The 56201-nt window shown below is 68.0% G+C and carries 56 protein-coding genes (2 of these 56 cut by a window edge); 29 read left to right on the top strand and 27 right to left on the bottom strand.

The features are described 5' to 3' along the window. Nucleotides 1-796, top strand: partial view of a glycosyltransferase family 2 protein gene (locus ACMV5O_RS15070; RefSeq protein WP_416164221.1) — the 3' portion only. The gene continues 1820 nt to the left of window position 1, outside the view; 796 of the gene's 2616 nt are visible here — the last part of the coding sequence; its start codon lies off the left edge, out of view; the stop codon is at nt 794-796. Between the two features lie 7 nt (nt 797-803). On the opposite strand, the gene ACMV5O_RS15065 is transcribed toward ACMV5O_RS15070, so the two are convergent. From ACMV5O_RS15065 to ACMV5O_RS15030, 8 genes are all read right to left on the bottom strand, one after another. After that, a complete protein-coding gene (locus tag ACMV5O_RS15065; protein ID WP_416164220.1) occupies nt 804-2141 on the bottom strand; it encodes an SLC13 family permease in 1338 nt (445 codons plus the stop codon). Nucleotides 2142-2253: 112 nt separating this feature from the next. After that, complete coding sequence (locus ACMV5O_RS15060) at nt 2254-3510, bottom strand: 6-phosphofructokinase (protein WP_416164219.1); 1257 nt, start codon at nt 3508-3510, stop codon at nt 2254-2256. Between the two features lie 140 nt (nt 3511-3650). Further along, nucleotides 3651-4304, bottom strand: coding sequence for an adenylate kinase (adk, locus tag ACMV5O_RS15055; protein ID WP_416164218.1), 654 nt, complete (start codon nt 4302-4304; stop codon nt 3651-3653). Nucleotides 4305-4392: 88 nt separating this feature from the next. Continuing rightward, complete coding sequence (gene kdsB, locus ACMV5O_RS15050; protein ID WP_416164217.1) at nt 4393-5172, bottom strand: 3-deoxy-manno-octulosonate cytidylyltransferase; 780 nt, start codon at nt 5170-5172, stop codon at nt 4393-4395. A gap of 5 nt (nt 5173-5177) precedes the next feature. Further along, on the bottom strand, nt 5178-5369 hold the full coding sequence (locus ACMV5O_RS15045) for a Trm112 family protein (protein ID WP_416164216.1): 192 nt from the start codon (nt 5367-5369) through the stop codon (nt 5178-5180). Further along, complete coding sequence (lpxK, locus tag ACMV5O_RS15040) at nt 5350-6348, bottom strand: tetraacyldisaccharide 4'-kinase (protein ID WP_416164215.1); 999 nt, start codon at nt 6346-6348, stop codon at nt 5350-5352. Before lpxK ends, ACMV5O_RS15045 begins: the two co-directional genes overlap by 20 nt. A gap of 9 nt (nt 6349-6357) precedes the next feature. Further along, nucleotides 6358-6783 carry an ExbD/TolR family protein gene (locus tag ACMV5O_RS15035; RefSeq protein WP_416164214.1) on the bottom strand — a complete coding sequence of 142 codons (426 nt, stop codon included), beginning with the start codon at nt 6781-6783 and terminating at the stop codon, nt 6358-6360. A gap of 12 nt (nt 6784-6795) precedes the next feature. Then, nucleotides 6796-7404 carry a MotA/TolQ/ExbB proton channel family protein gene (locus tag ACMV5O_RS15030; protein WP_324541279.1) on the bottom strand — a complete coding sequence of 203 codons (609 nt, stop codon included), beginning with the start codon at nt 7402-7404 and terminating at the stop codon, nt 6796-6798. A 337-nt stretch (nt 7405-7741) separates the two neighbouring features. Between ACMV5O_RS15030 and xseA the strand changes: the two genes are divergently transcribed. The 4 genes from xseA (at nt 7742) to tal (ending at nt 12114) form a co-directional block, all read left to right on the top strand. After that, nucleotides 7742-9121 carry an exodeoxyribonuclease VII large subunit gene (xseA, locus tag ACMV5O_RS15025; protein ID WP_416164213.1) on the top strand — a complete coding sequence of 460 codons (1380 nt, stop codon included), beginning with the start codon at nt 7742-7744 and terminating at the stop codon, nt 9119-9121. Between the two features lie 238 nt (nt 9122-9359). Beyond that, complete coding sequence (locus ACMV5O_RS15020; RefSeq protein WP_324541275.1) at nt 9360-9944, top strand: superoxide dismutase; 585 nt, start codon at nt 9360-9362, stop codon at nt 9942-9944. A 129-nt stretch (nt 9945-10073) separates the two neighbouring features. Next, on the top strand, nt 10074-10874 hold the full coding sequence (locus ACMV5O_RS15015; RefSeq protein WP_416164212.1) for a pseudouridine synthase: 801 nt from the start codon (nt 10074-10076) through the stop codon (nt 10872-10874). Nucleotides 10875-11037: 163 nt separating this feature from the next. After that, nucleotides 11038-12114: a transaldolase gene (tal, locus tag ACMV5O_RS15010; RefSeq protein WP_416164211.1), complete on the top strand. Its 1077-nt coding sequence runs from the start codon at nt 11038-11040 to the stop codon at nt 12112-12114. Between the two features lie 18 nt (nt 12115-12132). On the opposite strand, the gene ACMV5O_RS15005 is transcribed toward tal, so the two are convergent. The 11 genes from ACMV5O_RS15005 to ACMV5O_RS14955 form a co-directional block, all read right to left on the bottom strand. Then, on the bottom strand, nt 12133-14133 hold the full coding sequence (locus ACMV5O_RS15005; protein ID WP_416164210.1) for a chemotaxis protein CheA: 2001 nt from the start codon (nt 14131-14133) through the stop codon (nt 12133-12135). A gap of 80 nt (nt 14134-14213) precedes the next feature. Then, on the bottom strand, nt 14214-15107 hold the full coding sequence (cheZ, locus tag ACMV5O_RS15000; RefSeq protein WP_416164209.1) for a protein phosphatase CheZ: 894 nt from the start codon (nt 15105-15107) through the stop codon (nt 14214-14216). A gap of 32 nt (nt 15108-15139) precedes the next feature. Then, the gene (gene cheY, locus ACMV5O_RS14995) at nt 15140-15538 is read right to left on the bottom strand and encodes a chemotaxis response regulator CheY (RefSeq protein ID WP_416164208.1); all 399 of its coding nucleotides are present in this window, start codon (nt 15536-15538) and stop codon (nt 15140-15142) included. A 35-nt stretch (nt 15539-15573) separates the two neighbouring features. Beyond that, the gene (locus ACMV5O_RS14990) at nt 15574-16533 is read right to left on the bottom strand and encodes a chemotaxis protein (protein ID WP_416164207.1); all 960 of its coding nucleotides are present in this window, start codon (nt 16531-16533) and stop codon (nt 15574-15576) included. 10 nt (nt 16534-16543) lie between these two features. Further along, nucleotides 16544-17512, bottom strand: coding sequence for a chemotaxis protein (locus ACMV5O_RS14985; protein WP_416164206.1), 969 nt, complete (start codon nt 17510-17512; stop codon nt 16544-16546). A gap of 93 nt (nt 17513-17605) precedes the next feature. Next, entirely contained in the window at nt 17606-18604 is a 999-nt protein-coding gene (motB, locus tag ACMV5O_RS14980) for a flagellar motor protein MotB (protein WP_416164205.1), read from the bottom strand. A 78-nt stretch (nt 18605-18682) separates the two neighbouring features. Next, nucleotides 18683-19537, bottom strand: a complete 855-nt coding sequence (gene motA, locus ACMV5O_RS14975) for a flagellar motor stator protein MotA (protein ID WP_416164204.1) — start codon at nt 19535-19537, stop codon at nt 18683-18685. Between the two features lie 208 nt (nt 19538-19745). Further along, entirely contained in the window at nt 19746-20309 is a 564-nt protein-coding gene (flhC, locus tag ACMV5O_RS14970; RefSeq protein ID WP_416164203.1) for a flagellar transcriptional regulator FlhC, read from the bottom strand. A gap of 11 nt (nt 20310-20320) precedes the next feature. After that, nucleotides 20321-20638 carry a flagellar transcriptional regulator FlhD gene (gene flhD, locus ACMV5O_RS14965; RefSeq protein WP_416164202.1) on the bottom strand — a complete coding sequence of 106 codons (318 nt, stop codon included), beginning with the start codon at nt 20636-20638 and terminating at the stop codon, nt 20321-20323. Nucleotides 20639-20786: 148 nt separating this feature from the next. Next, nucleotides 20787-22538 carry a putative bifunctional diguanylate cyclase/phosphodiesterase gene (locus ACMV5O_RS14960; protein WP_416164201.1) on the bottom strand — a complete coding sequence of 584 codons (1752 nt, stop codon included), beginning with the start codon at nt 22536-22538 and terminating at the stop codon, nt 20787-20789. After that, nucleotides 22538-24481 carry a diguanylate cyclase gene (locus ACMV5O_RS14955; RefSeq protein WP_416164200.1) on the bottom strand — a complete coding sequence of 648 codons (1944 nt, stop codon included), beginning with the start codon at nt 24479-24481 and terminating at the stop codon, nt 22538-22540. Before ACMV5O_RS14955 ends, ACMV5O_RS14960 begins: the two co-directional genes overlap by 1 nt. Before the next feature lie 158 nt (nt 24482-24639). Between ACMV5O_RS14955 and ACMV5O_RS14950 the strand changes: the two genes are divergently transcribed. The 11 genes from ACMV5O_RS14950 to ACMV5O_RS14900 all read left to right on the top strand — a co-directional run bounded on the left by ACMV5O_RS14950 (nt 24640) and on the right by ACMV5O_RS14900 (nt 33273). After that, a complete protein-coding gene (locus ACMV5O_RS14950; RefSeq protein WP_324541254.1) occupies nt 24640-25188 on the top strand; it encodes an NUDIX hydrolase in 549 nt (182 codons plus the stop codon). Nucleotides 25189-25290: 102 nt separating this feature from the next. Beyond that, complete coding sequence (gene rsxA / locus ACMV5O_RS14945; RefSeq protein WP_324541252.1) at nt 25291-25875, top strand: electron transport complex subunit RsxA; 585 nt, start codon at nt 25291-25293, stop codon at nt 25873-25875. A gap of 13 nt (nt 25876-25888) precedes the next feature. Next, the gene (gene rsxB, locus ACMV5O_RS14940) at nt 25889-26440 is read left to right on the top strand and encodes an electron transport complex subunit RsxB (protein WP_416164199.1); all 552 of its coding nucleotides are present in this window, start codon (nt 25889-25891) and stop codon (nt 26438-26440) included. Further along, complete coding sequence (gene rsxC, locus ACMV5O_RS14935) at nt 26437-28149, top strand: electron transport complex subunit RsxC (RefSeq protein ID WP_416164198.1); 1713 nt, start codon at nt 26437-26439, stop codon at nt 28147-28149. The genes rsxB and rsxC overlap by 4 nt, the downstream gene beginning before the upstream one ends. Before the next feature lie 7 nt (nt 28150-28156). Next, the gene (locus ACMV5O_RS14930) at nt 28157-29173 is read left to right on the top strand and encodes an RnfABCDGE type electron transport complex subunit D (protein WP_416164197.1); all 1017 of its coding nucleotides are present in this window, start codon (nt 28157-28159) and stop codon (nt 29171-29173) included. After that, complete coding sequence (gene rsxG / locus ACMV5O_RS14925; RefSeq protein ID WP_416164196.1) at nt 29170-29844, top strand: electron transport complex subunit RsxG; 675 nt, start codon at nt 29170-29172, stop codon at nt 29842-29844. Before ACMV5O_RS14930 ends, rsxG begins: the two co-directional genes overlap by 4 nt. Continuing rightward, entirely contained in the window at nt 29841-30554 is a 714-nt protein-coding gene (locus ACMV5O_RS14920) for an electron transport complex subunit E (RefSeq protein WP_416164195.1), read from the top strand. Before rsxG ends, ACMV5O_RS14920 begins: the two co-directional genes overlap by 4 nt. A 13-nt stretch (nt 30555-30567) precedes the next feature. Then, a complete protein-coding gene (gene nth, locus ACMV5O_RS14915; protein ID WP_416164228.1) occupies nt 30568-31200 on the top strand; it encodes an endonuclease III in 633 nt (210 codons plus the stop codon). 34 nt (nt 31201-31234) lie between these two features. Beyond that, nucleotides 31235-31666, top strand: a complete 432-nt coding sequence (locus ACMV5O_RS14910) for a DUF1841 family protein (protein WP_416164194.1) — start codon at nt 31235-31237, stop codon at nt 31664-31666. A gap of 64 nt (nt 31667-31730) precedes the next feature. Next, the gene (locus tag ACMV5O_RS14905; protein ID WP_324541239.1) at nt 31731-31970 is read left to right on the top strand and encodes a hypothetical protein; all 240 of its coding nucleotides are present in this window, start codon (nt 31731-31733) and stop codon (nt 31968-31970) included. A 175-nt stretch (nt 31971-32145) separates the two neighbouring features. Further along, the gene (locus ACMV5O_RS14900; protein WP_416164193.1) at nt 32146-33273 is read left to right on the top strand and encodes an aminotransferase class V-fold PLP-dependent enzyme; all 1128 of its coding nucleotides are present in this window, start codon (nt 32146-32148) and stop codon (nt 33271-33273) included. Nucleotides 33274-33406: 133 nt separating this feature from the next. Here the strand turns inward: ACMV5O_RS14900 and ACMV5O_RS14895 are convergent, their stop codons facing one another. After that, nucleotides 33407-34936, bottom strand: coding sequence for a sigma-54-dependent transcriptional regulator (locus tag ACMV5O_RS14895; protein WP_416164192.1), 1530 nt, complete (start codon nt 34934-34936; stop codon nt 33407-33409). Nucleotides 34937-35194: 258 nt separating this feature from the next. On the opposite strand from ACMV5O_RS14895, the gene ACMV5O_RS14890 reads away from it, so the two are divergent. From ACMV5O_RS14890 to ACMV5O_RS14880, 3 genes are read left to right on the top strand one after another with little or no spacing between them, the layout of a single operon-like run. Further along, nucleotides 35195-36448: a D-amino acid dehydrogenase gene (locus ACMV5O_RS14890; RefSeq protein ID WP_416164191.1), complete on the top strand. Its 1254-nt coding sequence runs from the start codon at nt 35195-35197 to the stop codon at nt 36446-36448. A gap of 44 nt (nt 36449-36492) precedes the next feature. Beyond that, the gene (locus ACMV5O_RS14885) at nt 36493-36870 is read left to right on the top strand and encodes a RidA family protein (protein WP_416164190.1); all 378 of its coding nucleotides are present in this window, start codon (nt 36493-36495) and stop codon (nt 36868-36870) included. 30 nt (nt 36871-36900) lie between these two features. After that, nucleotides 36901-38286 carry a sodium:alanine symporter family protein gene (locus tag ACMV5O_RS14880; RefSeq protein WP_324541229.1) on the top strand — a complete coding sequence of 462 codons (1386 nt, stop codon included), beginning with the start codon at nt 36901-36903 and terminating at the stop codon, nt 38284-38286. A 77-nt stretch (nt 38287-38363) separates the two neighbouring features. On the opposite strand, the gene cueR is transcribed toward ACMV5O_RS14880, so the two are convergent. Continuing rightward, nucleotides 38364-38762: a Cu(I)-responsive transcriptional regulator gene (gene cueR, locus ACMV5O_RS14875; protein ID WP_324541306.1), complete on the bottom strand. Its 399-nt coding sequence runs from the start codon at nt 38760-38762 to the stop codon at nt 38364-38366. 14 nt (nt 38763-38776) lie between these two features. Then, nucleotides 38777-41311 (bottom strand): heavy metal translocating P-type ATPase, encoded by a 2535-nt coding sequence (locus ACMV5O_RS14870; protein WP_416164189.1) that lies wholly within the window; start codon nt 41309-41311, stop codon nt 38777-38779. A 152-nt stretch (nt 41312-41463) separates the two neighbouring features. Here ACMV5O_RS14870 and ACMV5O_RS14865 point away from each other — a divergent pair, with 152 nt between their 5' ends. The 5 genes from ACMV5O_RS14865 to ACMV5O_RS14845 all read left to right on the top strand — a co-directional run bounded on the left by ACMV5O_RS14865 (nt 41464) and on the right by ACMV5O_RS14845 (nt 45886). Next, nucleotides 41464-41976: a hypothetical protein gene (locus ACMV5O_RS14865; RefSeq protein WP_416164188.1), complete on the top strand. Its 513-nt coding sequence runs from the start codon at nt 41464-41466 to the stop codon at nt 41974-41976. Nucleotides 41977-42021: 45 nt separating this feature from the next. Continuing rightward, nucleotides 42022-42444 (top strand): c-type cytochrome, encoded by a 423-nt coding sequence (locus tag ACMV5O_RS14860; protein ID WP_416164187.1) that lies wholly within the window; start codon nt 42022-42024, stop codon nt 42442-42444. A 195-nt stretch (nt 42445-42639) separates the two neighbouring features. Beyond that, nucleotides 42640-44913, top strand: coding sequence for a heavy metal translocating P-type ATPase (locus ACMV5O_RS14855; RefSeq protein WP_416164186.1), 2274 nt, complete (start codon nt 42640-42642; stop codon nt 44911-44913). A gap of 35 nt (nt 44914-44948) precedes the next feature. After that, on the top strand, nt 44949-45239 hold the full coding sequence (locus tag ACMV5O_RS14850) for a DUF2933 domain-containing protein (protein WP_416164185.1): 291 nt from the start codon (nt 44949-44951) through the stop codon (nt 45237-45239). Next, nucleotides 45236-45886: a methyltransferase family protein gene (locus tag ACMV5O_RS14845; RefSeq protein WP_416164184.1), complete on the top strand. Its 651-nt coding sequence runs from the start codon at nt 45236-45238 to the stop codon at nt 45884-45886. The genes ACMV5O_RS14850 and ACMV5O_RS14845 overlap by 4 nt, the downstream gene beginning before the upstream one ends. A gap of 66 nt (nt 45887-45952) precedes the next feature. On the opposite strand, the gene ACMV5O_RS14840 is transcribed toward ACMV5O_RS14845, so the two are convergent. Continuing rightward, complete coding sequence (locus tag ACMV5O_RS14840; RefSeq protein WP_416164183.1) at nt 45953-46138, bottom strand: hypothetical protein; 186 nt, start codon at nt 46136-46138, stop codon at nt 45953-45955. An 86-nt stretch (nt 46139-46224) separates the two neighbouring features. Between ACMV5O_RS14840 and ACMV5O_RS14835 the strand changes: the two genes are divergently transcribed. The 5 genes from ACMV5O_RS14835 (at nt 46225) to ACMV5O_RS14815 (ending at nt 50457) form a co-directional block, all read left to right on the top strand. Beyond that, nucleotides 46225-46557 (top strand): hypothetical protein, encoded by a 333-nt coding sequence (locus tag ACMV5O_RS14835; RefSeq protein WP_416164182.1) that lies wholly within the window; start codon nt 46225-46227, stop codon nt 46555-46557. A gap of 183 nt (nt 46558-46740) precedes the next feature. Next, nucleotides 46741-48051, top strand: a complete 1311-nt coding sequence (locus ACMV5O_RS14830; RefSeq protein ID WP_416164181.1) for a TolC family protein — start codon at nt 46741-46743, stop codon at nt 48049-48051. Nucleotides 48052-48053: 2 nt separating this feature from the next. Beyond that, on the top strand, nt 48054-49460 hold the full coding sequence (locus ACMV5O_RS14825; protein WP_416164180.1) for a multicopper oxidase family protein: 1407 nt from the start codon (nt 48054-48056) through the stop codon (nt 49458-49460). 98 nt (nt 49461-49558) lie between these two features. Further along, nucleotides 49559-50101, top strand: coding sequence for a cupredoxin domain-containing protein (locus ACMV5O_RS14820; RefSeq protein WP_416164179.1), 543 nt, complete (start codon nt 49559-49561; stop codon nt 50099-50101). 62 nt (nt 50102-50163) lie between these two features. Then, a complete protein-coding gene (locus ACMV5O_RS14815; protein WP_416164178.1) occupies nt 50164-50457 on the top strand; it encodes a copper-binding protein in 294 nt (97 codons plus the stop codon). 142 nt (nt 50458-50599) lie between these two features. Here ACMV5O_RS14815 and ACMV5O_RS14810 read toward each other — a convergent pair whose 3' ends face one another. The 4 genes from ACMV5O_RS14810 to ACMV5O_RS14795 form a co-directional block, all read right to left on the bottom strand. Then, nucleotides 50600-50926: a type II toxin-antitoxin system prevent-host-death family antitoxin gene (locus ACMV5O_RS14810; RefSeq protein ID WP_416164177.1), complete on the bottom strand. Its 327-nt coding sequence runs from the start codon at nt 50924-50926 to the stop codon at nt 50600-50602. Nucleotides 50927-51111: 185 nt separating this feature from the next. Then, nucleotides 51112-54324 carry an efflux RND transporter permease subunit gene (locus tag ACMV5O_RS14805; protein WP_416164176.1) on the bottom strand — a complete coding sequence of 1071 codons (3213 nt, stop codon included), beginning with the start codon at nt 54322-54324 and terminating at the stop codon, nt 51112-51114. A 1-nt stretch (nt 54325) separates the two neighbouring features. Then, a complete protein-coding gene (locus ACMV5O_RS14800; RefSeq protein ID WP_416164227.1) occupies nt 54326-55645 on the bottom strand; it encodes an efflux RND transporter periplasmic adaptor subunit in 1320 nt (439 codons plus the stop codon). 269 nt (nt 55646-55914) lie between these two features. Next, a protein-coding gene (locus ACMV5O_RS14795; protein WP_416164175.1) for a TolC family protein crosses the window boundary here: on the bottom strand, nt 55915-56201 show its 3' end. 976 nt of this gene lie beyond the right edge of the window; 287 of the gene's 1263 nt are visible here — the last part of the coding sequence; its start codon lies beyond the right edge, outside the window; its stop codon occupies nt 55915-55917.

The raw sequence follows: 56201 nt of genomic DNA, 5'->3' as shown, positions 1-56201 counted from the left end.
GTGCATCTGCGAAGACACCGAGCTCGGCCTGCGCCTGATCGAGAAGGGCTACGACACGCGCTATGTCGACCACATCCTCGGTCGCGGCCTGACGCCCTCGGGCTTCGCCGCGATCAAGAGCCAGCGCTTCCGCTGGGCCTTCGGCGCGATGCAGATCCTCAAGGCGCACCTGCCGCAGATGGTGGGGCGCAGCAGCCTGAACCTCGCGCAGCGTTACCACTTCCTGACCGGCTGGTTCGCCTGGCTGGGCGACGCGCTGCAGCTCGTGTTCGCCTTCGGCAGCCTGTTGTGGACCCTGGGCATCCTGCTGTTCCCGAAGGCCTTCGGCCTGCCGGTAATCGCGCTCGCGCTGCCGATCCTCGGCTTCATGGCCTTCAAGGCCGCGCTCGGCCCCATTCTCTACCGCCGCACGATGGACTGCCCATGGAAGGACATCCTCGGCGCCTCGATCCTGTCGGTGGGCCTGGCGCACGCGATCGCACGCGGCGTGTTCGCCGGTCTGGTGAAGAAGAAGGGCGTCTTCGTGGTCACGCCCAAGGGCTGGCGCGGCGGCGGGGCGCTTGCCTTCTTCAACCCGATCCGGGAAGAAATCGGCATGCTCGTGGCCCTGCTGATGGGGGCTGCCACCCTGGTTGCCCAGCGTGGCGCCGACAACCTCGAGACGCAGCTCTGGGTCGGCATCCTGTTACTGCAGTGCATCCCCTACTTCGCCGCCATCCTGTGCCAGATTGCCGCCTACATGCCGGAGCGCAAGGTCGCGCCCGGCACGGTGGTGGCGCTGCAGCCCCAGTCCTGAACGCGCCTCAATACAGCGCCAGCGCGATCGCCGCGGCCAGCACCAGCACCGGATAGACGAGCAGGGTCACGCGCAGGCCGCCGGCGATCATCACCCTTTGCGGCACGTGGCCGCTGCCGAACACGATCGCGTTGGGCGGCGTCGCGACCGGCAGCAGGAAGGCGCAGGACGTGCCCACCGCCACCAGCACGGCCAGCGGTACGCTGTCGACATGCGGCGCGAGGCCGAGGAACAGCGGAATCAGCAGCGCGGCACTGGCGGTATTGCTGGTGACTTCGGTCAGAATCAGCGCGAACAGCACCATCAACGCCACGCACAGCAGCACCGGCATGCTCGCGAACGGCCCGCCGAGTTGCGCCGCAAGCCAGGCCGCCGCGCCGCTGTCGGCGAGCGCCTTGCTCAGGGTGAGCCCGCCGCCGAACAGCAGCAGCACGCCCCACTCGGTGCTGCGCTCGACATCGCGCCAGCTTGCGAGCTTGAGTCCGTGCAGTAACACCAGCGCCAGGATCGCCACCGCCGCATCGTAGCCGCGCACCAGACCGAGCGCCTCGCCCAGCGGTGCGCCGGAGATCCAAAGCACCACGGTCAGGCCGAACACCGCCAGCATCTGCTTCTGCGCCCCGGTCCACGCCCCCGGCGGCGGGGGCGGCGTCACCATGATGTCGAACTGCGGCTTCAGCGCCCAGCGCAGCGCGTACTCCATCAGTGGCATCAGCACGATCACCAGCGGCAGTCCCCAGGCCAGCCAGCCGGCAAAGCTGAGTCCCACGTTCGAGGCGGCGATCGCGTTCGGCGGACTGCCGACCAGGGTGCCGATGCCACCGATGTTGGCGGAGAACGCCACCCCCAGCAGCACATACATCCAGGTGCGGCGGAACTGCTCCACCGGCAGCGGCGCGAGCAGCCCGAGCGCCAGCGGCAGCATCATCGCTGCGGTGGCCGTGTTGCTGATCCACATCGACATGAAGGCGGTGAGCCAGAACAGCCAGCGCACGGCGCGGCCGAAATGCGCCCCCGCGCGCCGCATGACCTGCCCGGCCATCCAGCGGTCCAGCCCCTGCCGCTGCAGGCCAGCCGCCAGCGCAAAGCCACCCAGGAAGAGGAAGATCACCGGGTCGGCAAACTGCAGCAGGGCCTGGTCAAACGCCAGCACGCCGCTCACGGCCGCCAGCAAGGGCACCAGCAGCGCGGTGACGCTCACATGCAGCGCCTCGCTCATCCACAGCCACGCGATCGTGGCGACCAGCGCGAGGCCGCCGCCGGCAGCACCCAGACTTGGTTCCAGCCACAGGTTGACGCCGATGAAAAGGGACACGGCGATGATGAGATTGATGGTTCGTGACACGAATGTTTCCTGATGATGTTCGGCACTTAGGCTGAGGCGGCGCGCCCGACGCCGGCCGCCTCACCGCCCCGCTGCCGTCCGTTTGCGACCGGCCACGGCTGGCGGCGGGCGCTCAGGCCGGCCAGGCCGGCAGCAGCCGGGCCACCCGGGGCAGCGCAAAGGCGCGGTAATCCGGCAAGCCGCCGCGTATCGGCTGCACCAACTCGCCTTCGATGAAAGGCCGGATATAGTCGCAGGCGGCGGGCGTGACGTGCATGCCGTCGGCCTGGATGAAGTCCGCCGGCAGGGTACGCTCGAGATTGGCGATCGGCGCCGCCGCCACCGGCACCACGTCCCATCGGTAGGGGGCATCCTGCAGACGACGGATTGCCAGCATCATGCCGCCGCCGCCCTCCAGCGCGCGGGCGACGGCCGCGCGCCCCACCGCCATCGCCTGCTCGCGATCGGTCGCCGACAGCCAGTGGCCCGAGGCGCGCTGCAGGTAATCCGGAATCGCCCAGTGATGCTTGTAGCCCAGGCGCTCGTGAATCAGGCGCGCCACGGCGAGGCCGGCGCCACCAAGCTGCACGTAACCGCGCGCGTCGTGGGACTTCTCCATGACCAGGCTGCCGTCGGCACGGCGAATGCCCTCGGACACCGTCACCGTGCAATAGCCCAGGCGCTCGGTCACCGCCCGCACGCGCTGCAGAAAGGCCGCCTCGTCGAAGGCCACCTCGGGCACCAGCACGATGTGTGGCGGGCAGTCGGGGTCGCCGTCGGCCGCCAGCGCCGTCGCCGCGGCGAGCCAGCCGGTATTGCGACCCATGACCTCGAGCACGAACACACTGCCCTTGGGCCCGACCATGGACGCGATGTCGAGCCCCGCCTCCAGCATCGAGGTCGCCAGATACTTCGCTGCCGAGCCGAACCCGGGGCAGCAGTCGGTGCCGACGATGTCGTTGTCCACCGTCTTCGGCACGCCGACGCACTGCAGCGGATGGCCGCGCCGCGCTGCCTCGGCCTGTAGCCGGGCGACGGCGTCCATCGAGCCGTTGCCGCCGTTGTACAACAGGTAGCCGATCTGATGGGCGTCGAACACGGCAAACAACCTGTCCATCACCACCCCGCCGTCGTCGCGCGGCAGATCGAAGCGGCACGAGCCGAACGCCCCCCCGGGGGTGCGCGCCAGGCGCGCGAGCGCGTCGCCATCGAGTGCGCCGGTGTCGATCAAGTCCTCGGCGAGCACGCCGCCAATGCCGCGATGGGCGGCAAACACACGACCGATCTGCTGCGGCTGCGCGCGCGCCGTCTCGATCACCGCGGCGGCCGTGGCGTTGATGACGGCGGTCACACCACCGGAATGGGCGTAGAGCAGGTTGTTGCAGGCCATCGCATGCTTCCTCGTTCAAGCGGGAGACCGCGCATTGCACCATGAGGGCATGAAAACAAACGCGGCCGCCACCGTTTCCGGAGCGGCCGCGGGGCGCGACGGGCCGGGCACGCGCTGGGCCCGGCCGGGTGCGAGACGAATTACTTCAGGGCGGCGAAGGCGTTCGCCGTGATCTCCTCGACCGGCCCCAGGCCGGAGATCTTGCGCACCCTGGGCGCCTTGGCGTCGCCCGAGGCGGCCCAGGAGCTGTAGTACTCGACCAGCGGCTTGGTCTGCGCATGGTAGACGTCGAGACGCTTCTTGACCGTCTCTTCCCTGTCGTCGTCGCGCTGGACCAGGTCCTCACCGGTGACGTCGTCCTTGCCCTCGACCTTCGGCGGGTTGTACTTGACGTGATAGGTACGGCCCGACGCCAGGTGGGCACGGCGACCGCTCATGCGCTCGACGATCTCGGCGTCGGGTACGTCGATCTCGAGCACGAAATCGATCGCCACGCCGGCGTCCTTCATCGCATCGGCCTGCGGGATGGTGCGCGGAAAGCCGTCGAACATGTAGCCGGCCTTGCAGTCGTCCTGCTGCAGGCGATCCTTGACCAGACCGATGATGATGTCGTCGGACACGAGGCCGCCCGCATCCATCACCTTCTTGGCCTCGATGCCGAGCGGGGTGCCCGCCTTGACCGCCGCGCGCAGCATGTCGCCGGTGGAGATCTGCGGGATGCCGAACTTCTCCTTGATGAAGTTGGCTTGCGTGCCCTTGCCGGCGCCCGGCGGTCCCAAAAGAATCAGTCGCATACACCCTCCCAAAAATGGACGGCCATCGAATATGACCGTTTTCCTTATTGAATAAACAGCGGAAACTTAACCGACGCACACCGGGTGGTCAAACCCCTCCAGCGGCGAACAGCGCGCGCACGCGCTCGAGATCCTGCGGCGTGTCGACACCGGCCGCCGGCGCCTCGGCGAGCTCGAGCACGCGGATACGATAGCCATGCCACAGCGCGCGCAACTGCTCGAGCGCCTCCCAGTCCTCCAGCGGTGAGGGCGCGAGCCCGGCGTAGCGGCGCAGGAATCCGACCCGATAGGCATACAGGCCGACGTGGCGCAGGATTGGCAGGCCGGCAGGCAGCGCATCGCGCTGCACGGCCCAGGCATCGCGCGCCCATGGAATCGGCGCGCGCGAGAAGTACAGCGCGCGTCCAGCGGCGTCGCACACGACCTTGACCACATTGGGGTTGAAGGCCTCGGCGGCATCGCCGATGGCGTGGGCAGCGGTGGCGATCGCCGCTTCGGCATCCGCCGCCAGCGCCTCGGCCACGGCGACGACGATGGCGGGATCGATCAGCGGCTCGTCGCCCTGCACGTTGACGACGATGTCCTCGTCGGCCCAGCCGCGCAGTGCCGCAACCTCGGCCAGGCGATCGGTGCCGCTGGGGTGATCGGCGCGCGTCATCACCACCGCGCCGCCGGCCGCGCTCACCGCGGCACGTACCTCTTCATGGTCGGTCGCCACCCAGACCTCGCTCGCCCCCGCATCCCGCACACGCTCGACCACGCGCACGATCATCGGCTTGCCGGCGATGTCTGCGAGCGGCTTGGCCGGCAGCCGGGTGGACGCGTAGCGCGCGGGAATGACGATGCGAAATCGGGCGGGCGTCTTCATCGCGCTCACTTGCGCAGCGCGTCCACTTCTTCGGCGCTGAGCGTGCGCGCCTCCTCGTCCAGCATCACCGGGATCCCGTCCCGGATCGGGTAGGCCAGGCGGTCGGCCTTGCACACCAGCTCCTGCTTGTCCTTCAGGTAGTCGAGCGGCCCCTTGCACAGCGGGCAGACGAGGATCTCAAGCAGTCGTGCGTCCATCTTCGAGTTTCTCCAGGATGCGTTCGGCCGCGCCTGTGCCGATGCTGGCCCTGACCGGGAACTCCCAGCAGTCGGCTGGCGCGAAAGCGACGCATTTTACCGCATCCTTCGCGGTCATCAGGATCGGCAATGCATCGCCGAATGCGAGATCGGCGGCGGCAAACGCGTGGTGATCGCCGAAAGCATGCGGCACGACCTCGATTCCGGCCGCCTCGAGCTGGGCAAAGAACCGCTCAGGGCGGCCGATTCCGGCCACCGCATGCACGCGCTGACCACGAAAATCGCCCAGCGGACGCGTGCGCGCGGGATCACCCACGGCACGCAACAGGCTGCCCTCGAGCCGCATGTCGAACACCGGCACCTTGGCTGTCGCCGCCCGGGTCGAGGGCGACAAGGCGCCATGCGCAATGACGAGGTCGACCTCGGCGAGGCGGCCGAGTGGCTCACGCAAGGGCCCCGCTGGTAACAGCCAATGATTGCCCAGGGTGGCCTCGTCGACCACGGCAATCTCCAGCGCCCGCCCGAGCCGGTAATGCTGCATGCCGTCGTCGGCGATGATCACATCACAGCTGGGATGGCGGCGCAGCAGTTCGCGTGCGGCTTCGGGCCGGTCCCGCCCCACCACCAGCGGACAAGCCGTGATGCGAGCCAGCAGCACCGGTTCGTCACCGTAGTCGGCGGGCGCGCCGTCGGCGGGCACGAATGCGCAACCTGCGACCCGACCACCATGGCCGCGGCTGATGATGCCCGGGCGCCAGCCGGCGGCGCGCAGCACGCCCACGAGCCAATCCACAACAGGCGTCTTGCCGCTGCCGCCCACTGCGATGTTGCCGACCACGATCACGGGAACCGGCAGGCGCTGCGGCCTCAGCCGCGCCCTGCGCCGACTGACAAGCATGCCAAACAGGACCGAAAGCGGGAACAGGAGCTGCGCCACAGGCCCGCGACGCTGCCAGAACGCAGGCGCGCGCGCGGCCATTTCAGGGCATCACTCGACCACCGCCTGGGTGGCGAAGGTGATGTGCGGCAGGCCGACACGCTGGGCCGCCTGCATGACGTCGATCACGCTCTGGTGGGTCGCCTTGGCGTCGGCGCTGATCACGATCACCGGCACATCGTCCGCATCCGCAGGCACGGCCCTGGCAAGGGCCGCGGCAATCGCATCGATGCTGCGATCACCGACTGGTTGGCGGTCTACCAGCACCTCGCCCGCCGCGGTGACCGCCACGACGATCTCGTCGGCAACGGCCTCACTGGCGTCGGCTGCAGCCGTCGGCAGGTTGATCTCCAGCCCCGACACCTTGGAAAAAGTGGTCGTCAGCATCAGGAAGATGATGATCACCAGCACCACGTCGATGAGCGGGATCATGTTGATCTCCGGCTCCTCGTGGCGGCTGCCGCGGCGAAAGTTCATGCCCTCGGCCCTTCAGGCGCGGCGTTCGCCGTGGGCGACTTCGACCAGCTTGATCGCCTGCTGCTCCATGTCGATCACGAAGCTGTCGATCAGCGCGCGAAAATGACGCCAGAAGATCATCGCCGGGATGGCGATGAGCAGGCCCAGGCCCGTCGTATACAGCGCAATCGAGATACCCTGCGCCAGTTGCGCCGGGTTGGCCCCGCTCACGCCCTGCGACGCGAAGATGTCGATCATGCCGATGATGGTACCGAGCAGGCCCAGCAGCGGGCTGATCGCGGCGATGGTGCCGAGCGTGGTGAGAAAACGCTCGAGCTCATGAACCACGGCACGGCCGGTTTCCTCGATCGACTCCTTCATCACCTCGCGCGAGCTGTTCACATTGCGCAAGCCGGCGGCAAGCACCCGCCCAAGCGAGGAGTGGGCAGCCACGCGCTCGATCATCTCTGCCGATGCGCCGTGCAAGCGCAGGTCGCTCAGGACCTGATCGAGCAGGCCGGGGGGCACCACGCGCACGCGCCGCAAGGTGATCGAGCGCTCGATGATCAGCGCAACCGCGATGACCGAAGCGAGAATCAGGGGCCAGATCGGCCAGCCGACGGCCTGGATGATCGCGAACACGCGGGACGACCTCTACGGGGCAAAGGCGGGACTCTAGCGCTGACGGCCTGGCGCGGCAAGCCGAATTGGCGCGCCAGACGAGACCCGGAACGCATTGCCAGCATCCACGGGGTCTGCCGCGATGAATCCACAGAAGCTGTGGATAAGTTTGTGGATGGAATCGAGAAGTTGCCCGGGAAGCCCGTCGCCACAAGCATTCGGTCACTCCGATGCAAAATTGTGCAACAATTTAAACTCAATTAATTCAATAACTTAACACTCCCCCCTTTCCGATCAAGGACTTGCGACAAGGTCCTTGACAGGATTCCCCGCCTGTGGATTCCGCTACAATCCAGCCATGTCCTCAGCCCCGCAAAGCCACGACCCACGCCCCGACGGCACCGCCACAACCAACCAGATCGTCAGCGTCTCCGCGCTCAACCGGCTCGCGCGTGAAGCGCTCGAACGGGCGCTGCCACTGCTCTGGGTCGGGGGCGAGATCTCCAACCTCACCCGTGCTGCCTCGGGTCACCTCTATTTCACCCTCAAGGATGCCAATGCGCAGGTGCGTTGTGCGATGTGGCGCAACCGCGCGCAACTGCTGCCCTTTCGCCCCGGGGACGGCATGCGCGTCGAGGCGCGTGCGCTGGTCACGCTGTACGAGGCGCGCGGCGACTATCAGCTCAACGTCGAAGCCCTGCGGCCGGCCGGCATCGGCAACCTCTTCGAGGCCTTCACCCGACTGAAGGACAAGCTCGCTGCCGAGGGCCTGTTCGACCCCGCCGGACGGCGCCCGCTGCCGCGCCTGCCGCGCGGCATCGGCATCGTCACTTCGGCGCAGGCCGCCGCCCTGCACGACGTGCTCGTCACGCTGCAGCGCCGCGCCCCGCATCTGCCGGTGGTGCTCTACCCCGCCCCGGTGCAGGGGGCGGAGGCCGCTGGCCGCCTCGTCGCCGCCGTCCGCAGCGCCGGCCGGCGCGCACAGGCCGACGGCATCGAACTGCTGTTGCTGGTGCGTGGCGGGGGCAGCCTGGAGGACCTCTGGCCCTTCAACGACGAGACTTTGGCGCGCACGCTGCGAGCCTGCCCGCTGCCGGTGGTATGCGGTGTCGGGCACGAAACCGACGTCACCATCGCCGACTTCGCAGCCGACCTGCGCGCGGCGACGCCGACCGGCGCCGCGGAGCTTGCGAGCGCCGGCTGGCTCGGCGTGCGCACCGAGCTGCCATCCCTGCACGCGCGCCTGGGGCGCGCCCTGGAGCGTCGACTCGAGGGCCTCGCGCAGCGGCTGGACCGGGCCACGCTGCGCCTGGTGCACCCGCGCGAGCGCCTGCTGCGCGAGCATCAGCAACTCGCCCGCCTCTCCCAGCGCCTGAACACCGCCATGCAGCGCCGCCTCGAGCGCGCCGGCATGCGCTGCGCACACGCCGAAAGCCGCCTGCACGGCAGCGCGCCCCGCCCCGGCCTCCTGCGCAGCCGTGTGGATACGCTGCAGCAACGCCTGCAGCTTGCCGCCGACCACTTCCTGGAGCGCCGCCGCACGCATCTGCTGGCGCTGGCCACCCACCTCGAGCACCTGGCGCCGCAGCAGGTTCTCGCGCGCGGCTATGCGATCGCCCGTGACGAGCACGGCAAGGTGCTGCGCCGCGCCGAAGCCGTGGCACCCGGCGCCGCGGTCAGCGTGCAGCTGGCCGACGGTTCACTGGATACGCGGGTCGTCGGGCACCTCGAACACTGAACACAGTCCAAATCTCGCGCCATGTCGATGGACGGCCCGTCCATCGCACCCCAGCAGCCCCCGATCGACACCCGCAGCGCGGGCGGCGCCAGTGAAGCTGCATGTCGTGCTGCCTGTTTCGCAATCCAGCGGATAGGCTTAACATTCGGGGCCCAGCATTGCCGGTGGCATTGAATCAAGACTAGAATGGTCCTGCTTTCAATCCACCGATCGACAAATCGAATTCAGGAGAATCCGCATGGAACACACGCTGCCCGCCCTGCCCTACGCCAAGGACGCCCTCGCCCCGCACATCTCCGCGGAGACGCTCGAGTTCCACTACGGCAAGCACCACCAGGCTTACGTCACCAACCTGAACAACCTGATCAAGGGCACCGAGTACGAAAATCTCGACCTCGAAGCCATCGTCAAGAAGGCGCCGGCCGGCGGCATCTACAACAACTCGGCCCAGGTCTGGAACCACACCTTCTTCTGGAACAGCATGGCGCCCAACGGTGGCGGCGAGCCGAGCGGCGCGCTGGCCGACGCGATCAAGGCCAAGTGGGGCTCGTTCGACGACTTCAAGAAGGCCTTCCAGGCCTCTGCGGTCGGCAACTTCGGCTCCGGCTGGACCTGGCTGGTGAAGAAGGCCGACGGTTCCGTCGACATCGTCAACATGGGTGCCGCCGGTACCCCGCTGACGACCGGTGACACCGCGCTGCTCTGTATCGACGTGTGGGAACACGCCTACTACATCGACTACCGCAACCGTCGCCCGGACTTCGTCGCCACCTTCCTCGACAAGCTCGCCAACTGGGACTTCGCGGCGAAGAACTTCGCCTGAGACCCGCCTGACGCCCGCGGCCGGCACCGACCGGCCACTGCCTCGCGAAAGCGACCCGCGCGGTCGCTTTCGTGCTTTCCGGCCCAGCTCCCACTCCCGCCGGGAAAGTCCGCGCACACGGGGCGACGCATGCTCGACATCCTCTACCGCGACGACTGGCTGGTTGCGATCCACAAGCCCTCGGGACTGCTCGTCCATCGCAGCCCGATCGCCGCGCACGAGCAGCGTTTCGCGGTGCAGTTGCTGCGCGACCAGCTCGGCCGCCGCGTGTTTCCCGCCCATCGCCTCGACCGTGGCACCTCGGGCGTGCTGCTGTTCGCGCTCGACCGCGAGGTTGCGCGGACGCTCGCGGGCCGCTTCGAGTCGCAGGCAGTAGAAAAGCGATACCTGGCGGTCGTGCGCGGTCATCCGGCCGCGAGCGGTGTCATCGATCACCCGTTGGTGCGCCGGCTCGACCCGATCGAGCTGCGCCACGGACGCGGCGCCGGCGCCCGCGACGCCCTGCCCGAGGACATCGACGAGCCCGGGGACGGCGACCGCGCCGACCGCGACCAGGCGCTCGCCCAGGCAGCCCGCACCCGCTTTCGCCGCCTTGCTACCGTCGAACTGCCCTACGCCGTCGACCGCTACCCGAGCAGCCGCTACGCGCTGGTCGAACTCATCCCCGAGACCGGGCGTCGCCATCAGTTGCGCCGCCACCTCAAGCACATCGCCCACCCCATCATCGGCGACGCGACCTATGGCAAGGGCCGCCACAATCGCCTGTTCCAGGCCCTGTTCGGCAGCCAGCGGCTGCTCCTCGCCTGCACCCGGCTCAGCTTCGCGCACCCGCTGAGCGGTGTCACGCTGCGCATCGAGGCGCCGCCCGCAAGGGATTTCATCGACCTGATGCGCGCCCTCGGCTGGGATCCCGACTGCATCGACGGCTGACGCCCGGCGCCTGCGCCAACGGCAGCCCGAGCGGCCGGCCCGCCTCCACGGTGGCACGATTTCAGGGCACAATTGCCGCTCGCCATGCTGCCCGCCCCGGGGACGCCGCCCGGGCCGCAACTCTTTCATGCGCTCGCGCGCTCACGATCACCCAGGTATATCGATGAATCCGCTGCTCCAGGTACGCCAGCACGGCCAGCAGATCTGGCTCGACAATCTCTCCCGCACGCTGCTCAACGACGGCCATCTCGCCCGTTTCATCGTCGATGACGGCGTGGCCGGGGTCACCACCAATCCGTCCATCTTCCATAAGGCGATCGCCGGCGGGCGTTATTACGAGGACGACCTCGCCCGCCTCAAGCAGCAGCCCATGAGCGCCGAGGCGCGCTACGAGGCGCTGGTGATTCCCGATGTGCAGCGCGCCTGCGACCTGCTTGCCCCCCAGCATGCGCAGAGCGGCGGATCCGCGGGCTACGTCAGCCTCGAGGTCTCGCCCGCGCTCGCCCACGACGCTGCCGCCACGATCGCGGCCGGCCTGCGGCTGAAGGCCGCGGTTGCCCGCCCCAACCTGCTGATCAAGGTGCCGGCCACGGCTGCTGGCCTGGAGGCGATCGAGGGCCTGATCGGCGCCGGCATCAGCGTCAATGTCACGCTGATGTTCTCGCTCGGCCACGTCGATGCGGTCGCCGCCGCCTATGTGCGCGGGCTGGAGCGGCTGCGCGCCGGCGGTGGCGAGGTCACGAGCGTGATGTCGGTGGCCAGCCTGTTCCTGTCACGCGTGGACACGCTGGTGGACAAGCAGCTCGAGCAGGCGGGCGGCGCGGCCCTGGCGCTGCGCGGCCAGACCGCGGTGGCGCTCGCCCGGCTCGCCTACCAGCGCTACCTCGCGCGCTTTCACGGCGAGGGCTTCGCCAGCCTGCGCGCGGCAGGTGCCCGCCCCCAGTACATGCTGTGGGCCAGCACCGGCACCAAAAATCCGGCCTACAGCGATCTGCTTTACGTCGAGCCGCTGATCGGCGCGGAGACGGTCAACACCCTGCCCGACGCCACCCTGGACGCCCTGCGCGACCATGGCCGGGTCGAGGCCACGCTGGCGCGCGATGTCGACCTCGGGCAGGCCCAGTTCGCCGCGCTCGCCGCACTGGGCATCGACCTCGAGGCGGTTGGCAAGCGCCTGCAGCAAGAAGGACTCGTGCAGTTCGAGCAGGCCTTCGCCGCCCTGCTCGAGCTCACCGCCTGAGTCCCACGCCCGCCCTCCTCAGGACAGGGCGGGTGCGTCGGCCCCGACCAGGGCGTCGCGTGACACGCTGCGCTGCTCGCTGCCGGTGTCGAGCAGCTCCTTCATGTCGAGGATCAGCACGATCTGGCCGTTCGACAGGGTCGTGACGCCGGCCACGCCCTTCGGGCGGAAGTCGTCGAGCGACTTGATCACCGCATCCTCACGCCCGGCGAAGCTGTCGACGGCGAGGATGAAGGACCATTCGGCGGCCTGCATCAGCACCCCGTACTGCGGCACGCGCTCGCGCGGCCAGCCGAGCAGGGACGACAAGGGCACGATCGGCAGCACCTCGCCGCGCACCACCATGGTCGCCCGCCCGCCCACGTCCTGGATCGACTCGGGCACGATCGGCAGGATCTCGCGCACCATGGACAGCGGCACCGCAAAGGGCTGCTCGCCCAGGCGCACCAGCAGCACCGGCAGGATCGCCAAGGTCAGCGGCAGGTTGATCAGCAGGGTCGTGCCCTTGCCGAGCTGAGACTTGATCTCGATCGAGCCGTTGAGCTTCTGGATGTTGGTGCGCACCACGTCCATGCCCACCCCACGGCCGGACACATCCGACACCTTCTCCGCCATCGAGAACCCGGGCAGGAAGATGAGGTTGTAGCTCTGGCGATCGTCCATCGTGCTCGCCTCCTCATCACTGATGAGGCCCTTGGCGAGCGCCTTCGCGCGCAGCCGCTCGGCATCCATGCCACGCCCGTCGTCGGCCACCATGATGACGATGTGGTCGCCTTCCTGGCGCGCCTCCAGGCGCACCAGCGACTTCTGCGGCTTGCCCGCGGCCGCGCGCGCGGCGGCATCCTCGATGCCGTGGTCGACCGCGTTGCGGATGAGATGGATGATCGGGTCGGACAGATCCTCGATCATGGTCTTGTCGATCTCGGTCTCCTCGCCGACCAGCACCAGCTCGACGTCCTTGCCCAGGCTGCGGGCAAGGTCACGGGCAATGCGCGGGTACTTCTGGAACAGGCGGCCGATCGGCTGCATGCGCGTCTTCATGACCGCGTTCTGCAGATCGGAGACGAGCAGGTCGAGCTGGCTCACCGCGACGTCGAGCGCATGCAGCGTCTCGGTATCGGTGCGGCCGTTGAGGATGTCGCTGCGCAGCGCGTTCAGGCGGTTCTTGGTCAGCCCGATCTCGCCCGACAGGTTCAGCACCTGATCCAGGCGCGCGGTATCGACGCGGATGGAGTTGTCGCGCTGACGCTCGCTGTCGCGCCGTCCGGTGGGCCCGCTGGCGCCGGGCAGGTCGGTGGCACGGCGGCCGAGTGCAGCCTTGACGATGGGGTCGTTCGCCTCGGAGGGCGCGGGCGCCGCTGGGGCCGGGCGGCTCGTGTCGCCCCTGGCGTCGGCGCCCGGCTGCTGCGCCTGCGCGGCGTGGACGATCACCGCGGCAGCCGGCGCGGCAAGCGCAGGCGCAGCGGACGCGATCGTCCCACCGGTGACCGCGACAAACAGCGCTTCCCAGTCGGGCTCGCCCGGGCGCGGCACCTCCAGCGCGTCGCCGGCAGGCGCACTGGTCGTGGCGGGCGTGGCATCGACCTTCTGCCCCGTGGCCACCGCCGCCGCTTCATCCTCGGCCCTGTCACCCGCAATCGCTGCGCGCAGGCTCGCGATCAGGCCGGGATCGGCCGGGCCGGGCTGGGTGGCGCGCTCGAGATCGACGAACATCTCGCGCACCGCCGCCGTCGCCGCCAGGATCACGTCCATGCGCTCCGGCGTCACGCGCAGCTCGGCGTTGCGCAGGCGGTCGAACAGGCTCTCGGTCAGGTGGCAGAGCGTGACCAGCTCGGTGGCACTGAGAAAGCCCGCACCGCCCTTGATGGTGTGGAAGCCGCGGAAGATGTCGTTCAGCAGGTTGCGGTCATCGGGCGAACGCTCGAGATCGACCAGCTTGTTGTCGACCCCGGACAGAAGATCCCCCGCCTCGACCAGGAAGTCCTGCAGCAGTTCTTCCATCCCAGCAAAATCACTCATGACTCACCTTGCTCCTGACCGCGCGACGGTCAGGTCCTGCCTGACCGTGCGCTCGATGCACTGCACCCGTCGTGGCGGGCTCAGAATCCGAGGCTCTCCAGCAGGTCATCGACCTGGGCCTGGTTGTTGAGGACGTCCCCGCCGCCGCCATCGATCACCGGGCCGTTGAGCAGGCTGGAATGGCGCTCGCTGCGGACCGCAGGCGGCGCCGCTTCGAGCAGCACCTGCAACAACTGGCTCTCGAGCATCTGCGCCAGCTCCACCACGCGCTTGATGACCTGCCCGGTGAGATCCTGAAAGTCCTGCGCCATCATGATCTCGTGCAGCTGCGCGCTGGTGGCACGGCTGCCACTGGCGACCTCGCCGATGAAACCGCGCGTGTCGGCGCTCAGCTCACGAAACGCCTCCGGCGACAACTGGCCGGCATACAGCCGATCCCAGCGCGCGGCCAGCGCATCGGCGCCGCTGGCGAGCTCGTCCTGAATGGGACGGGCGACGTCCGTGGCGTTGAGTACGCGGCTGGCGGCCTGCTCGGTCATGCGGGCGATGTAGTGCAAGCGCTGGCGGGCATCGGGAATGGCTTCCGCCGCCTCCTGCAAGGTGGCCTCGAGACCGAGCTCGCGCAGCGTGTCATGCACCTGGCGGGTGAGGTGACCGAGGCGGTTGAACACCACCCCCGAGTCGGCGTGCTCGTCCGCGCCGGCGGCGGCCGGTGCCTGCACGGCGGCGCTGGACGCCGCCATCATCGCTGGCCCGTCCCCGAACTGACCGGACTCCATCGCAACGGCGTCGAACAAGGCCTGCAGCTCGTCATTGTCATCGGATGCGTCGTCGCTCGCAGGGCCGCCGGGCAGGACGGCCAGCTCGGCCAGGGGCGGCCGCCGGCCGGCGACCGGCTCGGCGGCGATGCTGTCGAACAGCGCTTGCAACTCGTCCGAGTCTCCGGACTCGTCGAACTTCGGCCTCTTGCTCATGTTCCTGCTCCGTATTTCGTCGGCAGCGGCACTCAGGCCGGACTGCGACCCATCCTCTCGAAGATCTTTTCCAGCTTCTCCGCCAGCGTCGCTGCGGTGAAGGGCTTGACCACATAGCCGCTCGCCCCGGCCTGCGCCGCGGCGATGATGTTCTCCTTCTTCGCCTCGGCGGTGATCATCAGCACCGGCAGGTGCTTCAGGTGCGGCGTGCGCCGGATCGTCTGGAGCAGGGCCAGCCCGTCCATGTTCGGCATGTTCCAGTCGGTGACGACGAAATCGAAGGGCGCACTGTTCAATTTCTGCAGCGCGATCGCGCCATCCTCGGCCTCATCGACGTTCGCATAGCCCAGCTCCTTGAGCAGATTGCGGACGATGCGACGCATGGTCGAAAAATCATCGACGATGAGGAACTTCATCTTGGGGTCGGCCATTTTCTCTGTTCTCCGGATTTCCTTGCCCGCGCCGCTCAGGGTGCGCGCCGGCCTCGCTGCAACATGGGCCGAATCGTCTCGGCGAGCACGTCGCCGTCGAATTTTGCCACGTAGGCATCCACTCCGACGCGCTTGCCCATGGCGCGGTTGGCCTCGGACGACAGCGAAGAGTGCATGACGACGGGAATGCCGCTGAAGCGGGGGTCGGCCTTGATGTTGCGGGTCAGTACATAACCATCCATCTCGGGCATCTCGGCATCGACCATGATCAGGTCAATCTCGTCGATCACGTGCCGCCCGCCCTGCTCGGCATGGGTGGCGATGCTGTCGAGCCGGTTCCAGGCCTCGAGCCCGTTCTGCGCATGCTTGTGACGCACGCCGAGCTTGTCGAGCACTTCGGCGATCTTGCGCCGCGCCACCGCCGAGTCGTCGACGAAGAAGACGTTGACCTCGTGGCCGTTGCCGAGCGGCGCAATGTTGCCGACCACCGCGTCACCAAAGGTATTGGCAAGGATGGTCTCGACGTCGAGGATGGACACCAGGCGACCGTCGGGCAGCTCGGTGATCGCGGTGATGAAGCTCTGCGTGCCGGGGGAGACGTTCTCGGGCGCCCTCACCCTGTCCCAATCCACACGGATGATGCGGTCGACCGAGTCGACCAGGAAGCCGAGCGTGCGCTTGCTGTATTCGGTCACCATCATCGCCCCGCCCAGCGGCGCGTCAGGCGGCACGAGATCGAGGATGCGGCCCAGGGCGAGCACCGGGATGACGTTGCCGCGCAGCGAGATCAGGCCCTCGACGCCGACCGGCATGTTTGGAGTACGGGTGATGAACGGGGTCTTCGATACCTCGCGCACCTTGAACACGTTGATGCCGAAGTTCTCGCGCGTGCCGAGCGAGAACAGCAGGATCTCCATGCGGTTCGAGCCGGCCAGCGTGGCGCGGCCCTCGACGGAGTCGAACAGGGCGCTTTCTTCGTGCTGTGTGTTGTGCATGCGGGCCTCCTCAGCCGCCTTGCTCGCTGCCGTGCGCGCCCAGGCGGCGCACCAGCGTCTGTGCCAGGCGTTGCGGCTCGAACTTCGGCACGTATTCGTCCACCCCGACCGAGCGGCCGAGTTGCTGGTTCGACATCCCCGACAGCGAGGAATGCATGATCACCGGGATGTCGGCAAAGCGCCGGTCGGCCTTGATCTGGCGGGTGAGCATGTAGCCGTCCATTTCCGGCATCTCGACGTCGGTCAGCACGAGGCTGACGAAGTCGGACACCTTGCGCCCAGTCGCATCGGCATGCGCGGCGACCTTGCGCAGCTCGTCCCAGGCCTGGCGGCCATTGACCGCGCCGACGTGGCGCAAGCCCATCGCGTCCAGGGTCTGCACGATCTGCCGCCGCGCCACCGAGGAGTCGTCGGCAAAATACACCACATGCTCGTCGGCGCCAGGCACAGGCGTGATGTCGCGAAACAGGAACTCATCGTCGTAGTTGGACGTTTCGGACAACACCTTTTCGACGTCGAGCATCATCACCAGGCGCGCGTCGGCCAGTTCGGTGACGGCCGTCACCAGGCCACCGAGCTTGGCCGACAGCATCTCCGGCGGCACCCGCATCTGCGACCAGTCCAGGCGCAGGATGGTGTCGACCGCCTCGACCAGGAAGCCCTGGGTATGGCCGTTGTACTCGGTGACGATCATGATGTCGCGCGGGCTGTCGTCACCAATGCCGACGTAGCGGCCCAGATCGACCACCGGCACCAGGGCGCCGCGCAGGCTGACCATGCCCTGCACCGCGGCAGGCATCTCGGGCGCGGCGGTGATCGGCGGCGTACGCATCACCTCGCGCACCTTGAAGACGTTGATGCCAAAGGTCTCTCGCCGACCTGTGCGCGGATCGGCGCCGAGCGTGAACAGCAGGATCTCGAGCTTGTTCGTGCCTGCCAGCCGGGTGCGGGCGTCGATGTTCTTGAGTAGTTCGGACATGTTGTATTCCGCTTCGCGGTCGTGTGCGGGCGCACCGATTCGGCGCCATGGAATCAATATCGGCCGCCGACGCCCCTACTTGAGCACCGATGTTCAGCGCACCGGCGCGCCGAAGAGGTCACTCACCGCCGGCCTGCCCTCGCCCGGCGGCTCATCGCCAGCGGGCGCCCCCGCCCCGCCGACGTCGATCGGCCGGCCCGGGTTGCGCATGGCCTCTTCCGCCTGCCGGTTGAGCACCACGATGCTGATGCGGCGGTTGGCCGGATCGAGCGGGTCGTCCGCGTTCAGGTGCGCGGTGTCGGCGAGGCCGAGCACGCGCAGCAGCTTGCCGGGCTCGAGCCCGCCCGCGACCAGCTCGCGGCGCGCGGCATTGGCCCGGTTGGACGACAGCTCCCAGTTGGAAAAGCCGCGCTCGCCCCCGGCGTACTGCGCCGAGTCGGTGTGCCCGGACATGCTGATGCGGTTGTCGACGTCATTGAGCGCACGGGCGATCTCGCGCAACAGCTCGCGTGTGTAGGGGCGCAGGTCGGCGCTCGCCGAGGTGAACATCGGCCGGTTCTGCGCATCGATGAGCTGGATGCGCAGGCCCTCGCTGATGATGTCGAGCAGGATCTGGTTCTTGAACTGGCGCAGCGAAGGATTGGCCTCGATGATCGCCTCGAGCTTGCCCTTGAGGTCGATCAGGCGCGCCCGCTCGCGGCGCTGGGCGATGCGCGCAAGGTCCATCTCGTCGACGTTCTGCGCCCCACGCGAGGCGGCCTCGAAGTTGATCGCGCGCGTGCTCGGCACGTCGCCACGCTTGACCTGCCCCACCGAACGCGTCAGGTCCTCGCCACCGCCCTTGATGATGCTCGAGCTGTCGCCGGTGCCACTGCCGCCTTCGAGCGTCATCTTGAGCGGGTTCTGAAAATAGTCGGCAATGCCCTCGAGGTCGCCTTGCGCCGTCGAGCCAAGCAGCCACATCAGCAGGAAGAAGGCCATCATCGCCGTCACGAAGTCGGCGTAAGCGATCTTCCACGCACCGCCATGGTGGCCGCCGCCGCCCTTCTTGATGCGCTTGACGACAATCGGCTGCTGGGTGTCGTCGCTCACGGCGCGCTCCTCCCTGTCCCGCCGGGTCGCGTCGGCTCAGCCGCAAGAAGGGTCGCTCGAACTGGCTTCATGCGCGCCTCAACCCTTGCGGTTCTTGATTTCCTGCTCGAGCTCGGCAAAGCCCGGGCGGTCGGTGGCGTACAGCACCTTGCGCCCGAACTCGACCGCAACCTGCGGCGCGTAGCCGTTCATGCTCGCCAGCAGCACGACCTTGATCACCTGGTAGATCTTGCCGCTCTCCTCCACCTTCTGCTCGAGCTGGCTGGCCAGCGGGGAGACGAAACCGTAGGAGACCAGAATGCCGAGGAAGGTACCGACCAGCGCGCCGCCGATCATCTTGCCCAGCACGGCCGGCGGCTGGCCGACCGATCCCATCACGTTCACCACCCCCATCACGGCGACCACGATGCCGAACGCGGGCACGGCGTCGGCGACCTTGGCCACGATGTGCGGCGCCTGATGCGCCTCCTGATGATGGGTCTCGATCTCCATGTCCATCAGGTTCTCGATCTCGAACGCGTTCAGGTTGCCGCCAACCATCATGCGCAGGTAGTCGGTCATGAACTCCACCGCATGGTGGTCGGCCGTCACGCTCGGGTATTTGGAGAAGATCGGGCTGGCATCCGGGTTCTCGATGTCGTTCTCGATCGACATCAATCCTTCCTTGCGCACCTTGGCCAGGATCTCGAACAGCAGCGCGAGCAGATCGACGTACAAGGCCTTGTTGTAGCGCGAGCCCTTGAGCGCCATCGGCAGGCCCTTGAGGGTTGCCTTGATCGCCTTCGGCCCGTTGCCGGCGACGAAACCGCCGATCATCAGGCCGAAGATCGCGACGTACTCGAGCGGCACCCACAGGGCCAGCAGGCTGCCGTGCATCGCATAGGTACCCAGCGACGCCAGCAGCACGATAACGTAACCAATGATCAGGAACACCAGTGACTCCAGAAGGGTCGGCCGCGAAACCGGCCTGCCACGCAGCAGGCCGCGGAGCTGCGGCATCTGACGGTCTTAACGACCGGCCCCGGCAAAACTTGAACCCCGCCCATCGCCCGCGCCCGGGGAGCCAAAATGACATGGGCCGCGCTGTTTCCAGTGCGGCCCATGTCAGGCGATTGGGAGCGTGGCTTGCGTCGCGCCGGTCTCAGGCCGGCACTCGCTGCCGGGTGCGCGACACCGCCTTGCGTGCGGTCTTCTTGCGCGCGGAGCCGGCACGCGAGGGCATGTTGCACAAGCCACACACGTAGGCATGCACCGGGTCGTGGGCGTGAGCGACGAACTGCCCGCCACAGCAGGTGCAGGCGCTCAACTGCAGCAGGTCGGCATCGAAGAAGCGCACAAGGGTCCATGCCCGGGTCAGGCTGAGCACCGGCTCCATCGCCGCACCCTCGATGTGATCGAGGTAGAGGTGGTAGGACTTCAACGTCGCCTCCAGGCCCTGCACCCCGCCGCGACCGGTGAAGAAGCGATGGAAACCCATGAACAGCGAGGAATGCACATTGGGCTGCCAGGTCATGAACCAGTCGGTCGAGAACGGCAGCATGCCCTTGGGCGGCGAGACGCCTCGCACTTCCTTGTAGACCTTGAGCAACTTCTCGCGACTGAGGCGCGTCTCGACCTCGAGCATCTGCATGCGCGCGCCGAGCTGGACCATTTCGACTGCGAGCCGAACGTCCTCTGCCTCTGCGATGACGGTCTTGTTCTTCATGGGGGGCCTCCTCAGGCCGCTTCTTCAGCTGCCTTGCCCGCAGCGAGGATCGCGGCGTGCAGGCTTGCGCTGGTGGCGTCGCGCCCCTCACCCGCCATCAGCCGGGCCAATTGCGCGTCGTCGAAACGAAAGCAGGGGATCAACATCTCGCTGCTCGCCATGCGCACCAGCTTCGCCGGCGACATGGACTGGATCAGATCGGCCAGGCCGTCACTGATGCCGAGCCGGAACAGAGCCGTCGCCCGGTCACTGCGGAGCATCTGCTGGGCGAGCATCAGGTAGGCGAGATTCAGTTCGCGAATTTCGGCCTGAAAGTCTGGACGGTCCATGGTTTCCAATCCCCTTCAGGGATCAATGACACTGAAGTTAAAGTAAATTCTCAGCAACGGCAAGTTACAGAATCACCGGAACCGTGCTTTTTGCCACAGCAGCTGTGGCCTTGCAGCAACAGCACCCGACCGAAGCCGGAAACAACAGTCACCGGTCGGGCGTCAGCGAGCCGAAGCGGAACGCCTCGGCGACCAGCGGTCGGCCATAGCGGAATCCCTGCAGCGCGTCGCAGTGCGAGGCCTGTAGCAGCATCTCCTGCGCGGCCGTCTCCACCCCCTCGGCCACTACCCGCAGGCGCAGACTGTGCGCCATCGCGAGGGCTGCGCGCACGATCGCGCTGGCGTCGGCGTCGCGATCGACGTCGCTCACCAGGGCGCGATCGATCTTGATCACATCGATCGGCAGCCGGCGCAGGTAGGCGAGCGAGGAATAGCCGGTGCCAAAGTCGTCGATCGCGATGCGCAGGCCCAGGGCCTTCAAGGCACGCAGGCAGCGCGCCGCGTGCGCGCAATCGCTCATCAGCGAGCTCTCGGTGATCTCGAGCACGAGACACGAGGCCGGGAAGCCACTTCGCGCCAGCGCCGCCTCCACCTGAGCGTAAAGGCCAGGTTGCGCAAACTGCACCGCGGACACATTCACCGACATCTCGAAATCCGCCAGCCCCGCACGGTGCCAGCGCTTGCCCTGCATGCAGGCCTCGGCCAGCACCCATGCGCCGATGTCCGCGATGAGGCCGGTCTCGTCCGCCAGCGCAATGAAGCGGTCGGGACCGAGCAAGCCGTGCACAGGGTGCTGCCAGCGCAGCAGGGCCTCGGCGCCACGGGCGTGACAGCTCGCGGCACCGACGATGGGCTGGTAGTGCAGGCGCAGTTCGTTGTGGGCAAGCGCCGAGCGCAGATCCCGCTCGAGCGCCAGCGCGAAGGCCGACGCCCGGCTCTGGGCTTCACGATGAATGCGCACGCAGTTGCCACCCGCGCGCTTGGCCTCGGCCAACGCGACTTCGGCCTGCATCAGCGCATCGACGGCAGGGACGTGGCCGGCGTCGAGCAGCGCGACGCCGACGCTCGCATTCAGCGTCAGGCCACCGGGCACGCTGGCGAAGGGTCGCTCGGGGACGCGCAGCAGGCAGCGCGCCAGCAGCTCGGCCTGGCCCTCGTCGACCACGCCCGGCACGAACACGCCGAAGCGGTCGCCGCACAGCCGTGCCAGCATCGCGCTCGGCGGCACGACCTCCACCAGCCGCCGGCCGAGCTCGCGCAGGACCTCGGTGCCGACCTGATAGCCGAAGCCGACGTTGACCCGCATGAAGCGATCGAGGTCGAACACGATCAGGATCGCGCCGGTCGTGCGGCCGCTGCGCTCGCGGCATTCGAGCCAGTCGGCGACCCGGGCACAGAAATGGGCCTGATTGGACAACTGGCTGAGTCCGTCGAACAGGCTCAACGCGCGAATTCGATCCTCCGCCCGGCGCACGGCGGCACGGTCGGCCTGGGCGAGCAGTTCGCGCTCGATGACCGCGAGCAGGCGCGCATGGTCGCCCTTGAAGACGAAATCCCGCGCCCCTTCGTACATCGCCCCGACACCCTCGCCGGGCGTCATGCGGCCCGAGTGCAAGATGAAGGGCAGATCTCTGCCGCTGCGTTGCAAGACCGCCAGCGCGCGCCGGCAGTCGAAGCCCTGCAGGACGTGATCGCACAGGACGAGGTCCCACGCCGTCGTCGCGAGCGCGGCCGCCATGTCGATCGCATTGTCGACCCGCATCCACGACAATCGCATGCCACGGCGGCCCAGTTCGGCCTCGACCAGCAGCGCATCGTCCTCACAGTCGTCGACGATCAGCACGCGCGGCGTCGAGCCACGCTCGGGCAGTGCCAGCGCATCACCCGGCGCGAATCGCATCACGTGGCCGCCCTGCCGGCCTGGAGCGCAACGACGCGATTGCGGCCCCGCTGCTTGGCCACGTAAGCGCCCTGGTCGGCCACCTTGATCAGCGCATCGACATTGGCCATCTCCGCCTCGCGCTCGGCAATGCCGATGCTCACCGTCATCTCCAGCTGCGGCCCACCGGTGTCGATCAGCCGTGACTCGGCCGCCACACGCAGGCGCTCGGCGACGGTCAGCGCCGCACGCAGATCGGTATCGGGGCAGATGACGAGGAACTCGTCGCCGCCGGTGCGGCAGATCACGTCCTGCGCCCGCACCGCCTCGCGCAGCAATTCGGCCGACTGACGCAGGGCGATGTCGCCGACATCGTGGCCATAGGTGTCGTTGATCGCCTTGAACCCATCGAGGTCGATGACCATGGCCGCCAGCGGGCGACCGTGCCGCGCCGCCGCGGCCCACTCCATCTGCATGGACTCGAGGGCATGGCGACGGTTGGGCAGACCGGTGAGCGGGTCGGTCAGGGCGGCCTCCTGCAGGCGGCGATTCGAGATCGCGAGCTCGGCGGCGAAGTTGCGCAGCTCCTCGCGCTCATGCTCGAGCTCGTGCTGCAGGGCCAGCATGCGCAGACAGGACCGCAGGCGCACGCCGAGCGCCGCACCGCGCAGGGGCAGCACGGCGAAGTCGTCGGCACCGGCCGCGGCCGCCGCCAGCAGCAGCGCATCGTCCTCCCGCGGCAGGATGGCCAGGATGTGCATGCAGCGCCCGAGGCGCAGATCGCGCAAGCCCCGCACCAGCTTCTCGCCCTCGCTGCCCGAAGGCGAGACCCAGTCCACGAGCACCATCTGCGGCTGCACGTCGATGGCGAGCTCGAGCGCCGCTTGCGCCGAGGCAGCTTCAAACAGCGTCAGCCCTGCCGCCTTCAACTCGGCGCTCAAGACCGCACGCGCGGCGGCGTCGCGTACCACCACCAGGGCCGGCATCACGGCGGCACCCGGCTCGCCGGCGCCCGTCTCGTCCGCCCCGGTGGCATCGGCCAGCGCGGCATCGCCGCCGAGTTCGCCGAAGCGGGGCACGGCCTCGGTGCGAATCTGCAGCAGCTTGCCCCATTCGCCCCAATCGCGACCGACGCGCTCGCACAGGTTGATGAACTCGCCACGGCCGAGGCCGAGCCGGCTCGACAGGCGCAGCATCACGGGCATCAGGCGTTCCTGCTCGGCGACCGGCGCAAGGCACAACTGCGCGATCGCGCGCGACAGCACCAGGCACTGCATCAACCCGGACTCGCGCGAACCCTCGGCGTAGCCCGCCAGTTCGGGGCTCTCGTGAAAGCGCACCGGCTGCACCAGCGCCTCGGGCAGGCCCCAGTCGAGCAGCATGGCAGCGCCGAGCTCGCGGTGGTTCATGGCGAAGGCCTGATCCTCGAGCGCCACCTGCTGAAGGGCGGGGTCACGCGTGATGTCGGCGAGCAGACGCGAGAACGCATCGGGATAGAGGGTGGCGAGCGCGAGCTCGCCCACCCGCGCCAGCAGCCCCAGGCTGAAGGCCTCGTCGGGCGCGGCGACACGCACGCGCTGCATCAGTGCCTGCATTGCCAGCGCCATGAGCAAGGACGACGACCAGAAACGCGGGTAGTCGAAGCCCGTGCAACCGCCCTTGCGGTAGTGCGACAGCAGGGAAAAGCCCAGCGCCATCGTACGCACCGCGGGCAGGCCCATGACCATCAGCGCCTCCTGCACCGACACCACGGCGCGCCGGTTCTCCGCCACCAGTCCGTTGGCCGCCTTGATCAGGCGGCCAACGAAGGCCGGGTCGCCCTTGATCACGCGGCCGAGTTCGGCCATCGACACGTCGGGCGACTGCGTCAGGCGAATGATCGCGATCGCAACGCCGCGCGGCGACGGCAGATCCCCCGCGGTCTTGAGCTGCGCAAAGCGCTTCATGTCGATCGGCTGTGCCATGCACTCCCCAATGTGGTCTGTTGACTCCCTGTCGGCCCTGCGCGCACACGACGAGGTATCGTCTTGATAACGGCGGCGAGGCGGGATTCTTTAACGCTGGCGCACAGGAGGGCAAGCGAAAGCAGGCTAGAATCTCGGAAAACCTCACGTTACCCGCCATGAAATTCTGTTCCACCTGCGGCGGCGCCGTCGCCTTCCGCATCCCGCCGGGCGACACTCTGCCGCGCCATGTTTGCGAACACTGCGGCACGATCCATTACCAGAACCCGAAGGTCGTCGTCGGCGCCCTGCCGGTGTGGGAGGATCGCGTGCTGCTGTGCCGGCGTGCCATCGAGCCACGCTACGGCATGTGGACCCTGCCCGCCGGATTCATGGAAAACGAGGAAACGACCGCCCAGGCGGCCGCACGCGAGACCCTGGAAGAAGCCTGCGCGCGCATCGAGGTCGGCGAGTTGTACACGCTGATCGACGTGCCGCACATCAGCCAGGTGCACATCGTCTATCGAGCCCGCCTGCTCGACCTGGATTTTCGCCCGGGCGAGGAGTCGCTCGAAGTCGCGCTGTTCCGCGAGGAGGACATCCCCTGGGAGCAGATCGCGTTCCGCTCGATCTCCATGAGCCTGCGTCATTTCTTCGCCGACCGTCGCACCGGCCACTGGCAGGTGCACACCGCCAGCCTCGGCCCGCCGCCGCCGGATTGGCGCTGATTGCTGCAATGCCGCAACACTCTTCAAGACTATGCAGGCATCAGGGTTGAGCCCCCCTGCCGTGCAGAGGATAATCTCGGGATTCCTTCCCGCCTGCGGATCATGACCAGCTACATATTCGTCGTCATCAGCGCCGTTCTGGTGAACAACGTCGTCCTCGTCCGCATTCTCGGGCTGTGCCCCTTCATGGGCGTGTCCAAGAAGCTCGAGACGGCGATCGGCATGGGTGCGGCCACCACCTTCGTGCTGACGCTGGGCGCGGGCACCAGCTACCTGATCGACCACTACCTGCTGCAGCCCTTCGAGCTGGGCTACCTGCGCACGCTGTCCTTCATCGTCGTCATTGCCGCGATCGTCCAACTCACCGAGCTCGTCATCCAGAAGACCAGCCCCTTGCTGCACCAGGTGCTGGGCATCTACCTGCCGCTCATCACCACCAACTGCGCGGTGCTCGGGGTGCCGCTACTCAACGTCGGCATGCGCCACAACCTGCTCGAGTCGCTGCTGTTCGGTTTCGGCTCCTCGGTCGGCTTCACGCTGGCGCTGGTGCTGTTCGCCGGCATCCGCGAGCGCCTGGACGGCGCCGACGTGCCGCTGCCCTTCAAGGGTACGGCCATCGCCATGATCACCGCCGGCTTCATGAGCCTGGCCTTCATGGGATTTGCCGGCCTCGACCGCTTCCACTGAGGATCGCACGCGCATGCTCACTGCCCTCCTCGTCATGGCCGCCATCGCCATCGTGCTCGGTGCCGCGCTCGGCTACGCCGCGATCCGCTTTCGCGTCGAAGGCGACCCACTGGTCGAGAAGATCGACGCCATCCTGCCGCAGACCCAGTGCGGCCAGTGCGGTTTTCCCGGCTGCAAACCGTATGCCCAGGCCATCGCCAACGGCGAGGCCGACATCAACCAGTGCCCACCGGGCGGCGATGAAGGCGTGCGCAAGCTGGCCGACCTGCTCGGCCGCGAGTTCAAGCCGCTGTCCGAAGAGCACGGCGTCGAGAAGCCCAAGTCGGTCGCCGTCATCGACGAGCAGACCTGCATCGGCTGCACGCTGTGCATCCAGGCCTGCCCGGTCGATGCCATCGTCGGTGCCGCCAAGCAGATGCACACCGTGGTCGAGCCCCTGTGCACCGGCTGCGAGCTCTGTGTCGCCCCCTGTCCGGTCGATTGCATCGCCATGGTGCCGGTGGCCGAGACCGTACAGACCTGGAAATGGAAATACCCGGTGGTCGAAATCAGGAAGGCGGCATGATCGGGCGCCTGTTCAAGTTCCATGGCGGTATCAAGCCCGCGGCCCACAAGGACGAGTCGGCCAACGCCCCGATCCGCCGCGCGCCCCTGCCCTCGCGGCTGATCGTGCCGCTGCGCCAGAGCACGCGCGCCACGGCCGGCTGCATCGTCGAGGTCGGCCAGAAGGTGCTCAAGGGGCAGCGCATCGGCGAACCCGACGGCCTCCTCGGCACCGCGGTGCACGCGCCGACCTCGGGCACCGTGGTCGACTTCGGCCCCTACACCATGGCTCACGCCTCCGGCCTGCAGACGCGTTGCGTGGTGATCGAGCCCGACGGCGAGGAGCGCTGGATCGAGCACGCACCCTTCGACTACCACGGCGCCAGCCGCGAGGCCTCGCTCGCCTGGCTGCGCGAGTGCGGCATCGTCGGCCTGGGCGGCGCCAGCTTCCCCAGCCACGTCAAGCTCGGCAAGGGCGCCGGCATCGAGACCCTGATCCTCAACGGCGGCGAATGCGAGCCCTGGATCACTTGCGACGACCGCCTCATGCGCGAGCGCGCAGCCGACATCCTGGCCGGCGCGGTGATCCTGCGCGAGCTCATCGGCGCGCGCGAGATGGTGGTCGGCATCGAGGACAACAAGCCCGAGGCGATCGCCGCGATGCAGGAAGCCGCAGCCGCTTCCGGCCACAGCGTGCGCATCGTGCCCATCCCCTCGCTGTATCCGGCCGGCGGCGAGAAGCAGCTCATCCGCGTGCTCACCGGCATCGAGATCCCCTACGGCAAGCTCGGCGCCGACTTCGGCGTGCAGTGCTTCAACGTCGGCACCGCGCACGCGGTGTATCGCGCCATCGCGCACGGCGAGCCGCTGCTGAGCCGCATCGTCACCCTCACCGGCAACGTCGAGGACGCCGGCAACTGGGAGGTGCTGATCGGCACCCCGATCGAGGAGCTGCTGCCGCTGGCGCGCCCGAAGCCCGACACCGACCGCCGCATCATGGGCGGCCCGATGATGGGCTTCGCGCTGCCGCGCCTGGACGTCCCCATCGTCAAGGGCAGCAACTGCATCATCGCCGCCTCGCCAAAGCTCTTTCCGCCACCGCCGCCCGAGCAACCCTGCATCCGCTGCACCGAATGCGCCAAGGCCTGCCCGGCCGAACTGCAGCCCTTCGAGCTGTACTGGTTCGGGCGCTCGAAGAACTTCGGCAAGGCGCAGGAATACCACCTCTTCGACTGCATCGAATGCGGCTGCTGCGCCTACGTGTGCCCCTCGCACATCCCACTGGTCGATTACTTCCGCTTCTCCAAGAGCGAGATCTGGGCACGCGAGCGCGACAAGGCCGCCGCCGACCAGGCGCGCGAGCGCTTCGAGTTCCGTAACTACCGCCAGGAGCGCGAGAAGGCCGAGAAGGCCGCCAAGCTCGCCGCCAAGGCCGCCGAGACCCGCGCCAAGCTCGCCGAGGCGGGAAGCGATGCCGCAGCCGCCGATGCCGCGCCGGCTGCCGAAGACCCCAAGAAGGCCCTGATCGCGGCCGCCCTGGCGCGTGCCAAGGCCCAGAAGGCCGAGGTCACGCCGCAGAACACCGACAACCTCAGCCCCGAGACGCAGGCCGAGATCGCGGACATCGAGGCACGCCGCAAGGCGCTGGCCGGCGCCGACGGTGTGGCGGCCCCGCGCGCCGATGCGGGCCCGGCCGCGGCCGCCGCGGCCGCTGACGAGCCCCGACCCTGAGCTCTCAATGATCCATTCACCCTACGTCCGCAAACCGGTCAGCGTGCAGCGCACGATGGGCCTCGTATTGCTCGCCCTGCTGCCCGGCATCGCCGCCTACGCGTGGAAGATCGGCACCGGCATCCTCGTCAACCTCGCGCTCGCCACCCTCGCCGCGCTGCTCGCCGAGGCGCTCGTGCTGTGGCTGCGGCGGCGGCCGGTCGCCATCGCCCTCGGCGATCTCTCCGCCGTCGTCACCGCCTGGCTGGTCGCGCTCAGCCTGCCGAGCATCGCGCCGTGGTGGCTCACGATATCGGCCGTACTGGTGGCCATTGTCGCCGTCAAGCACCTCTACGGCGGGCTGGGGCAGAACCCCTTCAACCCGGCGATGGTCGCCTACTGCACGATGATCGTTGCCTTCCCGGCGCTGATGTCGCAGTGGCCGGCGCCCGGCCAGCTCGACTTCGCCTCCCAGCTCGATCTCATCCTCGGCGGCGCACGCGACCTGGACGCCATCACCGGTGCCACCGCGCTCGACGCGCTGCGCACCGGGCTGCGCGCCGACGGCGCCAGCGTGGGTTCGGTGATGCAGGGCAGTGCCTTTGGCCTGATGGGGGGGCGCGAATGGGAATGGGTCGGGCTCGGCTACCTGGTCGGCGGCCTCTTCCTGCTCGCCACCCGCATCATCACCTGGCACATGCCGGTCGGCTTCCTCGGCACGCTGGCCGCCATTGCCGGGGTGTTCTGGCTCATCGAACCCGCCCACTTCGCCTCGCCGCTGTTCCACATCGCCAGCGGTGGCGCCCTGCTCGCGGCCTTCTTCATCGTCACCGACCCGGTGTCGGGCGCCACCACGCCGCGCGGCAAGCTCGTCTTTGCCGCCGGCATCGCCCTCATCGTGTGGCTCATCCGCAGCTTCGGCGCCTATCCCGACGGCATCGCCTTCGCGGTGCTGCTGATGAACATGTGCGTGCCCCTGCTCGACATGAAGACACAGCCGCGGGTCTTCGGCCATCGCGACGAGGCCGGGGAGGCGGGCAAATGAGCGGCCGCTACACCGCCACCCGCACCTCGCTGCGCACCGGCGCCATCATGGTGCTGTTCACGCTGCTGTTCACCGCGTTGATGTCCTCGACCTATCGCGTCACCCGCCCCGCCATCGAGGCCTCGAAGCAGGACGCGCAGATGCGCCTGCTCGCCGAGGTGCTGCCACCGGGCAGCTACGACAACGCCCTGCTCGAGGACGTCGTGCGCTTCGGCCCGGCACCCGAGATCGGCATGGAGGCCGGCGGGCGCGTATGGCGCGCGCGCAAGGCGGGCGAACCGGTGGCGCTGATCATCGAGGGTGCGGCCCCCGACGGCTACGCCGGTCGCATCGGCCTGGTGGTTGCGGTGAGCCGCGACGGCCGCCTGTCCGGCGTGCGCGTGACCGAGCACAAGGAGACCCCCGGCCTGGGCGACTACATCGACCCGCGGAAGGACCGCCGCAAGGATTCGCCCTGGATCGCCCAGTTCGCCGGCGCCAGCTGGGCCGCGGTCAACACCGCCGAATGGACGGTGCGCAAGGATGGCGGCAGCTTCGACTACCGCGCCGGCGCCACCATCAGCGCGCGCGCCGTCACCCGCGCCGTCGGCCGCAGCACCGCCTTTGCCGCAGAGCGCATGGACGCGCTCTTCGCTGCCCCTGCCGGCAGCCTGCTCGGAGACGACTCATGAGCCCGCAACAGTTTCGCGACATTTCCTGGAACGGCCTGTGGAAGCAGAACCCCGGGCTCGCCCAGTTGCTCGGCCTGTGCCCCATCCTCGCCGTCAGCACCACCCTGGTCAATGCGGTGAGCCTGGGCATCGCCACCGTGCTGGTGATGATGGTGGCCAACCTGGCGGTGTCGGCGCTGCGCAACTTCATCCCCTACGAGATCCGCATCCCGGTCTTCATCCTCATCATCGCTTCGCTGGTGACGATGGTCGACCTGGGCTTCAACGCCTATTTCCACGACCTCTACCTGGTGCTGGGCATCTTCATCCCGCTCATCGTCACCAACTGCATCGTGCTCGCCCGCGTCGAGGCCTATGCGGCCAAGAACGACCCGCTCACGTCCACCGTGGACGGGGTCATGATGGGCATCGGCCTGGTATGGGTGCTGGGCGTGCTCGGCGGCATCCGCGAGCTGCTCGGCGCCGGCACCCTGTTCTCGGGCATCGACATGATCATCCCGGGCGCCCAGGCGTGGTCGGTGTTCGGCGACGACTACCCCGGCTTCCTCGTCGCCATCCTGCCGCCCGGCGCCTTCTTCGCGCTGGGCGTGCTGATCGCGGTGTTCAACATGATCAACGCCCGCCTTGCCGCGAGGGCACGCCGCAGCCCACCACCCGCGGCGCCCGCGCCCAGGACCGAAGGCGAGGCCGAGCCGGCGGCGGCAGGCTGAGCGCATGGCCCTGATGAAGCGCGAGGCGATCCGCGAGTTCTTCCGTCGCCTGCACGAGGCCAACCCGAACCCGCAGACCGAGCTCGAATACGCCTCCCCCTACCAGTTGCTGGTTGCCGTCGTGCTGTCGGCGCAGGCGACCGACCGCAGCGTCAATATCGCCACGCGCAAGCTGTTCGCGCTTGCGCCCACCCCCGAAGCCATGGTCTCGCTGGGTGAGGAAGGCATCGCCGACTGCATCAAGACCATCGGCCTGTTCCGCAACAAGGCGAAGAACACGCTGGCGCTGTCGCGCCTGCTGCTCGAGCGCCACGGCGGCGAGGTGCCGGCCGTGCGCGAAGCCCTCGAGGCCCTGCCCGGCGTCGGACGCAAGACCGCCAACGTGGTGCTCAACACCGTGTTCCGCCAGCCGGTGATGGCGGTGGATACCCACATCTTCCGCCTCGCCAACCGCAGCGGCCTCGCCCCCGGCAAGGACGTGGTCGAAGTCGAGAAGGCCCTGATGCGTCGCGTGCCCAAGGACTACCTGCTCGACGCCCACCACTGGCTGATCCTGCACGGCCGCTACGTGTGCACCGCGCGCAGCCCCCGCTGCGGCCAGTGCAGCGTGCGCGACCTGTGCCTGTTCCGCGACAAGACCGACTGAAGCGCGCGACCAACCCACCTAGCCGAGAACCGCCATGTACAACCCCAGTCGCGACCAGGTACGCAGCTTCTTCATCGACACTTGGCGCAAGGCCCGCGCCAAGGAAGTGCTGACGCCGATGGAGACGATCGCCGCCGACATCATTGCGATGCATCCGGAATACCACGCGATCGTCGAGGACCCGGACGCGATCGACCGCGACTTTCCGCCCGAAGCCGGCCAGATCAACCCCTTCCTGCACCTGTCGCTGCACTTGGCGATCGAGGAGCAGCTCTCGATCGACCAGCCGCCCGGCATCCGCGCCGCCTTCGACGCCGCCTGTCAGCGCCGTGGCGAACGCCACGATGCCCTGCACGATGCACTCGAGTCGCTCGGCGAGATGCTGTTCGAAGCCCAGCGCCAGGGCACGCCGCCCGACGGTGCGGCCTATGTGCACAGCCTGCGGCGCAAGGCCGGCCTCGGATGAACCATCGCGCCGCCTGCACGTCCCAAACCTACAGACAGCCCTCCGCAAGCACAGGATGCCGACCATGAGCACACGCAAGCCGACCGCCGAGCGTACCGATCTGCTGCAGATCGCCAACCACGTCTTCTTCATGACGGCCCTGCTTTTCGTGGCCCATCAGAACGCGCTCAACGCCGATGTCTTGCGCTCGCAGACCGTCTTCGTCGCGCAGGCACTCAACCTGCAGCCGCGCACGCCGCCGCCGGGCTTCGACCCCGACGAGATGACGCTCGACGCGCTGGACGTCGCCTCGCCCACCGACTGAGGCTCGACGGCAAGCACCCCTGCGTGCGCCCTGCAGGTTCACCGCGCTGATGCTGCAGTGCGAAAGCGGGGCTTCGGCCAAGTCGATACAATCCCCGCTTCTCCTGCGAGCCCCGCATGCGCCATCGCAGTGCAAGGGCGAGGCTCGGCCAATTCCCGAATCCCTGGAGGCGTCCATGTCCGGTCTGTTGCCCAATGTCGATCCCGATGGCCTGCTCGAATACTCCGTGGTCTATACCGACCGCTCGCTCAACCACATGTCGCAGGCCTTCCAGGGCGTCATGCGCGAGCTGTCGACCACGCTGAAGAAGGTCTATCACGCCCAGTCCGTCGCCATCGTGCCCGGTAGCGGCACCTTCGGCATGGAAGCAGTCGCGCGCCAGTTCGCCACCGGCAGGAAGACCCTGGTGATCCGCAACGGCTGGTTCAGCTACCGCTGGACCCAGATCTTCGAGATGGGGCACATCCCCAGCGAATCGATCGTCCTCAAGGCCCGCCAGCTCGCCGACGAGGCCCAGGCGCCCTTCGCCCCGGCGCCGATCGAAGAGGTCGTGGCGACAATCCGCAACCAGCGTCCCGACGTGGTGTTCGCGCCGCACGTCGAGACCTCGGCCGGCATGATCCTGCCCGACGACTACCTGCGCGCGGTGGCCGACGCCACCCACGAGGTCGGCGGCCTGTTCGTGCTCGACTGCATCGCCTCGGGCACCATCTGGGTGGACATGTCCGCCACCGGCGTCGACGTGCTGGTGAGTGCGCCGCAGAAGGGCTGGACGGCCTCCCCCTGCTGCGCGATGGTGATGCTGAGCGCCGCCGCGCGCGAGCGCATCGAGGGCACCACCAGCACCAGCTTCGCCTGCGACCTCAAGAAGTGGTTGCAGATCATGGAGACCTACGAAGGCGGCGCCCACGCCTACCACGCCACCATGCCCACCGACGGCCTGGTCACCCTGCGCAACGTGATGCGCGAGACCGAGGCCTATGGCTTCGACAAGGTCAAGGAAGAGCAGCTCGAGCTCGGCCGCCGCGTGCGTGCCCTGCTCGAGGCGCGCGGTTTCCCGAGCGTGGCGGCGCCCGGCTTCCAGGCACCGGGCGTGGTCGTCAGCTACACCACCGACGACGGCATCAAGACCGGCGCCAAGTTCGCCGCGGCCGGCCTGCAGGTGGCCGCCGGCGTGCCGCTGGCGTGCGATGAGCGCCCCGACTACAAGAGCTTCCGCATCGGTCTCTTCGGTCTCGACAAGCTGCACAATGTCGGGCGCAGCGTCGCCACCCTGGAAAAGGCACTCGACCAGCTCGCCTGAGCCGCCAAGGCCTGCAGGCACGCACTACGCCAGCCCCCTTTCAGGCGCCAGGTCGGCGCCGCTGCGCTACCAACCGCCGGGTTGGCGGCGCAGCGGCGCCGATTTTCCTTCGCCGCGCAGCCGGACTGCGGGATCACGAAATGCCGTAGCGGCGCAGGCGCTTGGCGATGGCCGAGTGTGAGGTGCTGAGCCGCTTCGCCAGCCGGCGGCTCGAGGGATATTCACGGTACAGGCGCTGCAGCAGCGATTTTTCGAAGTCGGCGACGGCCTGCTCGAGGCTGGCAACGTCGCCGCTTTCACCAGCCAGGGCCGGCGTGGCTTCCTGGGCCAGCTCGAGCTCGCCGACATTGATGATGCTGCCCTCGGTCATCGTGACGGCACGGAAGATCACGTTCTGCAACTGCCGGATGTTGCCGACCCAGGGGTTGGCCAGCATGGCCGCGCAAGCGGCCTGCGACAGCCGCATCGGTGGCCGCGAGGCCTGAGCGCAGGCGCGGGCGAGAAAGAACTGGGCGAGCGGCAGGATGTCGCCCGGGCGCTCACGCAGGGGCGGCACGTGCAGATTGAGCACGTTCAGGCGAAACAGCAGATCCTGGCGAAAATGGCCGCTCCTCACCATCTCTTCGAGCGCACGGTGGGTCGCGCTGATGATGCGCACGTTCATGCGCAGCTCGCGCTCACCGCCGACGCGCCGAAAGCTGCCGTCGTTGAGAAAGCGCAGCAGCTTGGCCTGCAGGTAGGGCGACATTTCGCCGACCTCGTCGAGAAAGACGGTGCCGCCATCGGCCATTTCGAGCAGGCCGGGCTTGCCGCCCCGCAGGGCGCCGGTGAAGGCCCCGGCGGCGTAGCCGAATAGTTCGCTTTCAGCCAGGCTTTCCGGCAGGGCAGCGCAATTGAGGGCGAAGAAGGGCTGACTGCTGCGGCTGCTGCCGGCATGGCAGGCGTGGGCGAGGAGCTCCTTGCCGGTACCGGTCTCGCCGGTGATCAGCAACGGGGCGTCGACGATCGCCATGCGTGCCGCACGCTGCTTGAGCTGAACGATCTCCGGCGAACTGCCCAGAATGGCCTCGAAGCCGCCGGCGTCGTAGTTCTGCAGCGCGCTCATGCGTCCGCCCATGCGGCTGGGGGCGTGCAGGGTCATCACCGCGCCGGCGACGCGACCGCCCGCCTCGTGCAGCGGCATGGTTTCCAGCATGTAAGGCTCGCGATTGATGACGATCTCGCACACCGGCAGGTGGTAACCGCCGTCCACCAGTTCGCTGAGCAGCTTCGGATTGCCGATCAGCTCCTGCATCGGGCTGCCGATGAGGTCGGCCTCATCGAGACCGCTGGCGAGGATCGCGGCATTGTTGGCGAGCACGACGCAACCTGCTTCATCGACCGCGAAAATCGGATCGGGTTGTGAGGCGAGCAGCGCGTCGAGGTACAGGCGGCGCTGCGCGCCCGGCAGCATGCCGACCGGCTCGACGCTGCGCACGCCGCTGACCTCCATCAGCTGGGCGCGCAAGGCGTCCAGCCCCGCCTGCTCGAGCGCCGGCGCCTCGATGAAGATATGCGGCGGATCGACTTCGACGGCAGTCACGTTGAGGCTGCGCCGCGCCAGCTCGGCGAGGACTTCCTGGGCGATGCCGACGCGGTCGGCAAAGAAGACATCGATGCGCATGCCTGTCATCCGTAAAGTAATCGTTACACCGTATCAAAACCAATACGATTCTTGCAAGCAAATGAAAAGTAAAGGAAAGCAGAGGCTTTCAGACATTTTTCGGCATGCTTTGTAATGAAATCGTTACAGACGATCTTGCCTTGGTGCCGAGAGTTCGTCTAACCCACTGTTTTTCTTGCATTTAAATAGGTGGCACGGAAATCGCTTAACCGTCTTCATCCAGGGCAGCAGAGCCCCTTTTCGTGAAGGAGCATTCCCATGCACGTCCTCGTTCTCGGCAGCGGAGTCATCGGCACCACCATCGCCTACTACCTGGCCAGGGCCGGTCACAAGGTCACCGTGGTCGACCGCCAGCCGGGGCCAGCCATGGAAACCAGCTTTGCCAATGCCGGCGAGGTCTCGCCCGGCTATTCAGCGCCGTGGGCCGGTCCCGGCGTGCCGCTCAAGGCGATCAAGTGGATGCTGATGCACCACAGCCCGCTGGTCATCAAGCCCATGCTCGATCCGGCGATGTGGCGCTGGGGGCTGGCCACGCTGCGCAACTGCACCGAGTCCGCCTACAAGATCAACAAGAGCCGCATGGTACGGGTGGCCGAATACAGCCGCGACTGCCTCAAGCAACTGCGCGCCGAGACCGGCATCACCTACGACGAGCGCAGCCAGGGCACGCTGCAGTTGTTCCGTACCCAGAAGCAGCTTGACGGCATCGGCAAGGATGTCGCCATTCTCAAGAGCTTCGGCGTTCCCTTCCAGGTGCTCGATCGCGCCGGTTACCTCGAATACGAGCCGGCGCTGTCCCTCGTCAAGGACAAGTTCATCGGCGCCTTGCGCCTGCCCGGTGACGAGACCGGCGATTGCTACAAGTTCACCCAGAACCTGGCGAAGATGGCCGAGGCACTGGGTGTCAGCTTCCGCTTCGGCACCACCATCGTCGGCATCGACCGCGATGCCCAGCGCATCACCGGCGTGCGCACCGATGCCGGCACCCTGAGCGCCGATCACTACGTGCTGGCGCTGGGCAGTTATTCGACGCAGTTGCTGAAGCCGCTCGGTATCGACATCCCGGTCTATCCAGTCAAGGGCTTCTCGATCACGGTACCGATCACCAACGCGGCCATGGCGCCGGAGTCCACGATCATGGACGAGACGCACAAGGTCGCGGTGACCCGTCTCGGCGACCGCATCCGCGTCGGCGGCACGGCCCAGCTTTCCGGCTTCGATCTGCGCCTCGACGCCGGGCGGCGCAAGACCCTGGAGTTCGTCGTCGGCGATCTCTTCCCGCAGGGCGGTGATGTTTCCCGCGCCGAGTTCTGGACCGGCCTGCGGCCGATGACGCCGGACGGCACGCCGATCATCGGCAAGACCCGCTACGGCAACCTAACGCTGAGCACCGGCCACGGCACGCTCGGCTGGACGATGGCCACCGGAACCGGGCGTGTCGTCGCCGACCTGGTTTCCGGCAGGACCCCCGAGATCAGTCTGGACGACCTTGGTGTCGCCCGCTACGCCTGATCTCGACAACCGCAGTATCCAACTACAAGCAAGGAGGTTCTTTCATGCACGTCATCTCGACAAACGAGGCGCCCGCCGCAATCGGCCCCTATGCCCAGGCCATCGTGGCTGACGGCTGGCTGTTCACATCCGGGCAGATTCCGCTCACCGCAGCCGGCCAGCTGTCTGGCAGCGACATCGAAAGCCAGACCGAACAGGTGTTCGACAACCTGGTCGCCGTCCTTGCGGCGGCTGGCGGGTCGCTGACGCAGGTGGTCAAGACCACCGTCTTCGTCCAGGACCTGAACGACTTCGCTCGCCTGAATGCCGTGTACGAGCGGCGATTCGGCAGCCACAAGCCGGCGCGCTCGACCGTGCAGGTGGCGCGCCTGCCGCGCGACGTCCTGGTCGAGATCGAGGTCGTCGCCCGTATTGCTGCCTAAAAACAACCAGAACCATACAAGGAGAGGATCTTGGAGACACTGACTCAATTCATCACGGCGATCAACGACATCGTCTGGGGACCGCCCATGCTGGTCGCCATTCTCGGCACCGGCCTGTTCCTGCAACTGCGCCTGAAATGCATGCCGCTGACCAAGATCTGCGCCGGCTTCGCGATGGTCTGGCGGGGCCGCAAGGCGGTGCCCGGTGCGCCGGGCGAGATCACCCCGTATGCCGCGCTGATGACGGCCCTGGCGGCAACGGTCGGCACCGGCAACATCGCCGGTGTGGCCACGGCCATCGCCATCGGCGGCCCGGGCGCCGTGTTCTGGATGTGGATGACGGCCCTGGTCGGCATGGCCACCAAGTACGCCGAGGTGCTGCTTGCGGTGCACTACCGCGAGACCGATGACCGCGGCGAGCAGGTCGGCGGCCCGATGTACGCGATCAAGAACGGCCTCGGCAGGCACTGGCGCTGGCTCGGCGCCGCCTTTGCCATCTTCGGCGGTCTGGCCGGCTTCGGCATCGGCAACATGGTCCAGTCGAACAGCATTGCCGGCGCGCTCGATGGTGCGTTCGGCATCGACCCCTGGGTTTCCGGCATCGTCATGGCCGTCTTCACCGGCTTCGTGCTGCTCGGCGGCGTCAAGCGCATCGGCGCAGTGGCCGAGAAGCTCGTTCCCTTCATGTGTGTCGGCTATGTCGTCGCCTCGCTGATCGTGCTCGGCATCTATGCCGACCAGATTCCCGCCGCCTTCGCCCTGATCATCGACAGTGCCTTCAATCCGGTCGCAGCCACCGGCGGCTTTGCTGGCGCCGCGTTGATGATGGCGATCCGCTACGGCGTTGCCCGCGGCATCTTCTCCAACGAAGCCGGCCTCGGCACCGCCGGCATCGCCCAGGCCGCCGGCCAGACCAAGAACCCGGTCGAGTCCGGACTGGTGGGCATGATGGGCACCTTCATCGACACCATCATCGTGTGCACGATGACCGCCCTCGTGCTGATCGTCACCGGTGTCTGGAATGGCGGCCTCAAGGGCGCAGCCCTAACGGCCGCCGGCTTCGACGCCGCCTTCCCCGGCTTCGGCGGGCAGTTCCTGGCCATCGCCATCACCACCTTCGCCTTCACCACCATCCTCGGCTGGGCCTATTACGGCGAAAAGTGCTGGGCATACCTGGTCGGCACCGCGGTGGAAGTTCCCTACCGCGTGGTGTGGACGCTCTTCGTGCTGGTCGGCGCGGTGACCCAGCTCGACTTCGTGTGGCTGGTCGCCGATACGCTGAACGCCTTCATGGCCCTGCCCAACCTGGTCTCGCTGCTGCTGCTCTCGCCCGTCGTGGTCCGTCTGACCCAGGAGTACTGGGCCAAGCACGAGCGCGATCGCAGCGCGCTGACCCCGAGCGCGAAGCGATCATGAGCAGGCGCTGCGCCCCCGGGTACCGAGGGTGAATCCTTCTGCCGCAGGCCAGGCCGTGGCCAGTGAGCAACGGCCTGCTAGCGCCCGCCGCCGGCGTCGAGGTCCTCGAGGATCGGGCAATCCGGGCGCGCATCGCCATGGCAATGCTCGGCCAGCATGCGCAGCGTCCCCGCCATGCCCTGCAGTTCGGCGATCTTGCGCTCGAGTGCGGCGACGTGCTCGAGCGCAATCCGCTTCACCTCCGCACTGGCCCGACCCTGGTCGCGCCACAGCGCGAGCAGCTCGCCGATGTCGGCCACCGTAAAGCCGAGGTCGCGCGCGCGACGGATGAAGCGCAGCATGTGCACGTCCTCGTCTGAATAGAAGCGGTAGCCCGAATCCGTGCGCCGCGCCGCCGGCAGCAGGCCGATCGACTCGTAGTAGCGGATCATCTTCGCCGACACGCCCGAGGCGGTGGCGGCCTTGCCGATGTTCATCATGGTGCGCCCCCTCAGCCCGCCACCGGCACCGGGTTGGCGCCGAAGCGGCGCAGGCGCAGCGCGTTGCCGAGCACGAACACGCTCGACATCGACATCGCCGCCGCGGCAAACACCGGCGACAGCAGCAGGCCGAAAGCCGGATAGAAGACCCCCGCGGCGAGCGGGATCAGCGCCGTGTTGTAGGCGAAGGCCCAGAACAGGTTCTGGCCGATGTTGCGCATGGTCGCGCGCGACAGCGCGATCGCGCGCGGCACGCCCATCAGGTCGCCCGACATCAGCACCACGTCGGCGCTCTCGATCGCGACGTCGGTGCCGGTGCCGATCGCGATCCCCACGTCGGCCTCGGCGAGCGCCGGCGCGTCGTTGATGCCGTCGCCGACGAAGGCGACGCGGCGGCGCCCTTCACCCTCGCCCACCTTGCCGTCCTCGCCCCCTGCCAGCCGCTTCAGCGCCGCCACCTTGCCGTCGGGCAGCACCTCGGCGATGACCTCGTCGATCCCGGCCTGGCGCGCGATCGCGCGCGCAGTGCGGGCGTTGTCGCCGGTGATCATCGCCACCTTCAGCCCCATGTCATGGAGCGCCTTGACGGCCGCCACCGAGGTCGGCTTGAGCGGGTCGGCGACCGCGATGATCGCTGCCAGGCGGCCGTCGATGGCGGCGTACAGCGGCGACTTGCCCTCGTCGGCGAGGCGCGCCGCGGTGTCGGCGAAGACATCGACGTCCAGCCCCAGGCGGCGCATCAGGCGGTCGGCACCGACCTCGACGCGCTGGCCGTCCACCAGCGCGCGCACGCCATAGCCGGCCTCGGCCTCGAAGCCTGCGGCGCTGGCAACCGCCAGCCCGTCCGCGCGCGCCGCGGCGACGATGGCCTCGGCGATCGGATGCTCGGAGCCACGCTCCACCGCCGCCACCCGCGCCAGCACCTCGTCGCGCTCGAAGCCCGCGGCCACCACCAGGTCGGTGAGCTGCGGCTTGCCCACGGTGAGCGTGCCGGTCTTGTCCACCGCCACCACCTCGGCTTCGCGCAGCAACTGCAGCGCGTCGCCCTTGCGGAACAGCACGCCCATCTGCGCCGCGCGCCCGGTGGCAACCATGATCGAGGTCGGCGTCGCCAACCCCATCGCGCACGGGCAGGCGACGATCAGCACCGCCACCGCGCACACCAGCGCGAAGCTGAGCACCGGCATGTCGGCCGGCAGCGCGCCACCGCCGAAGACCAGCCAGGCGAGGAAGGTCAGCGCCGCCACCGCCATCACCACCGGCACGAACACCATCGTCACCTTGTCCACCAGCGCCTGGATCGGCAGCTTGGCGCCCTGCGCCGCCTCCACCATGCGGATGATCTGCGCCAGCACCGTGTCCGCCCCCACCCGAGTGGCGCGGAAGGCGAAGGCGCCGCGGGTGTTCAAGGTGCCGCCGACCACCGTCGCGCCCACGCCCTTCTCCACCGGCACCGGCTCGCCGGTGATCATCGACTCATCGACGAAGGACGCGCCCTCGACCACCTCGCCATCGACCGCCACCTTCTCGCCCGGGCGCACCTCCACGACGTCGCCCACCGCCAGCTCGGCGATCGGCAACTCGACCACCTCGCCGCCGCGGCGCACGCGCGCGCTACGCGGCTGGATGCGCATCAGACTGCGGATGGCTTCGCTGGTGCGGCCGCGCGCGCGCGCCTCGAGCAGGCGCCCGATCAGGATCAGCGTGATGATCACCGCCGCGGCTTCGAAATAGACATTGACCGTGCCTTCTGGCAGCAGCCCAGGCGCGAACACCGCCACCACCGAATACGCCCACGCCGCCGAGGTGCCCACCGCCACCAGCGCATTCATGTCCGGCGCGCCGCGCAGCAGCGCCGGCACGCCCTTGCGGAAAAAGCGCAGTCCCGGCCCGAACATCACCGCACTGGTGAGCACGAACTGCAGCAGCCAGCTCTCGCGGTGGCCAATCGTGGCCATCACCCAGTCGTGCATGCCCGGGATCAGGTGCGCACCCATCTCGAGCACGAACACTGGCAGCGTGAGCGCCACCGCCACCCACACCGCGCGCTGCAGCGCCGCCTCCTCGGCTGCAGCGTCGGCCTCGCGCGCGCCTTCGCTCAGCTCGCTGGCCGGGCGCGCGCCAAAGCCGGCCTTTTGCACCGCGGCGACCAGCGCCGCCGTCGGCACGCTGCCGGCGAGCTCCACATGCGCCTTGCGCGCCGCCAGGTTCACGTTTGCGCTCACCACGCCCGGCACCCTTTGCAGCACCTTCTCGACCCGGCCCACGCAGGCCGCGCAGCTCATGCCCTCGATGTCGAGCTTGAGCGCCTCGCGCCGCACCTCGTAGCCGGCCTTGGCCACCGCCTCGATCAGCGCCGACAGCGGCACCGAGGCCGGCGCGGTAACGGTCGCCGTCTCCGTGGCCAGGTTGACACTTGCCGCCTGCACGCCCTCGACCTTCAGCAAGGCCCGCTCGACATGCGCCACGCAGGACGCGCAGGTCATGCCGGCGATGTTGAGGCTGCGCACCGCGCCCTCAGGGGGTAGGGTTATAGGGATGTTCATGATGCGACCTGCTCCGGTGGGTATCGACGAGCCAACTTTAAACCTTGCCAACATGGGAAGGTCAAGCAGATCCCGTGAGCGGCCATCACGCTGGGTGAGATTACGAAGATGTAATCCCCCCGTCAGCGGGGTGTCGGTGTGGGCAACCTAGAGTGGATGCAAGTCGATACGACGAATCCGCTGACCCAAGGAGGTTTGCCATGAGCACGATGACTCACACTCGCATCCCGCTGCTGTTCGCGACCCTGATTGGCGGCAGTCTGCTCTTTGGCCCATCGTTTGCGCAGCAGTCTGATGATCACGCGGCCCATCACCCGGCTGACGTCGCGGCCACCGAAGCCGCGCCCGCAGCGCCACCGGCGGCACGAATCACGGCGATGCGGGAACGCATGGAGCAAATGCGGCAGATGCGTGATCCAGCCGAGCGCATGCGCTTGATGGAGGAGCAGATGGCCGACATGGAGGGCATGATGCAGGCGATGCCCGCGGATTGTCCGATGATGTCCGGCGACCGGCCCATGGGACCGGGCATGATGAAAGGCGGCATGATGGGCAGCGGCATGCCCGGCATGATGGGTGGTCAGGGTCGCGGCCCGGAAGCCATGCACCAGCGCATGGAGGCGATGGAGAAACGCATGGACGCGATCGAGAAGCGCGCCCAATGACCGTCCCCGGCCCGCCAAGCGCATGGACACCATGAGTAAGAAGGGATGAAGCGCAATCTCGAGTTGCAGCCCCGGGGGACCGCATCGAGCGCGGCCCGCTGGGGTGTCGCCATGTTGCTGTGTCTGACCACGACGGGCATCGCCGCACAGAGCTGGCAACCGCCGCCGCAGCCCAGCCCCGGCTTGATGCCCAACCCAAATGTAGGCAAGCCGCTGTACGAGGCGCACTGCGCGTCCTGCCACGGCGGTGGCCTCAATGGCACCGACTCCGCCCCCCCGCTGCTGCACAAGATCTACGAACCGTCGCATCACAGCGATGCCGCCTTTCAGATGGCGGTGGCGCAGGGCGTTCGCGCCCATCACTGGCAGTTCGGCGACATGCCGCCGGTCGAAGGCCTGACGCCCGATGACGTTGCCCACATCACCGCCTACATCCGCATGCACCAGCGCCGGGTCGGAATTCGCTGAGCGATCCCGTTTTTGACGGGCTGTTGAGGGCGCCCACGCCCCTTGACGGCTGGGCTCGGGTGTCAACCTCTCCGCCCAGCGGATCCGCATATCGCCGCACAGCGACCATCCTGACGAAACCGTAATCGGGCTGCCATCGGGCGGACAGCCGCAGTCGGTCATGCTGCAACCATGATCGACAGGAGGCACAAGGCCATGAACGCCCCCACCACCGCGACGAAAACGGCGCTCTTCACCGTGCCGGGCATGGGCAGCAATCACTGCGCAGGCCTGGTATCGACGTCCATCGGCAGGGTGGACGGCATCGAAGCCGTCGAGACCAATATCGCCAACCATCGCGTAACGGTGCGCTTCGACTCGATGCGCACGCAGCCGGATGCGATTCGTGCCGCGATCGAGCGCGCCGGCTATGAGGTCGATGGCGTCGCTGGCGTCGATCCCGAAAGCCCCTCGCGCGGACAGCAGGCGAGCGACGCCGAAGAACGCTACCTCGCACTGGCGACGCGGCGGCTGTGGATCGCTGCTGTGCCCGCATCCCTGATCATGCTGCTGATGGTGCCGCACATGTTCTGGCAGCCGATTCCGGGCTATCTGCTCATCGTCGCAGTCCTTGCGTTTCCGGTGGTGTTCACCCACGGCGGGTGGGCGACGCATCGTTCGGCCTGGCGCTCGCTGAAGAATCGCACCGCCAACATGGACGTCCTGATCTCGCTGGGCAGCATCCCGCCCTATCTGATCGGGCTGATCGGCTTCATCTACCCGATGACCTCCTTCATCGAGATGGCCGCGACCATCATGACCTTCCACCTGCTGGGCCGTTACCTGGAGACGCGCGCCAAGGGGCGCGCCTCGCAGGCGATCAGAAAGCTCGTCACGCTCGGCGCCAAGACCGCGTCGGTACTGCGCGACGGCCGCGAGGTGGAAGTGCCGGTCGCCGAACTCGCGGTCGGCGACGTGATGGTCGTGCGCCCCGGCGCGAAGGTGCCGACCGATGGAGAAATCGTCGAAGGCACCAGCCACCTCGACGAATCGATCGCGACCGGCGAGTCGGTACCGGTCGAGAAGGGGCCGGGCGAGGCGGTAATCGGCGCGACCATCAACAAGGAGGGCTTGCTCAGGGTCCGTGCGACCCGGGTTGGCGCTGACACCTTCCTGTCGCAGGTGATCCGTCTGGTCGAACAGGCACAGGGCTCGAAGGTGCCGATCCAGGAGTTCGCCGACCGCGTCACCGGCCGCTTCGTGCCGGCAGTGATCCTCGTCAGCCTGGCGAGCTTCGCGATGTGGCTGGCGATCGGCGCGAGCCTGCAACCGGTGCTCGACTGGGGCGCGGGCTTCCTGCCGTGGGTGGACGCGAGCCGCACCCCGCTCATCGTCGGCACCCTGTCTGCAGTGGCCGTGCTGGTGATCGCCTGCCCCTGTGCGCTGGGCCTGGCCACGCCGACGGCGTTGATGGTCGGCTCCGGCATCGGCGCCGAACGCGGCGTGCTGATCCGCTCCGGCGAGGCGATCCAGACGCTGAAGGACATCAAGGTCGTCGTGCTCGACAAGACCGGCACCATCACCGAAGGCAAGCCGGCCCTGACCGACGTCGTCCCGACCGCGGGCATCGACGAGACCGTCCTGTTGCGTGCTGCCGCGGCGATCGAGGCGGGCTCGGAGCATCCCCTCGGGCAGGCCATCGTCGCCAGCGCGCGAGCGCGTGGCATCGCCGTTCCCGCGGTCCAGTCGTTCAGGGCCGTCACGGCACGCGGCGTGCAAGGCGAGGTCGACGGGCGCCTGGTGCGCGTCGGCAGCCGCCGCATGCTGGATGAGGCCGGCATCGCCTACGGCGCACTCGATGCGGCGCTCACGCGCCTCGAGAACGAGGGCAAGACCGCCATGCTGGTCGCAATCGACGATCGCGCCGCGGGCATCGTCGCCGTGGCCGATACCGTCAAGGCCGACTCGAGATCCGCAATCGCCGCGCTCCATGCGCACGGCATCCATGTGGTGATGGTCACCGGCGACAACGAACGCACCGCGCGCCATGTCGCCGCCCAGGTCGGCGTAGATGAGGTCATGGCCGGCGTATTGCCAGAGGGCAAGGTCGAGGCGATCCGGCGGCTTCAGCAACAGTACGGCGATCATGTCGCGATGGTCGGCGATGGCATCAACGACGCGCCGGCGCTCAAGCAGGCCAACGTGGGCATCGCGATCGGTGCCGGGGCAGATGTCGCCATCGAAGCCGCCGACGTGACGCTGGTCAAGGGCGAACTGACCAAGGTCGTCGAGGCCATCCGGCTCTCCAAAGCGACCTTCTCGAAGATTGTGCAGAACCTGTTCTGGGCCTGGTTCTACAACGTCGCGGCGATCCCGATCGCCGCGCTCGGACTGCTGCACCCGATGATCGGCGTCGTCGCGATGACCGCCAGTTCGCTGTCGGTGATCGGCAACTCGCTGTTGCTGCGGCGTGCCCGCATCGGCATCTGACAGCCTGTAACGACTGGAAAGCGAAGGAGGCCACCATGCCCTGCCACAACGAAGCCCCGCGCAAGCTCAGGTCGGCGGACCCGAACGCGGCGTCGCAACCCCTGCCGAAACCACTCAAGTGGGCCATCCCCGCCTTTCTGGCGCTCATCGCCGGGCTGCTGCTGTTCGAGCATCGCCTGCACCTGAATGTCATCCTTCCCTGGCTGCTGCTCGCCGCCTGCCTTGTCATGCACCTCTTCATGCATCGTGGTCATGGCAAGCACGGGCACGACCGCCGCGCCCATGAACAGCACCGGGACCATCGTGACGGGGCAGATCACCCATGACACTCCCTTCCGATTACGGCCTGTGGTCGCTCGTTGTGTTGAACTCGCTGATCTTCATCGTCTTCGCGTTCAGCTTTGCCCGGCCCCGCACGACGCGCGACTGGCGCTCGTTCGGGGCCTACTCGGCGTTTGTCGTTGCGCTATTCACCGAGATGTACGGGTTTCCGCTGACGATCTACCTGCTTTCGGGATGGCTGTCCTCACGCTTCCCGGGCGTCGACTGGCTGTCGCACGATGCAGGCCATCTGCTCGAGATGATGTTTGGATGGGAGGCGAACCCGCACTTCGGCCCCTTCCACCTCCTCAGCACCGCCTTCATCGTCGCTGGCTTCTGGCTGCTCGCGAAGTCGTGGCCGGTGCTGTACGAGGCCCAGCGCGAGCACCGCGTCGCGCATACCGGTCCCTATGCCCGGATCCGCCACCCGCAGTACGTCGGTTTCATCGCGATCATGTTCGGCTTTCTGCTGCAATGGCCGACGCTGATCACCGTCGTGATGTTCCCGATCCTGCTGGTGGTCTATGCACGGCTTGCCAGGCGCGAGGAGCAAGACTCGCTGGCCGAGTTCGGTGACGCATACCGCGCCTACATGGACTCGACGCCCGCCTTCATTCCACGCCGCGCAGCGCGGCCAGCTCGAGCGCACTGATCACGCCTCATCCGGGCCGAGCAAGTGCGTGTCGCGCCAGGCGCCGATCCTCTTGTCGCGCCCCAGTTACTCGTCGCCGACGTTCAGCCCGCCCAGCCAACCCGCGTGGCCATCGACAATCACGATCTTGCGATGATTTCGGAAGTTGAGCTGCAGACGGTTACCCGTACCCCGCGTCGAGTAGAAACGGCGCACCTGAACGCCCGCCTCCTCCGCATCGTCATGTTGCTGACGTCGACGTAATGCCCGCATCAGGCTGCTGTCATGGGTGGCTCCCTATCATGGAATCCGTGACGCACACAACGCATCACGTCCAAAGAACGACAAGGAGCAACACCATGACGATCAAGAAAACCATCATCGCCATTTCCTTCGGCGTCCTCGCCGTTCCGTTTGCGAGTGCCGACAGTGGCATGCGCTGGATTGGTGGGGAGCCTGGATACGACTTCCACGCCATGCCCTCGACCAAGAGCCGCGCCGAGGTCCTCCAGGAACTGCGTGCATTCCGCGCCAATCCAGTCGGCGCGGACGGCTGGCGTTACGTGGGTGGCGAGGTCAGCTGGGTGCCCCCGACGCAGGTCGGCAAGGCGGCAGACAGCTCGCCACGGCCCTCGCTGCCGATGACCGAGGAAGAGCGTCGCCGATTTGCGGAGCTCTACGCCGGTAGCTGAGCGCAGGACGACGGCTTTTCACACCCCATCGCGGATTACAGCTTTGTAATCCGCGGCTCAGCATCCGGTAAGGACGCTGGCAGCATCATTTGCCCCGAGGCCTTCTCGCGTGCGCGCGAAGTGCCTGGCCTACCACGCATATACAAGCGTGGACGCATCCAACGAGAGAGAAGGAGTCGGAACTTGACCCGCAAACGCCACCTGGCGGGCTGGCTGGCGGTCGGCTTGCTGCCCATGGCCGTCCACGCCGCCCCGCCCTATGAGCCGGCTGCGCCGGTTCCCGCGCCACGCTACGTGCCGCTTCCCTTGCTCGACACCACGCCGCAACTGGGCGAGATCGATTGGCGCCAGGCCAATGACACCGTCGGGCAGTTCACCCGTGGGCATATCGATGTCCTGCGCTGGGAAAGCGAGAATCCCGCAAGCGGGCAGACGGAGCCCACCCCCGCGGGCGCCCTGATCGGCGCCTCCGAATCGCTCCGCCTGGCCCTTGCCGCGCGGCCCGACCTGTTGGCGACCACGTCGATGAGCCCGGCCGAGCGCGCCCGCGCCGACATTGCCGCCGCAGCGTTCTCCCGCGATGTGCTGCGCGCCTGGGTGAGCGCGGTCGCAGCCGAGACGGCCCTGACGAACGCCGGCAAGGCCTATGGCGCGGCAGAGACCGGCGCGGAGCTGGCGAGCCGGATGACCCGTGTCGGCAATTGGGCGCAGGATCGCCTGCTGAGCGAGCAGCTCTCGCTCAAGGACGCGGGCGTCGGCCTGATCGCTGCCCGCCAGGAAGCAAGCCGCGCGCGCGAAGCCCTGGCGCGGATGACCGGCTTATGGGGTGAGGCGGTGCACTTCACGCTGCCGGCGAGCCTGCCCGCACTGCCGGCCGACGCCCTCGAAGGCGCCGGGCTGGAAGCGCTGGCCTTGTCGCGTCATCCCATGCTGAGCTTGGCAACGCAGGACGCCGAGCGCGCCCTCCAGTCGCAAGGACGGGGCGCGCAGGCGCGCTGGCAGACACTCGGCGCAGAGGCCGTGGAACGCCTGCTGGGCGGACGCGCTGACGATGGCGCCGTATTGAGCCGTCCGCCTGGCACCGCGGCCGTGATCGACCTCCGGCGCGCCGCCGTGGGGCAGGATACGCCCCATGCCTTCGGCAGGGTCGCCGACGCCGAAAGCCTGGCCGTGAGCGTGCGCTCGCAGGTGCGCGAGGCCTACATCAACTACCGCATCGCCCACGATCTCGCCACCCAGGCGCTCAGCCGCCAGGACCTGCAGGTCGCAAAGCAGGAGGAAGCCCTGCTGCGCTACAACGGCATGCTCAAGAGCACCTGGGATCTGCTCGACGCCGCCCGCGAACGGCTCGCTGCCGAAACCACCGCGGCGCAGGCGCTGCGCGACTTCTGGCGGGCGCATGTGAATCTGCAGGCGGTGCTGGCGGGCGCAGACTATCCGGGCGCCGACGGGGTCGCGCAGCCGGCGGGCAAGAAAGCAGCGGGAGGGCATTGAGCATGGACAGACGACAATTCATCAGCCGTGCCGCCGTGGGGGCAGTCGCCGCCGCCAGCGTGAGCAAGGCCGCCCTCGCCGCCTTGCCCGAGCCGGTCATCCAGACCTCGCCCGACACTGCGCCGCCGCTGATGCCGCCAACCGGCCGCCCGTACAACCCGGTGGTCACGCTCAACGGCTGGACCGCCCCCTGGCGCATGAACAACGGGGTCAAGGAGTTCCATCTGGTCGCCGAACCGGTGGAGCGCGAGATCGCGCCCGGCATGGTCGCCCGCCTGTGGGGATACAACGGGCAGAGCCCCGGCCCCACCATCGAGGTGGTGGAAGGCGACCGCGTACGCCTGTTCGTGACCAACCGCTTGCCCGAGGCGACCTCCATCCACTGGCACGGCCAGCGCCTGCCCAATGGCATGGATGGCGTGGTCGGGCTCAACCAGCGCGCAATTCCGGTCGGCAAGACCTATGTGTACGAGTTCATCGCGCGCCGGCCCGGCACCTTCATGTACCACCCCCATGCCGACGAAATGGTCCAGATGGCGATGGGCATGATGGGCTTCTGGGTGACCCATCCGCGCACCCGCAACCCGCTCATCAACGAGGTGCAACGCGATTTCTGCTTCCTGCTCAACGCCTACGACATCGACCCCGGTAGCCTGGTGCCGAAGATCAACACCATGCTCGACTTCAACCTGTGGACCTTCAACAGCCGCGCGTTTCCAGGCATCGACTCGATGAACGTGCGCCTGGGCGACCGGGTGCGCATCCGCGTCGGCAACCTGACCATGACCAACCACCCGATCCACCTCCACGGCCACGAGTTCGAGGTCACCGGCACCGACGGCGGCCCCACGCCGCCCGCTTCGCGCTGGCCGGAGGTCACCACCGATATCGCGGTGGGGCAGATGCGCCAGATCGAGTTCATCGCCGACGAGGAAGGCGACTGGGCCTTCCATTGCCACAAGAGCCATCACACCATGAATCCGATGGGCCATGACGTGCCGACCATGATCGGCATCGACCACCGCGGGCTGGTGGGGCGAATCCAGCAGCTCGACCCCGAGTACATGCTGATGGGCGAGCGCGGCATGGCCGACATGAAGGAAATGCCGATGATGCTGCCCGAGCAGACCCTGGCGATGATGGCCGGCTTCGGCCCCCACGGCCCGATCGGCATGGGCGGCATGTTCACCACCTTCAAGGTGCGCCGCAACCAGAAGCCGGGTGACTACGCCGACCCCGGCTGGTATGCGCAGCCGCCTGGCACCCAGGCTTTCGAGTGGCAGGGCAACCTGCCCGAGCCCGCCCGTTTCAGCGCCGAACGCCTCAATGCCGGCGAGGTGCCCGGCCTGCGGCGCTCCGCGCTCGAGATGCAGGTCCGCAAGCCGGGCAGTGGCAAGCATCCGCATTGATCGCTAACGGTCTGCTTAAATAAAGTGGCCGCCAACGAGCGGCCCAGTCGAGTTCGTCCCCCCACCCAGAGAGGAGTCTCAGCAGAATGAAAAAACGAATGCTCACCCCGAGAATGCTCACCCCGATCGTCGCCGGCCTGATGCTCGGCATGGCCAGCCTTGGCCTGCATGCACACGGCAGCAAGGAGCACGGCCCGCGCCAGGCCGTCGTCAAGGAGCAGACCGGCTGGGGCATCGCCGGCGATGCCGAACAGGTCAGCCGCAGCCTGGAGGTGGTGATGACCGACGACATGCGCTTCACCCCCGCCGCGGTCAAGGTCAGCGAAGGCGAGACGCTGCGCATCGTGGTGCGCAATGCGGGTCAGATGATGCACGAACTGGTCATCGGCGACAGTGAGGCGCTGGCGGAGCACGCCGAGATGATGGTGCGCTTCCCGAACATGGAGCACGACGAGCCCTACATGGCCCACGTCCCGCCCGGCGAGACCGCCGAGATCATCTGGACCTTCAATCGCGCCGGGGAATTCGAGTTTGCATGCCTGCTGCCGGGCCACTACCAGGCGGGCATGATTGCGAAGGTGGTGGTCGAGTCGCCACGGCTGGCCAGTCGTGAGCACGAACGGTCCCAATCCGTGCAGTAGCGCAAGCGCGCGCTCCGCGCCTACTGAGCTTCCAAGCGGCTCCCAATCAGCGAGACAAGACAATGAAGAATCTACTAGCCATCCTGGCGACAAGCCTGATCACCGCTTCGGCCCTTGCGGATAGCCACCTGGCCGCAGTGGACGCCGAAGTGCGTCGCGTCGATCGCAACGCGGGCAAGCTCACCCTTAGGCATGGCCATATTCCCAACCTGGACATGCCCCCCATGACGATGGTGTTCACGGTCAGGGAGCAAGTCATGCTGGATGGGGTCGAGCCAGGCGATAAGGTCGTGGTTACCGTCGACCAGATCGATGGCGCCTATGTCGTTCAATCGCTTGGCAAGGCGAAAGAGTGATGAAGGTTTCCGCAACTCGACGCTGAGGCCACACATCAATCTCGTGCGCATCCACGTCGGTGCGCCACGGTCGCTGGTGGCCGACAGGCGCGTGCTCCGGAATCTCCGGAAGTGCGGTCGGCCGGACGCGAGCAGCGCGCCTTCACTCGAAATTCTCTAGTTCCTGCTTGAGTTCTTCTGCGGTGCTGCGGATGACCGGAATGCCATAGCTGCCAAGCAGATCAATCATCTCGCCGACCGAACGGCCGGCCATGCGTGCGGCCCGGCTCAACGAGATACGCTCTTCATTAAACAGATGAATGGCAATCGCAATTCCCGCACCTTCAGTCAGCATGAGTTCATCGAAGGGCACGGCAACCAGGACGGGCCGGCCATGCTTGGTAATGACGGACAGTTTGCCGGCTTCGGCTGCACGGATCAGATCGTCCGTACGATTGCGCAAGTCGCTGACGGTATAGGTTTCCATCATGGCTCGATGATCATTCGTCTCATCGAATGATAGGACGAGCGGCCCCTTGTCTCCGACCTATCGATATCCCGGACTAAACTCGGCACCAATACACGACACCGAAGCCGCATTACCAGAGCGCGAAAGCTTGCGGCTGGCGCCGCTCCTGAAGGCGGCGACGCCCGCCCTAACGAGCGCGAGGGCCATCACGCCCGCCCGCCCCGCTCCCGCCTCAGCTCCCACTGCTTCACCAGCGCGTACAGCACCGGGATCACCGCCAGCGTCAGCACGGTGGAGGACACCATGCCGCCCACCATCGGCGCGGCGATGCGGCTCATGACCTCGCTGCCGGTGCCGGTGCCGAGCATGACCGGCAGCAGGCCGAGGATGATGGTGATCACGGTCATCATCTTGGGGCGCACACGCTCGACGGCGCCTTCCATCACGGCGCCATAGAGGTCGGCGACGCTGGGCGTTTCACCTTGCGCGGCACGCTCGGCGCGGATGCGCTGCCAGGCGTGGTCGAGGTAGATGAGCATGATCACGCCGGTCTCCGCGGCGACACCGGCGAGCGCGATGAAGCCCACCGCCACCGCCACGCTCATCTGGTAGCCCAGCCACCACATCAGCCACACGCCGCCGATGAGCGCGAAGGGCACCGACAGCATGACGATGAAGGTCTCGGCCAGGCGGCGGAAGTTGAGGTAGAGCAGCACGAAGATCAGCGCCAGCGTGAGCGGGCCGACCACGGCGAGCTTTTCCTTGGCGCGCTCCATGTTCTCGAACTGCCCGCTCCAGGCAGCGTAGTAGCCGGGCGGGAAGCTCACCTCCCCCGCCACCGCCTGCTGCGCGCGCTGCACGAAACGGCCGAGGTCGGCCTCGCGGGTGTCGACATACACATAGGCCACCAACGCGGCGTTCTCGGTGCGGATGGCGGGCGCGCCGCGGGCCAGGCGGACCTCGGCGAGCTGGCCGAGCGGCACCGGGCCGCTGGCAGTGGGCACCAGCACCTGGGCGGCGATGCGCGCCGGGTCCTCGCGCAACGCGCGCGGGTAGCGCACGCTGACGTTGTAGCGCTCCAGGCCTTCGACGGTGGTCGTCACCGTCTCGCCGCCGAGCGCGGTCGCCACCGCCATCTGCACCGTGTCGATGGTGAGCCCGTAACGCGCGAGCTGGTCGCGGCGCGGTTCGATGTCGACGTAGTAGCCCCCGGCGACGCGCTCGGCATAGGCGCTGGAGGTGCCGGGCACGTTACGCACCACGGCCTCGACCTCCTTCGCCACCCGCTCCAGGGTCTCCAGGTCCTGGCCGAACACCTTCACCCCCACCGGCGTGCGGATGCCGGTGCTGAGCATGTCGATGCGGGCCTTGATCGGCATGGTCCATGAGTTGGCCAGGCCGGGAAACTTGACCGCCGCATCCATCTCGCCGATCAGCGCATCCACCGTCATGCCCGGCCGCCACTCCGAACGCGGCTTGAGGTTGATGACGGTCTCGAACATCTCCAGCGGCGCCGGGTCGGTCGCGGTGTTGGCACGGCCGGCCTTGCCATACACCGACTCGACCTCGGGGAAGCCCTTGAGGATGCGGTTGGTGGTGGCGAGCAGGCGCCCGGCCTCGGTCACCGACATGCCGGGCAGGCCGGCCGGCATGTAGAAGATCGCGCCTTCGTCGAGGGTGGGCATGAACTCGCTGCCGATCTGGCGCGCCGGGATCAGCGTCACCGCCATCGCCACCAGGGCCAGCAGCACGGTGGTGAGCTTGAAGCGCATCGCCAGCGCGATCACCGGGCGGTACAGCCACACCAGCAGGCGGTTGATCGGGTTGCGTTGCTCGGGGACGATGCGCCCGCGCACGAAGAACAGCATCAGCACCGGCACCAGGGTCACCGACAGGAAGGCCGCGCCCGCCATGGCGAAGGTCTTGGTCCATGCCAGCGGCGAAAACAGCCGCCCCTCCTGGCCTTCGAGCGTGAACACCGGCAGGAAGGACACGGTGATGATCAGCAGCGAAAAGAACAGCGCCGGCCCCACCTCGCGGCAGGCGCCGATCAGCACCTCGGCGCGCTCGGCGGCAGTGGCGTCGGCGCGCAGGGTCTCGAGCCGCTTGTGCGCGTTTTCGATCATCACGATCGAGGCATCGACCATCGCGCCGATGGCGATCGCGATGCCGCCCAGGCTCATGATGTTCGAGCCGATGCCGAGCGCCTTCATGCCCATGAAGGCGACCAGGATGCCCAGCGGCAGGGTCACGATCGCCACCAGGGCGCTGCGCACATGGAGCAGGAAGACGATGCACACCGCGGCGACGATCAGGCTCTCTTCGAGCAGCGTCCATTTGAGGTTGTCGATCGCGCGCTCGATCAGCGTCGAGCGGTCATACACCGGCACGATCTCGGCGCCTGCGGGCAGGCCGGGGGCGATCTCGGCCAGGCGCTCGCGCACGTTTCTGATGACCTCGAGCGCGTTCTCGCCGAAGCGTGCCATGACGATGCCTGAGGCCACCTCGCCCTCGCCGTTGAGCTCGGCAATACCGCGGCGTTCGGCCGGCACCAGCTCGACACGGCCGATGTCGGCCACCCGCACCGGCGTGCCGCGCCCGCCGCCGTCGACCTTCAGCACGATGTCCTCGATATCGGCCACGCTGCGCAGATAACCGCGGCCGCGCACCATGAACTCGCGCTCGGCCAGTTCGATGACGCGCCCGCCGACATCCCGGTTGGATTCGCGGATGGCGCGCCCCACCTCTTCCACGCCGATGCCGAAGCCGGCCAGGCGATAGGGATCGACGGTGACCTGGTACTCGCGTACGAAGCCGCCCAGGCTGGCCACTTCGGCGACGCCGCGGGCCTGGGTCAGCGGGTAGCGCACGTACCAGTCCTGCAGGCTGCGCGTCTCGGCCAGCGACAGCTCCTTGCCGGTGATCGCGTACTGGTACACCCAGCCGACGCCGGTGGCGTCCGGCCCGATCTGCGGCGCCACGCCGGCGGGCAGGCGGGCGGCGGCGGTGCTCAGGTACTCCAGCACCCGCGAGCGCGCCCAGTAGATGTCGGTGCCGTCCTCGAAGATCACATACACATAGGACGCACCGAACATCGAGAAGCCGCGCACCACCCGCGCCTGCGGCACGGCCAGCATCGCCGTGGTGAGCGGATAGGTGACCTGGTCCTCCACCACCTGCGGCGCCTGGCCGGGGTAGTCGGTGTAGATGATGACCTGCACGTCCGACAGGTCGGGCAAGGCGTCCAGCGGTGTCTGCTTGACGGCGTAGAGGCCGGCGCCGATCAGGAACACGGTGCCGAGCAGCACCAGGAAGACGTTGCGTGCCGACCAGTCGATCAGGCGGTCGAGCCAGCCCCCGGTTGGCGCCCCGTCAACGGCGCCCGCGTCCTGCCCTGGCGCGCGCGGCGCGTCCGTCATGTCAATGTCCCGCATGCTCGCCTTCCACCTGCTCGATACGCGTCACCACATACTCGCCCGGGCCACGGTCCTCGAAGCTGAAGCGGACCGGCGTGCCCGGCTGCAGGCCCTCGACCAGCCCCGGGTCGGCCAGCCCGAAGTCCATCGTCATGGCCGGCCAGCCCAGCGCCGGGATGGCCTCGTGGCTGAGGCTGACGCCGTCCTCGAAGGCCTCCTCGAACACGCCGCGGGTGTCGTGGCTCGGGTAGTCCTGCGGCGCATCGCCCATGCCGGCGAGCGCGGCGCGCAGCTGGCTCTCCGAGTCGATCAGGAAGTTGGCCGAGACCACCACCCGGTCGCCCTCGGCGACGCCCTCCAGCACCTCGACCTGCTCGCGGCCGCGGTCGCCGATGCGCACCGGCTGCGGCTGGAAGCGCCCTTCGCCAAGCGCGCGCAGCACGACCTGGCGCTCGCCGTCCTCGATCAATGCCGAGGCCGGCAGCAGCAGGCGCTCGCGCGCAGCGCCCGGCGCCAGATCCACGGTCGCGAACATGCCCGGGCGCAGCAGGCCCGCGCGGTTGTCGAGCTCGATGCGCACCGGGGTGCTGCGGGTGCCGGCGTCCAGGGTCGGATAGACGTAGCCGATACGGCCCTCCAGACGCTGGCCGGGCAACGCATCCACGCTCACCGCCACCCGGTCGCCCACCTGCACGCGGCCGAGGTCACGCTCGAACACATCGGCGATCACCCACACGCGCGACAGGTCGGCGATGCGGAACAGCGCCTCGCCCGCCATGAAGCGCGCGCCCTGGGTCGCCGTGCGCTCGAGCACGATGCCGTCGACCGGCGCATGCAGGGTCTGGCGCGGTGCGGCCTGGCCGGCGACCTGCAGGCTGGCCAGGCGCGCGCGCGCGGCCTCGGCCAGTCGCACGGCGGCAGCGCGGGCCTCGGGGTCCGCAGCGCTGTCGGTCACCAGGCGCTCGGCGATGCGGACCTCGTCACCGGCCGACTGCAGCGCCGGGCTCCAGGCCGTCAGCAGCGGCTGGCCGCGGCGCACGACGTCGCCCACCGCGCTGACATGCAGGCGTTCGATCCAGCCCTCGAAGCGCGGCGCCACCACCACCTGCGCGCGCTCGTCGATCTCCACCCGGCCGCTGGCACGCAACACCGCGTCGAGCGTGCCACGCGCCACGGTTGCCGTGCGCACGCCCAGGGTCTGCATGCGCGCGGCGCTCACCCGCACCGCACCGGCATCGTCGTTGGCCTCGTCGGCATAGACCGGGATGTAGTCCATGCCCATGGAGTCCTTCTTGGGCACCGGCGAGGTGTCGGGCAGGCCCATCGGGTTGCGGTAGTAGAGGATCTGGCGCTCGCCAGTGGCTGGGGCGCCGGTATTCCCTGCGGCAGCCACCACGCCGCTGCCCGCTTCCGTCCCGGCCGGCGCAGCGCTGCCATGGACCGGGCCCGCGCCGCGGCTGCCCGTCCAGTAGCCCGCGACCCCCACTGCGGCCAGCAGCGTCAACAAGGCGAGTACGCGCAGCGTGCCACGCCCGGCCTTGGCCTCGCCTGCGTCCGCCGCAGCTCGTCCTGCAGCGGGTTTCATGTGATCGGTCACTCAAGCTCTCCAGACAGTCGCTGCAGCTCGATCAGCGCCATGCGCGCCTCGATCTCCGCCTGCAGCAGGGCCAGCCGGGTGTCGAGCACCTGACCTTCGGCCATCAATACCTCGCCAACACCGACCTGGTTGCCGGCCAGGCCCGCGCGCGCCGCGTCGCGCCCGGCCTCGGCCTGGGGCAGCAGTGTCGTGCGCAACAGTTGCAGGCTGTCACTGGCCGCCCGCCAGGACGACCACGCCGCCCCCAGCTCACCGGCGATGCGCGTCTCGGCCGCGCGCCGGC

It is taken from the genome of Thauera sp. WH-1 (genome assembly GCF_047806685.1).
Classification (GTDB): domain Bacteria; phylum Pseudomonadota; class Gammaproteobacteria; order Burkholderiales; family Rhodocyclaceae; genus Thauera.
This window is presented reverse-complemented; position numbering and strand designations above follow the sequence as displayed.

Bases quoted from the DNA above. Each gene is read 5' to 3' on its own strand.
- ACMV5O_RS15035 (WP_416164214.1), bottom strand. From the start codon at position 6,783: ATGAACTTTCGCCGCGGCAGCCGCCACGAGGAGCCGGAGATCAACATG.
- ACMV5O_RS14860 (WP_416164187.1), top strand. From the start codon at position 42,022: ATGAAGCGCAATCTCGAGTTGCAGCCCCGGGGGACCGCATCGAGCGCG.
- ACMV5O_RS15060 (WP_416164219.1), bottom strand. From the start codon at position 3,510: ATGGCCTGCAACAACCTGCTCTACGCCCATTCCGGTGGTGTGACCGCC.
- ACMV5O_RS14920 (WP_416164195.1), top strand. From the start codon at position 29,841: ATGAGCCCGCAACAGTTTCGCGACATTTCCTGGAACGGCCTGTGGAAG.
- cheZ (WP_416164209.1), bottom strand. From the start codon at position 15,107: ATGAGCAAGAGGCCGAAGTTCGACGAGTCCGGAGACTCGGACGAGTTG.
- cheY (WP_416164208.1), bottom strand. From the start codon at position 15,538: ATGGCCGACCCCAAGATGAAGTTCCTCATCGTCGATGATTTTTCGACC.
- ACMV5O_RS14845 (WP_416164184.1), top strand. From the start codon at position 45,236: ATGACACTCCCTTCCGATTACGGCCTGTGGTCGCTCGTTGTGTTGAAC.
- ACMV5O_RS14840 (WP_416164183.1), bottom strand. From the start codon at position 46,138: ATGCGGGCATTACGTCGACGTCAGCAACATGACGATGCGGAGGAGGCG.
- kdsB (WP_416164217.1), bottom strand. From the start codon at position 5,172: ATGAAGACGCCCGCCCGATTTCGCATCGTCATTCCCGCGCGCTACGCG.
- ACMV5O_RS14850 (WP_416164185.1), top strand. From the start codon at position 44,949: ATGCCCTGCCACAACGAAGCCCCGCGCAAGCTCAGGTCGGCGGACCCG.
- ACMV5O_RS14985 (WP_416164206.1), bottom strand. From the start codon at position 17,512: ATGTCCGAACTACTCAAGAACATCGACGCCCGCACCCGGCTGGCAGGC.
- ACMV5O_RS15020 (WP_324541275.1), top strand. From the start codon at position 9,360: ATGGAACACACGCTGCCCGCCCTGCCCTACGCCAAGGACGCCCTCGCC.
- ACMV5O_RS14950 (WP_324541254.1), top strand. From the start codon at position 24,640: ATGAAATTCTGTTCCACCTGCGGCGGCGCCGTCGCCTTCCGCATCCCG.
- ACMV5O_RS14810 (WP_416164177.1), bottom strand. From the start codon at position 50,926: ATGATGGAAACCTATACCGTCAGCGACTTGCGCAATCGTACGGACGAT.
- ACMV5O_RS14855 (WP_416164186.1), top strand. From the start codon at position 42,640: ATGAACGCCCCCACCACCGCGACGAAAACGGCGCTCTTCACCGTGCCG.
- ACMV5O_RS14890 (WP_416164191.1), top strand. From the start codon at position 35,195: ATGCACGTCCTCGTTCTCGGCAGCGGAGTCATCGGCACCACCATCGCC.
- ACMV5O_RS14825 (WP_416164180.1), top strand. From the start codon at position 48,054: ATGGACAGACGACAATTCATCAGCCGTGCCGCCGTGGGGGCAGTCGCC.
- nth (WP_416164228.1), top strand. From the start codon at position 30,568: ATGAAGCGCGAGGCGATCCGCGAGTTCTTCCGTCGCCTGCACGAGGCC.
- ACMV5O_RS15045 (WP_416164216.1), bottom strand. From the start codon at position 5,369: ATGGACGCACGACTGCTTGAGATCCTCGTCTGCCCGCTGTGCAAGGGG.
- ACMV5O_RS14955 (WP_416164200.1), bottom strand. From the start codon at position 24,481: ATGGCACAGCCGATCGACATGAAGCGCTTTGCGCAGCTCAAGACCGCG.
- rsxC (WP_416164198.1), top strand. From the start codon at position 26,437: ATGATCGGGCGCCTGTTCAAGTTCCATGGCGGTATCAAGCCCGCGGCC.
- ACMV5O_RS14820 (WP_416164179.1), top strand. From the start codon at position 49,559: ATGCTCACCCCGAGAATGCTCACCCCGATCGTCGCCGGCCTGATGCTC.
- flhD (WP_416164202.1), bottom strand. From the start codon at position 20,638: ATGGACCGTCCAGACTTTCAGGCCGAAATTCGCGAACTGAATCTCGCC.
- cueR (WP_324541306.1), bottom strand. From the start codon at position 38,762: ATGAACATCGGCAAGGCCGCCACCGCCTCGGGCGTGTCGGCGAAGATG.
- rsxB (WP_416164199.1), top strand. From the start codon at position 25,889: ATGCTCACTGCCCTCCTCGTCATGGCCGCCATCGCCATCGTGCTCGGT.
- ACMV5O_RS14990 (WP_416164207.1), bottom strand. From the start codon at position 16,533: ATGCACAACACACAGCACGAAGAAAGCGCCCTGTTCGACTCCGTCGAG.
- lpxK (WP_416164215.1), bottom strand. From the start codon at position 6,348: ATGGCCGCGCGCGCGCCTGCGTTCTGGCAGCGTCGCGGGCCTGTGGCG.
- ACMV5O_RS14900 (WP_416164193.1), top strand. From the start codon at position 32,146: ATGTCCGGTCTGTTGCCCAATGTCGATCCCGATGGCCTGCTCGAATAC.
- adk (WP_416164218.1), bottom strand. From the start codon at position 4,304: ATGCGACTGATTCTTTTGGGACCGCCGGGCGCCGGCAAGGGCACGCAA.
- tal (WP_416164211.1), top strand. From the start codon at position 11,038: ATGAATCCGCTGCTCCAGGTACGCCAGCACGGCCAGCAGATCTGGCTC.
- ACMV5O_RS14885 (WP_416164190.1), top strand. From the start codon at position 36,493: ATGCACGTCATCTCGACAAACGAGGCGCCCGCCGCAATCGGCCCCTAT.
- rsxA (WP_324541252.1), top strand. From the start codon at position 25,291: ATGACCAGCTACATATTCGTCGTCATCAGCGCCGTTCTGGTGAACAAC.
- ACMV5O_RS14960 (WP_416164201.1), bottom strand. From the start codon at position 22,538: ATGCGATTCGCGCCGGGTGATGCGCTGGCACTGCCCGAGCGTGGCTCG.
- flhC (WP_416164203.1), bottom strand. From the start codon at position 20,309: ATGAAGAACAAGACCGTCATCGCAGAGGCAGAGGACGTTCGGCTCGCA.
- ACMV5O_RS14905 (WP_324541239.1), top strand. From the start codon at position 31,731: ATGAGCACACGCAAGCCGACCGCCGAGCGTACCGATCTGCTGCAGATC.
- ACMV5O_RS14910 (WP_416164194.1), top strand. From the start codon at position 31,235: ATGTACAACCCCAGTCGCGACCAGGTACGCAGCTTCTTCATCGACACT.
- rsxG (WP_416164196.1), top strand. From the start codon at position 29,170: ATGAGCGGCCGCTACACCGCCACCCGCACCTCGCTGCGCACCGGCGCC.
- ACMV5O_RS14815 (WP_416164178.1), top strand. From the start codon at position 50,164: ATGAAGAATCTACTAGCCATCCTGGCGACAAGCCTGATCACCGCTTCG.
- ACMV5O_RS14835 (WP_416164182.1), top strand. From the start codon at position 46,225: ATGACGATCAAGAAAACCATCATCGCCATTTCCTTCGGCGTCCTCGCC.
- ACMV5O_RS14895 (WP_416164192.1), bottom strand. From the start codon at position 34,936: ATGCGCATCGATGTCTTCTTTGCCGACCGCGTCGGCATCGCCCAGGAA.
- ACMV5O_RS14800 (WP_416164227.1), bottom strand. From the start codon at position 55,645: ATGGGCCTGCCCGACACCTCGCCGGTGCCCAAGAAGGACTCCATGGGC.
- ACMV5O_RS14870 (WP_416164189.1), bottom strand. From the start codon at position 41,311: ATGAACATCCCTATAACCCTACCCCCTGAGGGCGCGGTGCGCAGCCTC.
- ACMV5O_RS14805 (WP_416164176.1), bottom strand. From the start codon at position 54,324: ATGACGGACGCGCCGCGCGCGCCAGGGCAGGACGCGGGCGCCGTTGAC.
- ACMV5O_RS14930 (WP_416164197.1), top strand. From the start codon at position 28,157: ATGATCCATTCACCCTACGTCCGCAAACCGGTCAGCGTGCAGCGCACG.
- xseA (WP_416164213.1), top strand. From the start codon at position 7,742: ATGTCCTCAGCCCCGCAAAGCCACGACCCACGCCCCGACGGCACCGCC.
- ACMV5O_RS15015 (WP_416164212.1), top strand. From the start codon at position 10,074: ATGCTCGACATCCTCTACCGCGACGACTGGCTGGTTGCGATCCACAAG.
- ACMV5O_RS15005 (WP_416164210.1), bottom strand. From the start codon at position 14,133: ATGAGTGATTTTGCTGGGATGGAAGAACTGCTGCAGGACTTCCTGGTC.